Here is a 55,733-nt window from a genome sequence, read left to right on the forward strand (position 1 = left end):
CCACGCGATCCAGGTCGGCATGGACATGGGCATCGTGAATGCCGGCCAGCTGGCGATCTACGCCGAACTGCCGGCCGAGCTGCGCGAGCTCTGCGAGGACGTCGTCCTCAACCGCCGCGAGGATTCCACCGACCGCCTGCTGGAGGCGGCCGAGCGCTTCAAGTCCGGCGGCGGCGTCCAGGCCAAGACCGCCGACCTGTCCTGGCGCGAGGCGCCCGTGGAGAAGCGCCTGGAGCACGCGCTGGTCAACGGCATCACCGAGTTCGTGGTGGCCGACACCGAGGAGGCGCGCCTGAAATCCGCGCGCCCGCTCCACGTCATCGAGGGCCCGCTGATGGCCGGCATGAACGTGGTCGGGGACCTGTTCGGCTCGGGCAAGATGTTCCTGCCGCAGGTGGTGAAGTCCGCCCGCGTGATGAAGCAGGCGGTCGCCTATCTCGAGCCCTTCATGGAGGCGGAGAAGCTCGCCAATGGCGGTGACGGCAAGCGGCAGGCCGCCGGGAAGATCCTGATGGCGACCGTGAAAGGCGACGTCCACGACATCGGTAAGAACATCGTCGGCGTCGTGCTCGCCTGCAACAACTACGAGATCATCGATCTCGGCGTGATGGTGCCGGCGGCCAAGATTCTCGATGTCGCCAAGCGCGAGAACGTCGACATCGTCGGCCTGTCCGGCCTGATCACCCCGTCGCTGGACGAGATGGTACACGTCGCGGCCGAGATGGAGCGCGAGGGCTTCGACGTGCCGCTCCTCATCGGGGGGGCCACCACGAGCCGCGTCCACACGGCGGTGAAGATCCACCCCTCCTACAACCGCGGCCAGACCGTCTACGTCACCGATGCGAGCCGCGCCGTCGGCGTGGTCTCCAGCCTGCTCTCGAAGGAGACGCGGGAGTCGACCATCGCCAACATCCGCGCCGAGTACCGCAAGGTCTCGGACGCCCACGCCCGCTCCGAGCTCGACAAGCAGCGTCTGCCGCTGGCGAAGGCCCGCGCCAACCCGTTCCGGATCGACTGGTCGGGCTACCAGCCGAAGAAGCCGAGCTTCACCGGCGTGCGGGTCTACAGCTCCTACGAGGTCGCCGACCTAGTGCCCTACATCGACTGGACGCCGTTCCTGCAGACCTACGAGTTCAAGGGCCGCTACCCAGCGATCTTCGAGGACCCGGCGCAGGGACCGGCGGCGAAAGCCCTCTTCGACGACGCGCAGGAGATGCTGAAGCAGATCGTCGCCGAGCGCTGGTTCAACCCGAAGGCCATCATCGGTTTCTGGCCGGCCAACAGCGTGGGCGACGACATCACGCTGTTCACCGGTGAGAGCCGGTCGGAAAAACTCGCGACCTTCTTCGGCCTGCGCCAGCAGCTGACGAAGCGCGACGGGCGCGCCAACACCTGCCTGTCCGACTTCGTCGCGCCGGCCGAGACCGGCATCGCCGATTACGTCGGCGGCTTCGTGGTCACTGCGGGCCTGGAGGAGGTGCGGATCGCCGAGCGCTTCGAGCGGGCCAACGACGATTACCGCTCGATCCTGGTCAAGGCGCTGGCCGACCGCATCGCCGAGGCCCTGGCCGAGCGCATGCACGAGCGGGTTCGCCGCGAGTTCTGGGGCTACGCCGCCGACGAGTCCTTCGCGCCGGAAGACCTCGTGCGCGAGGAATATGCCGGCATCCGTCCCGCCCCCGGCTATCCCTCGCAGCCCGACCACACCGAGAAAGTCACGCTGTTCGACCTGCTCAAGGCCGAGCCGCGCATCGGCGTGAAGCTCACCGAGTCCTACGCCATGTGGCCGGGCTCGTCGGTCTCGGGCCTCTACATCGCCCACCCGGAATCGCATTACTTCGGCGTCGCCAAGGTGGAGCGCGACCAGGTCGAGGATTACGCCCTTCGCAAGGGCATGGATCTGCGGGAGGTCGAGCGCTGGCTCGGCCCGATCCTGAACTACGATCCGGCCCGCTACCTCGCGGCCGCCGCCGAGTAGGACTTCAGCGTCGCCGCGTCCCCCGGCGGGGCGGCGGCGGCGCGACCGAAACCGCTGGAGTGTGGCCGGGGAAGGCTTGACCGTGGGCGTGCCTGCGCTTCAATGCCTGCCCGGCTCAACCATGGCCCGAGACCAGCTGAAGGGCGCCCCGATCGTGTACCGGCTCACCGGCTCCCTCGTCGCCACCGTTGCGCTCGGGCTCGTCGCCTCGGGCTGCACGGGCTTCGCGTACATCTCCAAGACCTATGTCAGCCTGCCGCCCCAGGTGGTGACGATCGGCTGCAAGGATCCCTACGAGGTCTACGACCAGCGCCGGGTCCGCAAGATGCTGATCGTCTCCAACGCCCTGCGGGAGACCACGGGCTGCGGCCTCGACGATGCGCTCGCCGGCGGCGATCCGGCCCTGACCCGGGTCAAGCGCTTCCGCGAGGCGGCGCGCACCTACCTGAACGAGACGGGGCGCGAGGATTGCCGGGTCCGCGGCGAAACCGTGTTCACCGATCTGCAGACCGAATTCACCTACACCTGCGCGGCGCCGATCGAGCCCCGCGACGCCAAGGTGCAGACCCTGCCGGGCCGCAGCAACCGCGTCGGCCTCTAACGCTCGCCCGAGCCGGAGGCGCGCGGAAACGTGCGCTCCATCGCGTCCCCGGAGGCCGCCAGCAGCGCCCGCGCCAGGGTACGGGCCTCCTCCCGGTCGAGGGCAAGGATCGCCGTGACGGGTGCGCCGTTCAGGCCGGGCAGGCCGATCTCGATCCGAACCCCGTCCGGTGCGGCCGCCACCGCGATGCTCCAGTCCCGTTCTCCGCTCATGGGCTTTCCGCCTCTCCGTACCCTCGACCCTCCCGGTCGCCGGCATTCCCGCAATACCACTTCTGCGCAATGGATCCTGCGCAAGTGCCTCTGCATGACCGATCCGATGGCGTGAGGCCAGGGGCCGGAAGATCCGACCGGCGATTGACGCCGTGCCGCCCCCTGGTGTTTGTGCGCCCCGACCCATCCCGGCCCCCAGGGCCCGGCGATCATTCAGGGAAGGAAGACCCCATGTCCGAGATCTGGTTCCGTACCGGCGAGGCCACCGTGCTCGCCGCCGAGGGGCAGTACACCGACGCGATGCCGGAGGTGCTGATCGGCTCCACCCGCGGCCCGGCCGGCCAGGCCTTCGCCGGCATGATGGGGCAGGTTCAGGGCCACACCCGGATGTTCGTGGTGCGCGACCTCAACCAGCTCGTGCGCCCGGCCACGATCATGACGACGAAGGTCACGATCCATACGGCCGAGTATGCCGAATTGCTCGGCGGTGTCGTCCAGGCCGCCACGGGGGACGCCATCATCGACTGCGTGATCGAGGGCGTCCTGCCCAAGGACGGGCTCGACGAGCTCTGCATGATCATCATGATCTGGCTGGACGAGCGCTGCGGATCCGATCCGAACCTCGACCGCAAGGATCTCTACCGTACCAACTACGAGGCGACGAAGCTCGCGATCGGCCGCGCCATGAAGGGCTTGCCCACCATCGACGAGCTCATCGCCAACCGGAAGACGGTGAAGCACTACGCCCTGGAAGACGTGATCGAGTACTGATTCGCTCCAGGGTGCGACGAGGCGCGGATCCGGAGGGATCCGCGCCTCCGAAAATGGAGCCTGCTAGCCCGGTGGGATCCGCCCCACCGAGCACAGGGTGCGGATCGAGCCGCTGGCGTCGGTGTAGCAGCTCGCCGACCAGCCGTTTTGCTGGATGAAGGATTTGCGCCGCTCCCTGAGGGCGGTGGCGTGCGCCGTGGCGATGGCCGCCTGGACCGCGCCGGCGCTCTCGCCGACCACGATCTCGGCCGCCAGGGCGAGGTCGGCGAAGTAGGCGTCCGAGGGTGTGGGGTCGGAGGAGGCCGCTTGCACGATGGGCTCGGCCCGGCAGGTCAGGTCGAGCTTCAGGCCGCCGGGAACCCGCAGGTCGATGCTGGGGCCGGTGCGCCGGCCGACCTTTCCGCCCATGGCACTCGCGATCCGGGCGGCGAGGCCGTCGCACTCGTCGGCCCGTGCGAGGCCGGGTCCGAGCAGGCTCGCGCCGAGGAGGAGAGGGAGGAGGGCGCTGCGCAGTCGCATGATCGGGCTGTCCGGGGAGGTGAGCCCCCTCAGGGCGTGAAGGCGAGGCGGACCACCGTGCCGCCCTCGTTGCTGTAGCTGAGCTGTCCGCCGAGCTGTCCCGCGAGACCCTGCGCGATGCGGAAGCCGAGGCTGCGCGTCGCGTCCGGGTCGAAATCCGCGGGCATGCCGCGCCCGTCATCCGAGATGACGAGCTGCAGGCGCTCCGCATCGAGCCGCTCGAGCTGGATCGTGATGGTGCCCCGCCGCCCGTCCGGAAAAGCATGCTTGAGGGCGTTGGTCACCACTTCGACCACGAGGAGCGACAGGGTGGTGAGCTGGGTGAGGTCGAACCGCAGGGGCGGCGTGTCGACGAGGCAGACGATGTTCTGCGCGCCCGTGGCATCGAGGAGGTCGGTGCAGAGTTCCCTGAGGTACTGCCCCACCGGGCGCTCGATGCTGCTCGGGTCGTACAGGCGCCGATGGATGCGCGAGATCGTCTCCAACCGCACCCGTGCCTCGTCGAGGGCGGTGAGCGCCGCGTTCGGATCGTTGCCGACCTTGCGCTTCTGCAGGGTCAGGAGGGCGGCCACGAACTGCATGTTGTTGGCGACCCGGTGCTGCAGCTCCTGGAACATCGTGCGCTGCTGCTCGTAGAGCCCCGCCGAGACCTGCCGCTCGGTGCGCAGCCGCTCGCCCGCCCGATGCATGACGTGGATCAGCGCGATATCGACCGCAACGATGAAGACGTAGAAGCCCAGGGCCAGGGCGGTCGGCCCGTCGATGATGAAGCTGCTGACGGGCGGGATGAAGAAGTACCAGGCGGCGAACCCGCTCAGGGTCGCGCAGGTGATGCCCGGCCGCAGGCCGAAGAAGAAGGTCGTGAGGATCACGGCCGGGAAGAACGTCAGGTAGGGAAAGCCCGGCGGCAGGATGTCGTCCAGGGCGAAGCGCAGGCCGAGGGCGAGGGCCGACGCCGTCAGGGCGGCTCCCTCGCCCAGCCAAGGGCGCGCGCGCAGGCGCTCGGTCGCATGCACGACCTGCCAGCCTCTCCACCAGGGGGCGTGTGTCGATGAGTGGGACAGCGTCGTGGGTCTCGTCGAGGTTTGGAACAGCTCTAGTCTGGGGCGGGCCGTGTGGCCAGCGGGTCGGGCCCGCGGCCGCGATTCAGCCTCAATGAAAATCGCGGCTGCGGTAAATGCGTCGATCCTCCGGGGCGCCGAAATCGGTGGTCTCGGGCGGTAGCCGCAGGCCTCCGGCGCGCAGATCCCGCAAGGCGGACGAGAGATCGCGGAACTGCTCGGCCAGGAGGTGCACCACGAGGCCCTGGCGCTGCACCCGGCCGCGCACCGCCAGGAAGCGGGCGCCCATGGCGGTCGCCCGATGAGCCTCGAACACGTCGCGCCAGACGATGACGTTGGCGATCCCGGTCTCGTCTTCCAGGGTCAGGAACACGGTGCCGCGCGCCGTGCCGGGCCGCTGCCGGGTGAGGACGAGGCCCGCCACGGTGACGCGGGCATTGTTCGCCACGCGGGCCGCGTCGTGGTGGTCGCGGGCGGGGATCGCGCCGATCCGGGCGAGCCGGGTCCGGAAGAACGCCACCGGATGGCCCTTCAGGGAGAGGCCGGTGGCGGCGTAGTCCTCCGCCACGTGCTCCGAGGCCGCCATGGCGGGCAGGGCCACGGCGGGTTCGGCCCGGAACAGACCGTCATCGGCATGGAAGGCGAAGAGCGGCATCGGCGTGTCGAGGAGATGCGTCCGCCGATCGCCGTCGCTCCGCAGGGCCGCCTTGCGGGCCGAGGTGCCTTCCAGGGTCCGCACCGCCCAGAGGGCGGCCCGGCGGTCGAGGTCGAGGGAGCGGAACGCGTCCGCCTCGGCCAGCCGTTCCAGGGCGTTGCGAGGCAGGGCGAGGGCCGCCTGCAGACCCTCGATGCTGGCATAGCCGTTGCCCCGCAGAGCGACGAGGCGGTGCATGGCGGCCTGCGGCACGCCGCTCACCTGGCGCAGGCCGAGGCGCACGGCGAAGCGCCGCGGGATGCCGGGCGGCGGGGGCTCCAGGGCCGGCTCGAGGGTGCAGTCCCAGGCGCTGGCATTCACGTCGACGCCGCGGACTTCGACTCCGTGGGCGCGGGCATCGCGCACGAGCTGCGCCGGCTGGTAGAAGCCCATCGGCTGGGAGTTGAGGATGGCGGCGAGGAAGACGTCCGGGTGGCGGCACTTCATCCAGGCGGAGGCGTAGACCAGCAGGGCGAAGCTCGCCGCATGGCTTTCCGGGAAGCCGTAGGTGGAGAAGCCCTCGATCTGCTTGAAGCAGCGCTCGGTGAAGTCGCGCGGGTAGCCGCGTGTGACCATGCCCTCGACGAACTTGGTGCGGAAGTTCACGATCTGGCCGTTGTGCCGGAAGGTGGCCATGGCCCGGCGCAGGCCGTCGGCCTCGTGCGGCTGGAAACCGGCGGCGGTGATCGCGATCTGCATCGCGTGCTCCTGGAACAGGGGTACGCCGTAGGTCCGCCTGAGCACGCTCTCGAGCTCGTCCTGGGGTCCGTGATCGGGATGGGGGGAGGGGTAGCTGACCGGCTCCAGCCCCTGGCGACGGCGCAGATAGGGATGGACCATGTCGCCCTGGATCGGCCCGGGCCGGACGATCGCCACCTGCACCACGAGGTCGTAGAACTCCCGCGGCTTCAAGCGCGGCAGCATCGACATCTGTGCCCGGCTCTCGACCTGGAACACGCCGACGGAATCGGCCTTGGCCAGCATCGCGTAGGTGGCCTCGTCCTCGCGCGGCAGGTCGGCGAGCGTTGGATAATCGTGCCCGTAATCCTGCCGCAGGAAGTCCACGCCCCGGCGCAGACAGCTCAGCATGCCGAGCGCGAGCACGTCGACCTTCATCAGGCCGAGCACGTCGATGTCGTCCTTGTCCCACTCGATGAAGGTGCGGTCCGCCATGGCGGCGTTGCCCACCGGCACGGTCTCGTCGAGGCGCCCGCGGGTCAGCACGAAGCCGCCCACGTGCTGGGACAGGTGGCGCGGGAAGCCGATCAGCGCGTGGGCGAGTTCCAGCGCCTGCCGGATCGACGCGTTGTCCGGGTCGAGGCCCGCCTGTCGGATATGGGCGTCGGGCAGGTCCTTGCCCCAGGAGCCCCAGACCGTGTCGGCCATCACGCCGGTGATGTCGGGGGGCAACCCCAGGACCTTGCCGACTTCCCGGATGGCGCTGCGCGGACGGTAGTGGATCACTGTGGCGCAGATCGCGGCGCGGTCGCGGCCGTAGCGATCGTAGAGGTACTGGATCACCTCCTCGCGGCGCTCGTGCTCGAAATCCACGTCGATGTCGGGGGGCTCCGCCCGGTTCTCCGAGATGAAGCGGGCGAAGAGCAGGCGGATCTCGGTGGGGTCGACCGCCGTGATGCCGAGGCAGTAGCAAACCACGGAATTGGCCGCCGAGCCGCGCCCCTGGCACAGGATACCCCGCTTGCGGGCGAACTCGACGATGTCGAACAGGGTGAGGAAGTAGCGCGCGTAGTCCATCTTCTCGATGAGACGCAGCTCCTCCTGGATTGTGTTCACTATTTGTTCGGGAATGCCGTCCGGATAGCGCCACTGGGCGCGCTTCAACACCTGGTCGGTGAGATAGGCCTGTGCGGTGAAGCCCGGCGGCACCGGCTCGTCAGGGTATTCGTAGGTCAGTTCGTCGAGGGAGAAGCTGCAGGTCTCGGCGATCTCGATGGTGCGGGCCAGGGCCTCGGGATGGTCGGCGAAGAGGCGCGCCATCTCGGCCGCGGGCCGCAGGTGGCGCTCCGCATTGGCTTCCAGGCGGTAGCCCGCGGCCGCCAGGGTACAGCCCTCGCGGATGCAGGCGACGATGTCCTGCAGGGACCGCCTGTCCGGGTGGTGGTAGAGCGCGTCCGAGACTGCCACCAGGGGGGCACCCAGGCGCGCGCCCCAGGCGGCCAGGCGACCGAGGCGGCGGCGCTCGTCGCCGCGCCGCCGGTGGCTCCCCGCCAGGGTGACCCGGCCGGGAGCCTGCGCGACCAGGGCCGCGAGCCGGCTCAGGAACGGGTGCATCCCCGCGAGATCCCTTCTCGCAAAGTCCTCTCCAGCAAGCTCTTCCCCAGCGAGCTCTTCCGGGGGAATCGCGATCAGCATCTGTCCCGCGCTGGCCGCCAGGAATTCGGCGAAGCCGAAGCGGCACCGGCCCTTCTCGGAGCGGCGGTTGCCGAGGGTCAGGAGCCGGCACAGGCGGCCGTAGGCGGCCCGATCCATCGGGTAGGCCACGGCCTCGAAGCCTTCCTCCGTCACGAGGCGTACGCCGGGCAGGAAGCGGATACCGGGTTCGCCGGCGGCGGCTCGCCGCTTCGCCTCCGCATGGCCCCGCACCACGCCCGCCAGGGTATTGCGGTCGGCGATGCCGATGGCGTGGAGCCCGAGCTCGGCGGCCTGACCCACCATCTCGCCGGGATGCGAGGCTCCGTGCAGGAACGAGAAGTTCGTGGTGACGGCGAGCTCGGCATAGGCGGGCGGTTCGGATGTCGACCCCATCTGGCTCCCGGCTCCGCTGCACCCGTCTGCAGTCGAGAACGAATCGTGATCGTTTCAGATCCCGGGGTGCCGGTTTCGCGCCGGTGAGTCAAAGTCCCGAAGGCCTCTGGCCAAGCTGTTCGGCCTACGTTAGCCCGGTCCTCCCCAGACAGGATGTCCCATGCTCACCTGCGCGATCCTCGACGATTACCAGGGCGTCGGCCCGACGATGGCGGATTGGTCGGGTTTGGCGGACCGGATCACCCTGCGCGACCTGCGCACCACCTTCGCAACGCGGGACGCGCTCGTCGACGCGATCCAGGATTGCGAGATCGTCGTGATGATGCGCGAGCGCACGCCGTTCCCGGCCGAGCTGTTCGCGCGCCTGCCGCGGCTGCGGCTCCTTCTCACCAGCGGGATGCGCAACCTGTCGATCGACCTGGCCGCCGCGCAGGCGCACGGTGTTACGGTCTGCGGCACCGCCAGCCACCCCGAGCCGCCGGTGGAACTGACCTGGGCGCTGATCCTCGGGCTCGCCCGCCACCTCGTGCCGGAGGTGCAGGCCCTGCGGACGGGCGGCCCCTGGCAGGCCAGCGTCGGCAGCGATCTGGCCGGTCGCCGTCTCGGCCTTCTCGGTCTCGGCAAGACGGGCGCCCGCGTCGCCCGGATCGGCCAGGCCTTCGGCATGGAGGTCAGCGCCTGGAGCCCCAATCTCACGCGCGAGCGGGCTGCGGCCGAGGGGGTCGCCCTCGCGCCCTCCCTGGAGGCGCTGCTGGCGGCGAGCCACGTCGTCTCGATCCACCTCGTTCTCGGAGAACGCACCCGCGGCCTCGTCGACGACGCGGCGCTGCGCCGGATGCGGTCCGACGCGTTCCTGATCAACACCTCCCGTGCGGCGATCGTGGACGAGGCCGCGCTGCTGGCGGCCCTTGCCGAGAACCGGATCGCCGGTGCCGGCCTCGACGTGTTCGAGACGGAGCCGCTGCCGCCGGACTCCCCATGGCGCAGCTTGCCCAACGTGCTGGCGACGCCCCATCTCGGCTACGTCACGGAGCGGAACTACCGCACCTACTTCCCCGAGATCGTGGAGGACATCCGGGCCTTCCTCGACGGAGCGCCGATCCGGGTCCTGGGGTAAGCCGGCCGGGGAGGGACTTCAGGCCCGCCCCTCGACGAAGGCCCGCATCAGCAGGTTGGCGATCGCCAGGGGCGGCGGCGTGGTCAGGCCGTCGGGATGGCGGCCCTCGAGCATCGCCGCGACGGTGTCGCGCGAGAACCATTGCGCGTCGGCGAGTTCCTCCGGATCGAGGGTGATGGCCGCGTCGAGGCTCTCGGCCACGCAGCCGATCATCAGCGAGGACGGGAACGGCCAGGGCTGCGAGGCGTGGTAGCGCACCGCGCCGATGGTCAGGCCGACCTCCTCGAAGGTCTCGCGCCGCACGGCGTCCTCGACAGTCTCGCCGGGCTCCAGGAAACCGGCGAGGCAGGAATACATGCCCTCGTTGAAGCGCGGCGAGCGGCCGAGCAGGCAGGAATCCCCTCGGGTGATCAGCATGATCACCACGGGGTCGGTGCGGGGGAAATGGTGCGTCCCGCAGGCCGTGCATTCGCGGCGATAGCCGCCGGCCGCGAGGGTGGTCGGGTTCCCGCAATGGGCGCAGAAGCCGTGGCGCGCATGCCAGCCGAGCAGGGACTTCGCCGTGGCGAGGAGCCCGAGTTCATGCGGCGCGATCCGCCCCTCGCCCGCGAGGCTGCGCAGATCGTTGGTGCGGAATCCCGGATCGGCATCGAGGCCCTCTGCCAGCGCCGCCGGCACGGCGGCAGCGAAGACCGGGTCGCCGTCGAGGCGCCCGAGATAGAGTGTCAGGCTGCGCGTGCCCATGCGGGCGGCCGCATCCGGCGCCAGGAGCGCCGTATCGCCCACGAGCACGACGCGGTCGCCCGCCAGGACGACGATGCTGGCGCCGGGCGCATCGAGCGCGGGGATCGCGGACGCGCTCTCGGCGGAGTGACGCACGAGGCGGCTCTGGACGTAGCCGAGCTGGCTCAAGGGATCGGCCATCGCCTCAAGCCGCCGCGAACAGGGCGCCGATGCGCTCGATCATCTGGGCGCGGGCGTGGTGCGGGTAGGGGGTGGCGGTGCCGAGGCCCCAGACCGGCTTCGGCCAGGCCGGATCGGAGCGGAAGCGCCCGATCACGTGCACGTGGAGTTGGGAGACGACGTTGCCGAGCGCCGCGACATTGACCTTGTCGGGCTTGGCCAGGGTCAGCATCACGCCGGTGGCGATCCGCAGCTCGTCCATCAGCGCCTGCGCATCCGCCGGGGCGAGATCGGTGATCTCGCTGGCGCCGGCCCGGCGCGGGACGAGGATCAGCCAGGGGAAGCGGGCATCGTCCATGAGGAGGACGCTGCACAGGGCGAGGTCGCCCACATGCACGGTGTCGGCGGCCAGCTGCGGGTCGAGGGCGAAGTCTGTGCTCATCGCCAGGCGATGTAGAACGGAACCGTGGCCGATGCGAGGGGCGGGGCGCTCAGATCCCGCTGAACCAGTTGTAGCCCTGGTCCTCCCAGTAGCCGCCCGGATAGTCGTTGGTCACGAAGATCGCCGCGATGTGCTTCGGGCTCTTGAAGCCGAGCTTCGTCGGCACCCGGACCCGCAGGGGATAGCCGTACTCGGGCGCGAGGGGCTGGCCGGCGAAGTCGAGGGCCAGGATCGTCTGCGGGTGCAGGGCACTCGGCATGTCGAGGCTGCCGTAGTAGCGGTCGGCGCACTTGAAGCCGACATACTTGGCGGTGAGGTCGGCGCCGCTCCGCTCCAGGAAGGTCCGCAGCGGCACGCCGCTCCACTGCCCGATCTGGCTCCAGCCCTCGATGCAGATGTGGCGGGTGATCTGGCTCTCCTGCGGCAGGGCCCGGAGCTTCGCCAGGGTCCAGGGCGCCTTGTCGGCGACGAGGCCGGAGACCTCGAGCTTCCAGGTCGCCTCGTCGATCTCCGGAATGTTGTCCGGCGGGTAGAAGGCGTTGAAGCGGAACGGGCTGTCGATCATCGAGGCCGGGTAGGTCGGGGCCAGGGTCGCGGGATCGAACAGCCATTGCTGGACCCGGTCATTGGCCCGCGACATCGCCCAGAGGACGCGGTCCGCCAGGGTGCCGTTGCTGCCGGTGGAGAGGTCGCAGCCGGAGAGCAGGGTCAGGGCACCCAGGGAGAGGCCGCCGCGCAGCACCATCCGGCGCTCCAGGCGCGCGAGGTCGGGGGCGAGGTCGCGGCGCAGAGCCTTGAGGCGGGCGGCGTCGTCGGGATCGCGGGGCATCAGCGAACGGTCTCCTCGGTGACGCGGGCGCGGCCGGTGATCATCGCCAGCAGCGTACTGGGCACGATGGCCACCAGGGCGAGGTGGAGCAGGATGAAGCCTCCCAGGCCCGCCATGGCGGCGAAATGCACACGCCGCGCCCACTCGTAGCCGCCGAACAGGTTCGCCAGGGCCTGCCACTGCACGGGCTTCCACAGGGCACATCCGGAGGCAACCAGGAGGAGGCCGAGCGCGATCGCGATCCCGTAGGCGAGGCGCTGGACGGCGTTGTAGCGGCCGACCCGGTGAACGAGGCGGAACCTCAGAGCGGCCCGGGCATCGCGCCAGATCGCGCCCGGGCTCAGGGGCAGGAAGGTGGTGGCGAAGTGGCGGGCGAGGAGGCCGTAGATCAGGTAGGCGAGGCCGTTGAGGGCGAAGAGCCACATGGCGGCGAAGTGCCAGGCCAGGGCGCCGCCGAGCCAGCCGCCGAGAGTCGCCCATTTCGGGAACGCGAAGGGAAAGAGCGGCGAGGCGTTGTAGATTGCCCAGCCGCTGAACAGCATGCAGAACACCGCGACGGCGTTGATCCAGTGCGTGATCCGCACCACGAGCGGGTGAATCACCACGAGGCGCGACGGTGTTTCGGGGACGATCGTCAACGGGACCTCGGGTTCTCGGGACGGGAAACCCGGCCCCGTCCGCTGCGGCGGAGGGGCCGGGGAGGGGATCACATCGACGGGACGGTGCCGTTGCGGCCGACGATCAGCACGGCGGCGTTGAGCTTGCCGTCGGGGCCCGCCTTGGTGAAGGCCACGACCTTGGCGCCCGGCACCACGATGCTCTTCTCGCCCGGGTCGACGAGGGTCACCGGCACGTCCTCCGGCACCATCACCTTCTTCTCGCCGCCCTGATACTTGACCAGCATCGTCCGGCCCTCGGTGCCGGAGAGGCTGCCGATGGCGCCGTTGGTCATGGTGGAGTTGGAGCCGAGATCCCACGGATAGTGGCCGTCGGCGGTGCCGCGCAGGGAGGAGGCGAACACCGTCACCTGCAGGGCCTTCTGGGTGCCGTCGGGCTGCGGGATCGCGGCGGTGCCGATGTAGCTCTCGGACTTGATGTCGGAGAGCTTCCCGGTGCTGGCTGCCAGCAGCTTGGTGTCGTCCCCGAAGGTGACGGTCTTGGTCTCGCCCATGCGGGGCTTGATCGTGACGGTCGAACCATCGACCGACTCGATGGTGCCGCGGTAGCGCACCACGTCGGCGGCGCGCGCCGGTGCGGTGGCGAGCGCGAGGCCGACGGTGAGGCCGGTGAGCAGCGTCTTCATCATGGCGTTCTCCCTGGGGTGTTGGTGGACGGGCGCGGGGCGCCCGCCCGGCCCGGTTTCCCGGGCGTCTTCCGGCGTTGGGGCCGAGCCCGCCGCCGCTCACATCGGCGGGACGGTGCCGTTCTCGCCCACGATCATCCGGTCGGCCACGGCGACGCCGCCGGCATCCGCCTTGGTGAAGGCCACGATTCGGGCACCCGGCTTGATCTTGCTGGCATCCCCGGGGGCCAGGGCCACGACCGGCACGCCCTCCGGCACGGTGATGGTCTTCTCGCCGCCCTTGTAGGTCACCCGGATCGTCCGGTCGGTGGTCCCCGAGAGGGCGCCCACCGCGCCGTTGGTCATGGTGTTCTCCTTCTCGAGATCCCACGGGTAGTGGCCGTCGCCGGTTCCGCGCATGCTCGGCGCGAACACCGCGACCTCGAGGGCCTTCAGGGTTCCGTCCGGCTGCGGCGTGGCGGCGGTGCCGATGTAGCTGTCGGGCTGAATGTCGCTGATCTTGGCGGCATTGGCGGTGGCGACCCGAACGCCGTCGCCGAGCTTGACCTGCACCGGCGCGCCCATGCGCGGCTTGATGGTGACGCTGGTGCCGTCCACCGCCTCGATCGTGCCTCGGATGCGGACGACGGGGGAGTCGGCCATGGCCGGAAGGCTAAGGGCGAGGCCGGACAGGGCGAGGACGAGAGTCAGCGACTTCATGCAGAGGATTCCTGGCAACCGGTTCGAACCGGCCGCCGGGACGGTGCTCCCAATCTTCCGCGCGCGCAAGTCAATTGCGCGCGATGCGGATAGGTCAGTGGGCCATCAGCATCGGGATCGCCGCATGGGCCAGGAGGTGGCTCGTCGGGCCACCGAAGATCATCTGTCGCAGGCGGCTCTGGGTGTAGGCGCCCTTGATGAGGAGGTCGCACCCGAAGGCTTCAGCCTCGGCGAGGTAGACCTCTCCGGGTGTCCGCCGACCGGCCGAATGAGCGCGGAAATCGGCGCTGATGCCCTCGCAGGCCAGGGCACGCGCCAGTTCCTCGGCCGTCGGGCCCGGGACCGTCCCACCCTCGACGCTGATGACGCGGATCCGCTTGGCCTGCCGCAGGAACGGCATTGCGAAGGCCACCGCGCGGGCCGTCTCGGTCGATCCGTTCCAGGCGATCAGGATCGCCTCGCCGAGGGTGGCGGGGGCGATCGGCGGCGCCAGCAGGATCGGCCGTCCGCTCTCGAACAGGGCGGTCTCGAAGGTGGTCATGCGCGGGGCGCCGTCCTCGGTTCCGGGCCGGCCCACCACGGTGGCGGTGAACAGGCGCGCGTACTGGCCCAGGAAGCCGTCGCCGGCCGGTACGTCGGCCCGCCAGCGGTAGCGCGGGCCGGCGGCCAGGGCCTCCGGGTTGCACGGACCCTCGGCCGCGAGCGGCAGGCTGGCCTGGGTCATGAAGTCGATGAACTGCCGCCCGGCGCGCTCGGCTTCGACCTTGTCGGCCTCCTCGTCACGGAGCCAGGTCATGCCTCCGACCATGTCGACGGGAACGTACTCGGCCAGGGCCGGCCGCAGGGAGACGCCCTCGATGAGGCTGCCGAACCGGCGGGCGGTGAGGATCGCGGTCTCGAAGACCGAGGGCAGAGCGTCATGGGACGCGACGGGAACGAGCAGGGTCTTCATCGGGAGCCTTCCTCGCAACGGCACGATGGGACCAGGCTAATGCGAAACGCGGTCCTGGAAAACAGGATGGCCGGGCCCACCCGCAGTTTTCCCGAGGTGCTTGGACGAGGTGCTCGGATCGGCACGCCAAGAGGTGCGCCGAAAGCAAATCGAGCAGAAAGCTTGGCCATTTAGAAGATCAGTTTCGTTTGGGTAAAGCTGAGAAAAGAACCCGTGTAAGTTGGGAACCCAATCGCAACCGCGTCGTTGGCCCACCAACCATGACAGGCTCGCCCTCCGTCAGGAATGAATAGCCTTTGGGCATTCAGGCTGCACTGTCGCGTTGGATTAGAGGAACACATGATCAAGAAGACTCTCGCTCTCACCGCCGTGATGACCGTTCTGTCCGCTCCTGCCTTCGCGCAGAGCATGGGCGACTTCCGCATGGACGCCATGCAGGCCAACGCCTTCGAGATTCAGTCGAGCCAGATCGCGATCAACAAGAGCCGCAACCCGCAGGTGCTGCGCTTCGCGCGCGAGGCGATCCGTGACCACCGCGCCGCCAACGTGGCCCTGGCCGGTGGCGAGAACAACTACGCCGCGGTCCGCGGCAACGAGGGCCTCGGCGGCCTGATCACCGCCCCGCTCGCGGTGGCGGGTGGTGCGGTCGGTGCAGCCACGGGCGCTGCCGCCGGCGCGGTGGGCGGCACCCTCAGTGGCGGTCCCATCGGGGGCGTCGAAGGCATCGGTTCGGGCGCGGCTCGCGGTGCGGCGACCGGCAGCCAGGCCCTGCGCGGCGATGTCGACACCACCGCCGGTACCACGATCATCCAGCCGAATCCGCAGCAGCAGGCGATGCTGGCCGAGTTGTCTCAGACGCCGGCCGGCCCGCGCTTCGATCGTCTCTACGGTCGCATGCAGGTCCAGTCACACGAGATGACCATCGGCATGTTCCGCTCCTACGCCGCCTCCGGCCCGAACCCGGCCCTGCGCGCACATGCGGAGCAGGCCCTGCCGGTGCTGCAGTCCCATTACCAGATGGCCCAGAGCCTTCCGGGCGCTCGCTGAGCCGGGAAACGGATGCCGGGCCCGAGGGCCCAGCATGCCAGCACAACGCGAAAGGACGCCGCGCCCCTGGGGCACGGCGTCCTTTTTCGGTGAGGGGCCTTGTCCGCCGCGGGGATGCCGTCGGCCCCTGGACTCAGCTCTGGAAGCAGCCGATCGACGAGGTCGGGCCGAGCCTGCGGCCCTCGCCGTCGATGGCCGGGTTGAACGCGCCGGTCTCGGGGTCGCGCAGGAGCAACTCCCCGCGGGCAATGCCGAAATGGGCGCCGTGCAGGGCCAGCTGCCCGCTCTCCACCCGCTTGCGCACGAACGGGAAGGTCATCAGGTTCGTGAGGCTCTGGCCGACCATCGCGTATTCGAGGCGGGTCAGGTAGTCGGGGCCGTTCTGGGCACCGACCTTCTCGGCGGCGGGGCCCACGAGGGACACCCACTTACCGATGAAGTCGCCCTGCGACAGCGGCTTCGACGAGTTGGCGTAGGCCTTGATGCCGCCGCAGGTGGCGTGACCCAGCACCACGATGTGCTTCACTTCCAGACCCTCCACAGCGAACTCGATCGCCGCCGAGGTGCCGTGATAATCGCCGCCGGTCTCGTGCGGGGGGACGATGTTCGCGACGTTGCGGATCACGAAGAGTTCACCCGGTCCGGTGTCGAAGATCACCTCCGGGGAGACGCGGCTGTCGCAGCAGCTGATCATCAGAACCTCGGGGCTCTGACCCTCGGCGAGCTTGGCGTAGCGCTTGGCCTCGTCGGTCAGGCGTCCGTCGATGAAGGAGCGATAGCCGGCCTTCAGCGTCTCTGGAAACATGGGTTGGTCCTCGCTCATGGGTTTCGTGGGAGGCTCGCCAACACGTGGCGTGCCGGAGGGCTACGGTTGCTCCCGCCAGTTTAGGACGACCGGCGCCGCCGGTATCGTCCCGGCAACGATGTCGCGGGCGACCTCGACCAACCCCCTCGGCTCGATGCGCTCGGACGTGGACGCGAGTTCGGCCAGCGTCCACCAGCGGGTGCCGAGGACCGGGTTGTCCTCGGTTTCCGCCAGACGGCTCGTATCCACGGTCGCGTCGGGCAGGCGGACGACGAAGTAGCGCTCGCGGGCATAGCGAGAGGTCCGGAACAGGTGGAAGGGGCCGTCGCACGACGCGACCTGTGGTCCGATCTCGGCATCCGGCACGCCGATTTCCTCGGACAGTTCGCGCCGGCAGGCCTCCACATGCGTCTCGCCGGCCTCGAGACCGCCCCCGGGCATGAACCAGAAGGTGCGGTCCTCCGGTCTCGCCGGATCGATCGGGCGCACGGACTCGTAGGCGATGAGCAGAAGGCGCTGATCGGGATCGAACACCAGCGCCCGGGCGATGTCGCGAACGGTCAGATCCTGCGTCATGTCCATGTCCCACCGTCCCGCTTCAGCTCCCCGATCTAGCAGGGATTTCTCCTGCGGCCAGGGGGTGGCTCGACGGATCGGCCGGCATCCAGATCACGACGGGAAGTCCCTCGGCGTCCCGGTCGGGTGGATCGGGCAGGGGGCGGGCGCGGCCCTCGGCGAGATCGCGGGCGACGACGAGGGCGGCCAGCGCATCGAGGTGGTCGTCCGCACCGATCCCGGACGGTCGTCCTGCGATCAGGCCTTCGGGCAGGCCGGCCCGTTCGAGCAGGGCGCGGCGTTCGGCAAGTCCCGCCTGGCGGCCCAAACCCTTCTTGCCCGCCGCCAGGGGCTGTCCGCCGTTGAGGCAGCGGAACACGATCTCGGGATGGACTTCGTGAAGGCGCGCCATGAGATCCGGTCGCGCCCGTAGCAGCCCGTCGACCGCCCGGACGGCGGGCAGGATGTTCCAGCACTGGATCGAGGGCGCGAAGGGCGGCGTGCTGTGTGCCCGTGACAACGCCTTCGCCTCTTCGTAAGTCCCGGCATAGACCGCTGCGCGGGCCGGCACCGGAAACACGCTCGCTCGTCCGGCGCCCAGGACAGCGCGCGCGGCCCGGTCGGCACTTCGTCCGCCGCCGGTCACGTGCGCCTCCAGGCCGATGGGACAGTCGATCCCCACGCGGATCGGTGCCTCGACGCCGTCGAGGAGGTCGGCCGGCCGGGTGACCCGCACGGCGCGGTAGCGAGCGGGGTCGTCGAGGTCCAGCAGGACCCCGGCCCAGGCCCCGCGGCACCCGTCGAGGCCACCGATCCAACGCGTCATCGGCGCGGACCGGTTCGGATCGACGCGAACCGGATCCGGCTTGGCCCGTTGTCGCTGCTCAGGGCCGCCGCTGCCGGCGGCCGCCGAAACGGGAATGCGTTCATGGACATCGCCGTCGACAAGGTCACCGAAATCATCCTGCGCGTGCGCGCCGTCGATGTGAAGGAAGGGCCGACCGACCCCGATTCCGGCTCCAACCCCACCGATGACGGGGCCACCGACGTGCTCATCTCGGGCACGGACGACGCCACCGAGGAAGAATTGCGGTCGATGATCGGCGCCCTCAACGACGACGAGCGCGCCGACCTCCTGGCCCTTCTCTATATCGGGCGCGGCGACATGGAACCCGAGGAATGGTCCGAGGCGGTGCGCTTCGCCCGCGAGCGCGAGGCTGCCGGCGAGGGGGCCGCCCGCGAGATCCTCGGTATTCCCAATGCGGGCGACCTCCTCGACGAGGGCCTCGCCAACCTCGGGATTACGCCGGACCTGCCCCAGGCCTGAGGCCGAGAGGAACCCGGGGCACGGCCAGCGGCGCTTGTCGGAACGCGGCGTCAGCGGCAGGGCAGGGCGAGGGCAGTGTCGGCAACGAAGCCGGCCGTGTCGCGCAGGCTCTGCGGCTGCGTCTGATCCTCCGAGACCGCCTCGGCCTCCGCGTGCAGGCGGTCGTTGCAGGCACAGGTGGGGATCTGCCCCCTGGGCGGCGAGCAGATGTCGTGATGCATGCAGGCGAGGTCCAGGGCATCGATGGGCGGGCGCGGGCTGCGATTGCCCGGGCCACAGTAATTGCCATGGATCAGGAACGTCCCGCGCTCCGGGTTGACGTAGGGCGTCTCCTGCGCACGAGCGGTGGGGATCATCACGGCCGACAGGGCAAGGGCGAGCGCCATGCGTGCCGTCACCGGCGGAGCGATCCGGAAGGGTCGATCTGCGTCAATCATCTAGGCCTCGTCTTCTCGGTCTGATTGCGCCCTCGCGGGTGAAAATGGGGCCGCCTCGCCCGGGGACAAGCGTCTCACCTCTAGCCGTGAGAGGCTTAGGACGGGCAAGACCTGTTCAGCCTCCGTCGCAAGCAGATCGATGCAGGCTTGTTCGTTGTTTGGCAAAGCAACGCCTGGCCGCCGGAACGTCCCTGGACAGCATTGGCTCCGGCGATGCTTCGCGGCTGTCCGCGGACGGTGTCTGTCCCGCCGCCGCCGATCTCGGGCCTGTCGCGTCACAACGTTGCGTCGGCCGGACGCGGTGACGACGAACCGAAGCGCCGTCATCCACACCGTTAACCTTTTCTTAACCCGCCGATTGTGGTGCAACGTCTGCCGTGGGACATTCGTTAACAGAAGCTTAACGGGGCCAAGGGCGGTCATGCGGTACGGGTTTTCCCAGCGTTTCTCGGCTCTGAAGACCCGTCTCGCCACCTTCGGTGCCGCGACGCTGGCCCTGGGCCTCGTCGCCGTGTCGGGCGCCGAAGCGCAGACCCTGGCGGCCCTGCCCACGGTCCCGAGCGCCATCAGTGCCGGTGTCCAGACCCGCCCGATCGCCGCCTGGGTCGATTTCTGCGCCGCCTACGCGACGGAATGTGCGGTGAACACCGCCGAGCCAGCCCAGATCGCCCTGACGCCGACGATCTGGAACACCATCGTCTCGGTTAACCGCCGGGTGAACAAGTCCCTGGTCGCCGTCACCGACATGGACCACCTGCACGTCGCGGACCGCTGGGACCTCGCCGAGGACGGCGCGGGGGATTGCGAGGACTTCCAGCTCCTCAAGCGCAAGCTCCTGGCCGAGGCCGGGCTGCCGCGCCGGGCGATGCGGATGACCGTCGTGATCGACGAGAAGGGCGAAGGCCATGCCGTCCTGACCCTGATCACCGATCGCGGCGACCTCATCCTCGACAACAAGACCAGCACGATCCTGCCCTGGCGTCAGACCGGCTACACCTTCATCAAGCGCGAGAGCCAGGATGCCGTCGCCTGGGTGTCCCTCGGCCGGGCCGCCTCGCCCGTCACCACGGCCAACCGCTGACGCTGTCCCAATGCGGGATCGTGGACAACCCGATCCTTTAAGGCGCGGTTAAGCGTGGCGGCCCGAGGGTGATCCCGCTCCGGGATACCCCGTCCATGACGTTCCGCGATCTTCGCCGTACCGCTGCAGCGCCCGCTCTGCTGATGCTGCTCGCCGCCTCCGCGGCGGCGCAGGAGGCCCCGAGCGTGGCCCAGCGCCACGCCTCCTGGCGCGCCTGCCTCAACCGCAACTTCGCCCTCGAGGTCGCCCTCTCCAGCCGGGTCATCGCCGCCGACGCGGCCCTGCGCACCTGCCGGCCCAGCGAACAGGCCTATCTCGCCGCCCTCGCGGGCTCCCCCCTCGTCGATGGCGACGACGTCGCCCGGGTCCGGCCGGCCCTTCTCCTGCGTGCCAGGGGCTGGCTGCTCGACGGCGGCCGCCAGCGCCCGCTCTGAGGGGCTGATCGGACGACAGCCGAGGCTCCGCGCTGCCGCAAAGACCGGCTCTCAGGCGAAGGATTTGCGCGGGTCGAAGGCGTCGCGCACGGCCTCGCCGGCGAAGACCAGCAGGCTCAGCATCACCGCCACCACGAAGAAGCCGGTCAGTCCGAGCCAGGGCGCCTGGATGTTGTCCTTGCCCTGGGCCAGCAACTCGCCCAGCGAGGCCGAGCCGGGGGGCAGGCCGAAGCCGAGGAAGTCGAGGGAGGTCAGCGTCCCGATCGATCCGTTGAGGATGAAGGGCAGGAAGGTCAGCGTCGCCACCATCGCGTTGGGCAGGAGGTGGCGGCTCATGATGCGGATGTTCGAGAGGCCCAGCGCCCGGGCGGCCCGCACGTACTCGAAGTTGCGGGCCCGCAGGAACTCCGCCCGCACGACCCCGACGAGAGACACCCATGAGAACAGCAGCAGGATGCCCAGCAGCACGAAGAAGCCCGGCTCGATGAAGGCCGAGATGATGATGATGAGATAGAGGGTCGGGATGCCGCTCCAGACCTCGATGAAGCGCTGCAGGGCAAGGTCGACCCAGCCGCCGAAATAGCCCTGTACCGCTCCGGCGATCACGCCGATCACCGAGGAGATCAGGGCGAGGATCAGCCCGAACAGCACCGAGATGCGGAAGCCATAGATGATGCGCGCCAGCACGTCGCGCGTGGTGTTGTCGGTTCCGAGCCAGTGCTTCTCCAGCTCGGCGCAGGGCTTACCCACGGTTTGGCATTGGGCCTCGGTGAGCATCCAGGTCGGGGGCGAGGGGGAGGGGGTCGGCAGCCCGTCGATGATCGTGTCGTAGGAATAGGGGATGGGGGGCCAGATCGCCCAGCCGTTATCGGCGATCTCCTTGCGGGTCTCCGCCGAGCGATAGTTGGGTCGGGCGTAGAAGCCGCCAAACTTCTCGTCCGGATAGTCGATGATCACCGGGAACAGGATCTCGCCCTTGTACGAGACGACCAGCGGCCGATCGTTGGCGATGAACTCGGCGAACAGACTCGTGACAAACAGGCCCGTGAAGATCAGGAACGACCAGTAGCCGAGGCGATTGCGCCGGAAATTGGCGAGCCGCCGCCGGTTCAACGGCGACAGGCCGCGACTCGGCGCGGGCAGGGCGACCGCCTGGGTGGTGTCGGGACGCGCGACCTCGTTCATCGGGCGTCCCCCCGTGCGCCGGATCTCAGCCGTCGATGTGCGTCGCCGTGCCCTCGATCTCGTTCGGGCGCAAGCCGCCATGCCGCTCGAGGTGACGCCGCAGCAGGCGCACGTTGCGGCGGTTGGCCTTGAACGCCGCATCGAACAGGTCGCCCGCCAGGGGGACGGCGCCGAGCGCCCCGTCGGCCGCGATGTTCAGGGCCATCCGGGCGATGAGCCAGCGCGGCGCCCCGAGCCGGCGCGCCTCCACCACGATGTAGGAGGCCAGCAGCATACCGGCGACGTCGCCCACGACCGGGACAAGGCCCACCAGGGCGTCGAGGCCCACCCGCCGGTTGATGCCGGGGATCACGAAGGCCGAGTCCATGAGATGCGCGAACGCCTCCAGGCGCAGCAGCGTCGCCTCGCGGTCGTCCGCCTTGGGCCGGAAGCGGGTCGTGGCACCGGCGGTCCGGGTGAAGTCCATGGTCGGGCTCCGGGGCAAGTCCAGCCTGTGAGAAGGGTGCTGCGTGGTCATGCGTCGGGATGTGGCCCCGGTCGCGCGCGCCCGCAAGCGTCGCCCTTGCGAACCGGCCCATCAGGCCGCCTGCCGCGCGACGGCGGTGAGCCGGTCGAGCGCCCGGTCGAGGACGTCGTCGGCCTTGGCGAAACACAGCCGCACGAGGTGGCGCACGGAGGCATCGGGATAGAAGGCGCTGATCGGAATCGCGGCCACGCCGTGCCGGCGCACGAGGTCGTCGCAGAACGCGACGTCGTCGTCGCAGCCGAGGGGCGCAAGGTCGACGTTCAGGAAGTAGGTGCCGTAGGAGGGCAGCACCCGGAAGCCTCGCTCGGTGAGGCCTGCCGACAGGCGGTCACGGGACGCGGCGAAGCGTGCGCGCATGCCGGTGAAGTAAGCGTCGTCCTTGGCGAGCCCGTAGGCCACCGCCTCCTGCAGGGCAGGCGGCGTCGTGAAGGTGAGGAACTGGTGGGCGTTCGCGACCACCCGCATCAGGGGGGGCGCCGCCATCACGAAACCGACCTTCCAGCCGGTCAGGCCGAAGATCTTGCCGGCCGAGCCGATCTTCACGGTCCGATCGCGCATGCCCGGCAACGCCATCAGCGGGCAATGCCGTGCGCCGTCGAAGACGATATGCTCCCAGACCTCGTCGCAGACCGCCACCACATCGTGCCGCGTGCAGAAGGCGGCGAGCAGCGCCAGGTCCTCGCGTCCGAAGATCGTGGCGCTGGGATTGAGCGGATTGTTCAGGATGACGAGCTTCGTCCGATCCGAGAACGCCTCCGCGAGGGCGTCCGCGTCGAGGCGGAACTGCGGGGGCCGGAGCGCCACGATGCGCGCGACGCCGCCGGCGCGGCGCACCAGCGGCAGGTAGGCGTCGTAGAGGGGGGCGAACAGCACGACCTCGTCACCCGGTGCGATCAGGGCGAACAGGGCGGCGGCGATGGCCTCGGTGGCCCCCGACGTCACCATCACCTCCGCCGCCGGGTCGAGATCCAGCCCCTGATGATGCGCGTAATGCGCCGCGATCGCCCGGCGCAAGTCGGGCAAGCCCATCATCGGCGGGTATTGGTTGTCGCCGTGCAGCACGGCCTCGGCGGCCTTGCGCCGGACATCCTCCGGTCCCGGATCGTCCGGGAAGCCCTGACCCAGGTTGATCGCACCGAGTTCGCGGGCGAGGCCCGACATCACCGTGAAGATGGTCGTCGGCAGGTCGGCGAGCACGGGATTCATGGAGTGCGGGGGTTCGGGGGGCAAGGAACGGAGCGTCGAGCCGTGGCGTAGCACGCCCCTTCGTCTCGGTGAAATGTGCGTCCTCGCACGCCGCCCGAAGCCCCGCCAAGCAGCTGGCCTGACGATTGTTGACTTTCATCAGCCATCACGTAACTCTCGACTCACGGCTGGAGCGGTGATTGCCAGCGCGGGACTTCGCCCCCTCGTTCCGTACACGTGTCGTCGCCGCTCCGGTCCTTCCCAAGAAGAGGTCGTCGCTTCCCCCAGCGGCGGCCTTTTCTGTTTGCCGGTTGCTGATTGCCGGAGGACCGGCCGCGTTCACCGGAGCGTCTCGACACGGATTTGCAAGCGCGGGCGCAGCAGCAATACGGTGGAAACGCGAAGGCCGCACTGGAGTCGCATTGGTTCCCTAGAGCGTCTCTCATGCCGTGCCGCGACCGCCTTGAAGACCTGGGACCGGCCGGGGTCGAGCTTCGATGGGATGGGGCCGGTGATCGGCCGAGACCTGCCGATGCGGGGCGCAGGGTGCGACGTCGCTCGATCCTGTCCCGGGGCGCCCACGGACCTTATTTCATCGGCAGCGCCTGCCGATCCGGGCGAGCGCCAACCGGGCATGCGCGAACCGGGCCCGCGGCACGGGATTGCGGTGCGCCGGAGGGCGTTGGTCTCGTGGGGGCTTGCCGGTTCTTCCGCTCGCAACGCCGTCCGCAACACGCCATGATCGTCAGGCCATGAACGAAACCTCACCCATCCGCACCGAGACAGCGCGCGAATACTCCGGGACGGTCCGTGGCGACGCGCGGCCGGGCGACGTGCTGCCGCGCGAGACGCGCGCCGCGCCACCGGCCCGTCGCAGCCGGGCGGGGCTCTGGTTCATCCTGCTGCTGATCCTGGCAGGGGCCGGATACGCCGGATACCGTTTCTACCTCGCGCCCAAATCCGAGACCCAGGTCGCCGCCACCTCCGGCCGGGGCAAGGGAGGGGGCGGGCGCGGCGGCCATGGCGAGCCGGCCCAGGCGGTGGGCATCGCCACGATCGCGCCCGGCGACGTGCCGATCGTCCTCGCGGGCCTCGGCACCGTGACTCCGCTCGCCACCGTGACGGTGCGCTCGCAGATCAGCGGCTATCTGACCGAGATCGGGTTCCGCGAGGGCCAGACCGTAAAGAAGGGCGACTTCCTCGCCCAGATCGATTCGCGCCCCTACGAGGCCCAGCTCGCTCAGTACCAGGGCCAGCTGATGCGCGATCAGGCGCTTCTGCAGAACTCGAAGCTGGATCTGGCCCGCTTCCAGCGGCTCAGCCAGCAAGACTCGATCTCGAAGCAGAACGTCGACACCCAAGGCGCCCTCGTGAAGCAGAACGAGGGTACGGTGGCGGCCGACCAGGCCCTCGTCGACCAGCAGAAGCTCAACATCACCTACACCCGCATCATCTCGCCTGTGGAGGGCCGCGTCGGCCTGCGCCAGATCGATCAGGGCAACTACGTCACCGCGGCCTCGACCAGCATCGTGGTGGTGACCCAACTGCACCCGATCTCGGTGGTCTTCACCCTGCCGGAGGACGACGTCGCGCGGGTGATGCGCCGGGTGCGCTCCGGCGCCAAGCTCGCGGTCACGGCCTACGACCGGGGCGACACCAACGTCATCGCCACCGGCGTGCTCGATACGGTGGACAACCAGATCGACACCACCACCGGCACCGTGAAGCTGCGCGCGATCTTCGAGAACCAGGACGACGCGCTCTTTCCCAACCAGTTCGTCAACGCCAAGCTCACCGTCGATACCGTGCGCGACGCACCCATCGTCCCGACCGCGGCCATCCTGCGGGGGACCCCGGGCACCTACGTCTATCTCCTCCAGGGCGACGACAAGGTCGTGGTCCGGCCGGTCAAGCTCGGCGAGGCGGACGGCGTGCGGACGGTGGTGACCGAAGGGCTGAACGTCGGCGACCGCGTGGTCGTGGACGGCACCGACCGGCTCCGCGACGGTGCCCCGGTGCGCATCACCGAGGAAGGCGGCAAGCCCCGGAACGCCTCGCCGCGGGACCATGCGGCCGACGCCCAGGGCAAGGCGGCGCGGAGTCCGGGCGCTCCGGCAGAAGCTCAGAGCACGCCGGCCGCCGCGCCGGTGACCGAGGGTGCCAAGCCCGACGCCGCCAAGGCCGATGCCGTCGCTCCCGAGGGCCAGAAGCGCGAGCGCCGGCGGCAGCGTCCGGCCGAGGCGCAATGACCCGATGAATCCGTCCCGCCTCTTCATCCTGCGGCCGGTCGCCACCACGCTGTTCATGCTGGCGATCCTCCTGGTCGGCATGGTGTCGTACCTGAACCTGCCGGTCTCGGCCCTGCCGTCGGTGGACTACCCGACGATCCAGATCCAGACCTTCTATCCGGGGGCCAGCCCCGAGGTGATGACCTCGGCGGTGACGGCGCCCCTGGAGCGGCAGTTCGGGCAACTCGCCAACCTGAACCAGATGACCTCGCAGAGTTCGGCGGGGGCCTCCGTCATCACCCTGCAGTTCAGCCTGGACCTTCCCCTCGACATCGCCGAGCAGCAGGTGCAGGCGGCGATCAACGCGGCCGGAAACCTCCTGCCGTCCGACCTGCCGGCGCCGCCGATCTACGCCAAGGTCAACCCGGCCGATGCGCCGATCCTGACCCTGGCGCTGACTTCGAAGACCCTGCCCCTGACCGAAGTGCGCGATCTCGCCGAGACGCGCCTGGCCCAGAAGATCTCCCAGGTGGCCGGCGTCGGCCTCGTCAGCACCGGTGGCGGACAGCGCCCGGCCGTGCGCATCCGCTTTAATGCCCGCGCCCTGGCGGCCTACGGGCTCAACATCGACGACCTGCGCACCACGGTCACCAACCTCAACGTCAATACGCCCAAGGGCACCATCGACGGCCCGACCCAGTCCTACGCGATCAACGCCAACGACCAGATCCGCGACCCCAAGGCCTATGACGACGCGATCATCGCCTACAAGAACGGCGCGCCGGTCCGGCTGTCCGACGTGGCCGACGTGGTCAACGGCCCCGAGAACACCAAGCTCGGCGCCTGGATGGACGAGACGCCCGCCGTCATCCTGAACATCCAGCGCCAGCCCGGCGCCAACGTCATCGCCACCGTCGACAAGATCAAGGCGCTGCTGCCCCAGCTCCAGGCGACCCTGCCAGCCGCCATCGGCGTCACCGTGCTCACCGACCGCACCACCACGATCCGCGCCTCGGTGCACGACGTGCAGGTCGAGCTGGCGCTGGCCATCGGCCTCGTGGTGCTAGTGATCTTCCTGTTCCTCCGCAGCGTCTCCGCGACCCTGATCCCGAGCCTGTCGGTACCCCTCTCCCTGATCGGCTCCCTGGCGATCATGGACCTCTACGGCTTTTCCCTCGACAACCTGTCGCTGATGGCGCTGACCATCGCGACCGGCTTCGTGGTCGACGACGCCATCGTGGTGATCGAGAACATCGCCCGCCACGTGGAGGAGGGCGACTCGCCCCTGGAAGCGGCGCTCAAGGGCAGCCGCGAGATCGGCTTCACCATCATCTCGCTCACCGTCTCGCTGATCGCGGTGCTGATTCCGCTCCTCTTCATGGGCGACGTGGTCGGGCGCCTGTTCCACGAATTCGCGATCACCCTGGCGGCCACCATCATCATCTCGGCGGTGGTCTCGCTCACCCTCGTGCCGATGCTGTGCGCGCGCCTGCTGAAAGCCCACGTGCCTGGCAAGGCCGAGCGCCGCGAAGGCGTCATCGCCCGCACCGCGCGCCGGGGCATGGACGGCATCATCGCGGGTTACGGCCGCATGCTGCGGGTGGTGCTGCGTCACCAGACGCTGACCCTCATCGTCACCCTCGGCACGATCGCGCTCACCGCCTACCTGTTCGTGGTGATCCCCAAGGGGTTCTTCCCCGTTCAGGATACGGGCGTCATCCAGGGCGTGACCCAGGCGGACCAGACCGTCTCCTACGCCGCCATGGCCGAGCGCCAGCAGAAGCTCGCCGCCATCGTGCTGAAGGACCCGGACGTCCAGAGCCTGTCCTCCTTCATCGGGGTCGACGGCCAGAACGTCACGCTGAATTCCGGCCGCTTCCTCATCAACCTGAAGCCGCAGGAGCAGCGCACCGCCCGCGCACCCGAGATCATCGAACGGCTGAAGGCGGCCACCACCGAGGTCGCGGGCATCCGCCTCTACCTGCAATCGGTGCAGGACCTGACCATCGACACGGCGGTGGGCGCGACCCAGTACCAGGTCATCCTCGAGAACCCGAACCTCACCGAGTTCGAGACCTGGGTGCCGCGCTTCGTGCGGGCGCTGCAGGCCTCGCCGCTGCTCATGGACGTGGCGAGCGACCTGCAGGCGAGCGGGCTGGCCGCCTACATCACGATCGACCGGCCCACCGCCGGGCGCTACGGCATCACGCCGGCCACGGTCGACAACGCTCTCTACGATGCCTTCGGCCAGCGCATCATCTCGACGATCTTCACCCAGTCGAACCAGTACCGGGTCATCCTCGAGGCCGATCCCGACCTGCACAAGACCATCGAGAGCCTGGACCACATCTACCTGCCATCCTCGACGGTCGCCTCCGGCCAGGTTCCGCTCTCCGCCGTGGCCCAGGTCAGCGAGCGGCGGGCGCCGCTGCTGATCAGCCATCTCGGGCAGTTCCCCGCCACCACCGTGTCGTTCAACCTCGCCCCCGGCGCGGCCCTGGGCGACGCCGTCACGGCGGTGGAGGCGGCGCGTCAGTCCATCGACCTCCCGCCGAGCTTCCGCGTGGTGCCGCAGGGGTCGGTCTTCGCCTTCCAGTCGGCGCTCTCGAACCAACTCTTCCTGGTGCTGGCCGCCATCGTCACCGTCTACATCGTCCTCGGCGTCCTCTACGAGAGCTTCATCCACCCGATCACCATCCTGTCGACCCTGCCCTCTGCCGGCATCGGAGCGCTGATCGGGCTGATGCTGTTCGGGCTCTCCCTCGACATCATCGCGATCATCGGCATCGTGCTTCTCATCGGCATCGTGAAGAAGAACGCCATCATGATGATCGACTTCGCGCTCCAGGCCGAGCGCGAGGAGGGGATGAGCCCCCGCGATGCGATCTACGAAGCCTGCATCCTGCGCTTCCGGCCGATCCTGATGACGACGCTGGCGGCCCTGTTCGCCGCCGTGCCCCTCATCGTCGGCACCGGCGTCGGCTCCGAACTGCGCCAGCCCCTGGGCATCGTCATCGCGGGCGGCCTCATCGTCAGCCAGGTGCTGACCCTGTTCACCACCCCGGTGATCTACCTCGCCTTCGACCGCCTGGAGCGCCGCCTCTCCGGCCGCCGCGCCGGCGGGGCCGACAGCGTCGAGGCGCTGCCGTGAACGTCTCCGAGCCGTTCATCCGGCGGCCCGTCGCCACCACGCTCCTGACCATCGGCGTGCTGCTCGCCGGCATCTTCGCTTTCATGAAGCTGCCGGTGGCGCCGCTGCCGCAGGTGGATTTCCCCGTCATTCTGGTCCAGGCGCAGATGGCGGGCGCCTCGCCGGAAACCATGGCCACCACGGTGGCGGCACCCCTGGAGCGCCGCCTCGGCTCCATCGCCGACGTCACCGAGATGACCTCGACGAGTTCGCTCGGCTCGGTACGCCTCGTGCTGATGTTCGGGCTCAACCGCGACATCGACGGCGCGGCCCGCGATGTCCAGGCAGCAATCAACGCCGCGCGGGCCGACCTGCCCACGGCGCTCCGCTCGAACCCGACCTACCGGAAGTTCAACCCGGCCGATGCCCCGATCCTCATCCTGGGCCTGACCTCCGAAACCCTGACGCCGGGACAACTGTACGATTCCGCCGCCACGGTGGTGCAGCAGAAGATGTCCCAGCTCCCCGGGGTCGGAAACGTCGATATCGGCGGCTCGTCGCTTCCCGCCGTGCGGGTGGAACTCGATCCGACGGCCCTGTTCAACTACGGCATCGGCCTCGAGGGCATCCGCGCAGCCCTGGCCTCGGCCAACGCCAATTCGCCCAAGGGCGCGATCGAGACCGACACCCGCCACTACCAGCTCTACGCCAACGACCAGGGCCGGGTGGCCGCCGATTATCGCGACCTCGTGGTGGCCTATCGCAACGGTGCCGCCGTGCGCCTCACGGATGTCGGCAAGATCGAGGATTCCGTCGAGGACCGGCGCAATCTCGGCCTCGTCAACGGCAAGCCGGGCGTGATCCTGTTCATCTACAAGCAGCCCGGCTCCAACGTCGTCGAGACGATCAAGGGCCTCAAGGCCGCGATCCCGCAGGTCAAGGCGGCGCTGCCCGGCGACATCGACCTCACCGTCACGGGCGACCGCAGCGCCACCATCCGCGCCTCCCTGGCCGAGACCGAGGAGACGCTGGTCATCGCGGTCGCCCTGGTCATCTTCGTGGTGTTCCTGTTCCTGCGCTCGGGCCGTGCCACCCTGATCCCGGCCGTCGCCGTGCCGATCTCCATCGTCGGCACTTTCTCGGCGATGTACCTGCTCGATTACAGCCTCGACATCCTGTCCCTGATGGCGCTGATCATCGCCACGGGCTTCGTGGTCGACGACGCCATCGTGGTCTTGGAGAACATTCAGCGCCACATCGAGCAGGGCAAGCCGCGGGTCGAGGCGGCGCTTCTCGGCTCGCGCGAGGTCGGCTTTACCGTCATCTCCATGAGCCTCTCCCTGGTCGCGGTGTTCCTGCCGATCCTGCTGATGGGCGGCATCGTCGGCCGCCTGTTCCAGGAGTTCGCCGTCACCCTCTCGCTCGCGATCCTGATCTCCCTGGTGCTGTCTCTCACCACCACGCCGATGATGTGCGCCCTCCTGCTCCGGCGCGAGGCGTCGCACGGGACGGCGCGGCCGAACTGGCTGGTGCGGGGCCTGGAGGCCGGGTTCGACGGCATGCTCGCGGGCTACGAGCGCACCCTCCGGATCGCTATGCGGCACCGGCGGCTCGTCGTCCTCACCCTGCTGGCGACGGTGGGGCTCAACGTCTACCTCTACATCATCGTCCCGAAGGGCTTCTTCCCCGAGCAGGATACGGGGCAGATGATGGGCGGCATCCAGGCCGACCAGCGCATCTCGTTCCAATCGATGAAGCAGAAGCTGGAACAGGCCACCGCCATCGTGCAGGCCGATCCGGCCGTGGACAGCGTCGTCGGCTTCACCGGCGGGCGTGGCACGAACTCGGCCAACGTCTTCGTCGGCCTCAAGCCCCGGGGCGAGCGCGAGTCGATCACCGCCGTGATGGCGCGCCTGCGCCCGAAGCTGTCCCGCGTCGCCGGAGCCCGGCTCTACCTCTTCCCGCGCCAGGACCTGCGCATGGGCGGGCGCCAGAGTTTCGCCCAGTACCAGTACACCCTGCAGGGCGATACTGCGGAAGAGCTGTATCAGGCCGCGCCGAAGCTGGTTCAGGCCCTGCAGAAAAATCCGATCTTCGCCGACGTCACCTCCGACCAGCAGGAGGGCGGCCTGGAGAGTCGCCTCGTGATCGACCGGGCCAGCGCCTTCCGCTACGGCCTCACCCCGGACAAGATCGACAACACGCTCTACGACGCCTTCGGCCAGCGCCAGGTCTCGACCATCTACAACCCGCTAAACCAGTACCACGTCGTGATGGAGATCGCCCCGCGCTACCTCCAGAGCCCCGACACCCTGAAGATGCTCTACGTCTCGACCTCGGGCGGCAAGGCGCGGGGCTCGGCCACCACCAACGCGGTGGCGGGCACCGTGGCGGGCGCCCCGGCCGTTGCCGCGAACGGCGCCGTGGGCGCAACGGCAACCGCCGACGCCAGCGCCGCCTCCATCGCCACCGATTCGGCCCGCAACGCGGCCGCCAACGCCATCGCGGGCGGCAAGGGCGGCGCCTCGTCCAGCGCGCCGGTGTCGAGTTCCAAGGAGACGATGATTCCGCTCTCGGCCTTCGCCCGGCTGGAGACCGGCAATGCGCCGGTTCAGGTGAGCCATCAGGGCTTGTTCGTGGCCACCACGATCTCGTTCAACCTCGTGCCGGGCAAGAGCCTGTCGGACGCCACCGCCGCCATCGACGCGGCGATCACCGACCTGCGCCTGCCCGCCACGATCCACGGCGAATTCGCCGGCTCGGCCAAGAGCTTCCAGGAATCGTCCTCGCGCCAGCCGCTGCTGATCCTGGCCGCCCTCGTCGCCGTCTACACGATCCTCGGAATTCTCTACGAAAGCTTCGTCCACCCCGTGACGATCCTGTCGACGCTGCCCTCGGCCGGCATCGGCGCCCTCCTGGCGCTCCTCGTCTCGGGGACCGAGTTCACCGTCATCGCGCTGATCGCGGTGTTCCTGCTCATCGGCATCGTGAAGAAGAACGCGATCATGATGATCGACTTCGCGCTCGATGCCGAACGCACCCGGGGGGCCTCGCCACAGGACGCGATCTTCGAGGCCTGCCTCTTGCGCTTCCGCCCGATCATGATGACAACGCTGGCCGCGATGCTCGGTGCCTTGCCCCTCATCCTCGCCGGCGGAGAGGGCTCCGAGCTGCGGCGGCCCCTCGGCATCGCCATCGTCGGCGGCCTGATCGTGAGCCAGATCCTGACCCTCTACACCACCCCTGTCGTCTACCTGTACCTCGACCGGCTGCGACGCCGCGGCGCGCCGGCGGCCGGCGTAGCGCTGAGCCCTGCCGAATGAGCGATTTCCGTCGGCCGATAGGGCCCGCTCGCGCTTCCCGCTCTCCCGCACAGGGCGGCGCGCGCGCGGGCGCCCTCCGCGTCACCGCCATCCTCCTGGCCACCACCGTCTCGGGCTGCATGGTCGGGCCGGACTATGCGCGTCCCTCGGTGGAGACGCCCCTGGCGTTCAAGGAGGGGGGCACCCGCGAGGACAGCGCCGCCTACGTGGCGAGCCGCAAGGGCTGGCGTCCGGCCGCGCCCAATGACGGGGCCGAGCGCGGCGACTGGTGGCGGGTGTTCCGCGATCCCACCCTCGACCGGCTGATCCGCCTCGTGGATGTCGACAACCAGAGCCTGCGGGCCCAGGTGGCCGCCTACGAGCAGGCGCGCGCCTTCGTCGCCCAGGCCCGTGCCGCCCTGTTCCCCACGGTCACGGGCGCCCCCAATGTCTCGCGGTCCCGCTCCCTCGGGATCGAGCGCACCAACGTCTCGCTCCAGGGTCAGGCAAGCTGGGAGCTCGACCTGTTCGGCCGCATCCGCCGCAACATCGAGAGCGAGGTCGCCACGGCCCAGGCCAGCGCCGCCGAACTCGCCCTGGTGCGCCTGACGCTCCAATCCGAGGTCGCGATCAACTACCTGACGCTGCGCTACCAGGATTCGCTCCAGCGCGTGCTCAATGAGAACATCGAGGGCTACAAGAAGAGCCTCGCGATCACCGAGAACCAGTACAATGCCGGCGTCGCCGCGCGCTCGGACGTGATCACGGCCCAGACGCAGCTCCAGACCACACAGGCCCAGGCCATCGCCATCGGCCTGCAGCGCGCCACCTTCGAGCACGCCATCGCGCTCCTCGTGGGCCGCCCGCCCTCCGAATTGAGCCTGCCGGTGGCGCCGCTCGCCGCGCGGCCGCCCGCAGTGCCGGTCGGCATTCCTTCGACGCTCCTCGAGCGACGTCCCGACGTCGCGCAGGCCGAACGCACCGTCCAGGCCCAGAGCGAGCAGATCGGCGTCGCCGTGGCGGCGTTCTACCCCACGGTGACGCTCTCGGCCTCCGGCGGGATCTCGGGCAGCCCGGCCAACGGCCTGTTCTCCGCCGTCAATCAGGTCTGGTCGGTGGCGGCCGCCGGCACGGAGGTGTTCTACGACGGGGGTGCCCGCGCGGCGGCCCTGCGCATCACCCGCGCGGCCTATGACGCCAGCGTGGCCAGTTACCGCCAGACCGTGCTCACCGCCTTCTCGGAGGTCGAGAACGGCCTTGCGGGCGTGCGCATCCTCGCCCGGCAGCAGGTGGCCCAGGACGAGGCCGTCTCCTCGGCCCGCCGCGCCGTGGAGATCACCCTGAACGAGTATCGGGCCGGAACGCAGAACTTCACCACCGTGGTCACGGCGCAGGCGCTCGCCCTGAACAACGAGGTCGTCGCCCTGCAGATTCGCCTCAACCGGTTCACCACGGCCGTCTCGCTCATCCGTGCGCTGGGCGGCGGCTGGGACGTCCGCAGCCTGCCGAGCGGCGACGAGCTGAAGAACGCGCGCCTGCCGGTGGATTCCGGCCAGGCGGTCCGCACCGACGAATAGGGGCCTGCCCCGCGTCCCGGTCGGGTCAGCCCATGCGTTCGGACACGACCTTGGCCGGAACGTCGCCGGACGCGGCAGGTTGACGAGCGGATTTGGCCGGCGCGTCGCGCGGCAATCGCGAGTGGAGGCCGTGGGCCATGGACCAGACACCCCCCGCCAAGGCACCCGCCGGGACACCCGAGCATCAGCCCGTCCCGGCGGCACCCCCCTGCACGCTGGTGATCTTCGGGGCCTCCGGCGACCTGACGAAGCGGCTGCTGATGCCGGCGCTGTACAACCTCGCGGCCGGTGGCCTGCTCGACCCGCAGTTCCGCATCATCGGCGTCGATCACAACGCCAACACCGATGCGGGCTGGCGCCAGGACCTGACGGAGACGATGCAGTCCTTCACCACGGACCGCACCTCGGAATTCCACCCCGACCACATCGACCCCAAGGCCTGGGGCTTCGTCGGCGAGCGCCTCAGCTTCCGCCAAGGCGACTTCACCGCCGCCGACACCTTCACAAGCCTCGCTCAGGCGCTGTCCGGCAACGTCATCTTCTACCTCGCGGTCTCGGCCCGCTTCTTCGGGCCGATCGTCGACGCTCTGGGTCAGGCGGGGCTCCTGAAGGAGGACAAGGGCGCGTTCCGCCGGGTCGTCATCGAGAAGCCGTTCGGGAGCGACCTTGATTCCGCCCGAGCCCTGAATGCGCGAATCCTCAAGCAGGGGGCCGAGAGCCAGTTCTTCCGGATCGATCACTTCCTCGGAAAGGAGACGGTTCAGAGCATCCTGGCAATCCGGTTCGGTAATGGACTGCTCGGGCCGGTCTGGCATCGCGACCACGTCGACCACGTGGAGATCACCGCGGCGGAGACGATCGGCGTCGAGGCGCGCGGCGCCTTCTACGAACCCACCGGCGCGCTGCGCGACATGGTACCGAACCACCTGTTCCAGCTGCTCTGCATGGTGGCGATGGAGCCGCCCAAGACGCTCGATGCCGAGGACGTCCGGGACGAGAAGGCCCGGCTGATTCAGGCGGTGCGGCCGGTTCAGCCTGAGCAGGCGGTTCGCGGCCAATACGGGGCGGGCCAGGAGCACGGGCACGCGGTGCCGGCCTATCGCGACGAGCCCAACGTCGCGCGGGATTCCCGCACCGAGACCTACGTCGCCCTGAAGCTCGCCATCGACAACCCGCGCTGGAAGGACGTGCCGTTCTACCTGCGCACGGGGAAGCGCATGACCGACCGCGTCACCGAGATCGCCCTTCATTTCCGGCCCCCGGCGCACTCGCCCTTCGCCGCTCCGGGCGCGCCCGTCACCCCCGATGTCCTGCGCTTTCGCATCGACCCCGAGCAGGGGATGGACATCGTGATGAACGCCAAGCGCCCCGGACCGCGCCTGGAGCTCGGCCGTGTCACCGCGGCGTTCGATTACGGGGATTTCTTCCAGGAGACGCCGAGCGTCGGTTACGAGACGCTGCTCTACGATTGCCTGATCGGCGACGCGACCCTGTTCCAGCGTGCCGACAGCATCGAGGCCGCCTGGGCGGTGGTCGATCCCCTGCTGAAGGCCTGGGCCGATGCACCGGTGGAGCCCTACGCCGCCGGGAGCGACGGCCCGGAGACGGCGACTGCGCTCCTGGCCGCACAGGGCCATCGCTGGCTACCGCTCGGCAAGGGATGAGGGCGAAGGCCGAATGCCGCGCCGCTTGGCACCGGCCGGCGGGGCAAGCGGCGGCGCCGGCTGCATCTCGGCAAGGGCGTCGTGGTGCAGCAGCAGGACACCGGTGGCGGCGGCGAGCTTGCGCGCCGCCGGGGTGAACCCGGCATTCGAGACGACCGCCGCCCTGTCGGCGGACCAGTACCGCATCGCCGCCGCGATCTCCTGCACGGCGCCGTTGCCCACCGGCCGCCCGTAGCGCTTGCACTGGACCACGAGACGGATTCCGGCCTGCTCCGCGACGATGTCGGCACCCTGGTCGCCGCTGGCCTGGGTGGCGCGCGCGTTCCAGCCGGCCTCGCGCAGGCGTCCCGCACAGTAACGCTCGTAGGCGATGCCCTCCTCGGGGGCTTCGCTCTCGTCCGGCAATCGCACCGCATCCGCCACCCGATCGATGATGGCGAGAATGTCTTCCCAGGCTCCATCGATCTCGCCGCCACGGCCCCAGGCCTCCAACTGCGGCACCACCGTGCGCTCGGCGAAGTAGGTTCGCTCGCGCTCCCAGCCGTCGCTGATCAGGTTGCCGTAGGCATCGATGAAGCATTCCTGCCGCCGCCGCAGGGCCAGGGTCGGCGCATGCGGGCGTGCGATCCTCCGGATCAGTCGGCGCAGGCGCCGCGGCCGGTCGAGATGGTGGAGGACGACACCGGCGAACGCCAGTCCGGCCCCGATGGCGCCGGGCTGCCCGAACCACAGGGCGCAGCCCCCTCCAAGTACGGACGTCCAGAACAGGCGCGCCACGAGGCGCGATCGACCCGACATGTGGTGGTCCCAACCGGAGGTGGGCCGAGATCGTTCGACCCTCGGCCGCGTCGGACCCGACCGTGGCAGCGGAGGGTTGCGCGTTCTCTAACGCCGCCCGGGCTGGGGAGGGCAGGGACGAATCCGGATGCCCGAAGATCTTGCGGACCAGCGCATCGGTTCTGCGATCACGCGGCGGCAAGCCGATTCGAATACCAACCTGATCTATGAAAGGCACGCTTCCACCGTATCTGCCAAGGTCAGGGCAGACGCGGTCGACAAGCTGTGGACAAGACGAACAAGGCCGAGGCAGAGCGCCCCGGCCTTGTTCGTCGCCGTTCCGGCATCCGTCGCTTCCGGGCGTCAGGCCTGCGCCGCCACCTTGGGACGACGTCCGCGCGGCGTCGACCCTGCCTTGGCCTCGATCTCGGCCGGTAGGCTCTCCTGCTTCCGACGCTGCTGACCGAGACCCATGTTCTTGGCCAGTTCCGAACGGGCGGCCGCGTAGTTCGGGGCAACCATGGGATAATCGCTCGGGAGGTTCCACTTGGTGCGATACTGCTCGGGCGTCATCTCGTAACGCGTCCGCAGGTGACGCTTGAGCGACTTGAACTTCTTTCCATCCTCTAGGCAGACGACGTAGTCGGGCGTGATCGAGCGCTTGATGGAAACCGCCGGGGTCAGAGGCTCCGCCTTCTCTTCGGTCCCGACCTGGTTGAGCTTGCCCAGGGTGGCGTGCACCGAGCCGATCAGGGCCGGCAGGTCCGCGATCGGAACCGAGTTGTTGCTCACGAATGCCGATACGATGTCGGCCGCGAGTTCGATGTAGTCCGGCAGGATTCCGTTCTCGGCGCTCATTCTGAATCTCTCGTTGCGTTTTGAATACCGCCCAGCCCGACGGCGTGCTGCCGTTTGGGAGGTTTGGATGCCGCGGTCTGGTTGTGACTTGCTGGTTGCTATGATGCAGCAAAGCAAAAGGCAAGAGGCTCAGCAGGTCTCGTATAGGTCGCATTGGGCCGATTTCTGGTGAACTCGAATAGACCAGCAACCAGTGCCGTTCCGAGAAACCGGACTAAATTTGCGCGATTTTCTCTGATCCTGCACGGGCTGGGGGATCAACGGCTCTAAAGCCTCAAGGCTCGTATGGACGAACCGAAAAAATAATTTTCTATGGGAGGGATTATGATCTCATACAGACCAAGTCTGGCGAGAGATTTGAGCCGAAGCGGACCTCAAGGCCCTATTGCGGGCAAAACAGGCCCAAGGACTAATTTGGTTCTTGAATACAAAATCTATACGCACGCATGGCCGTGCAGGCTGTGGAGACCGCGCGTTTTTTTTCTGCAGCCACGCGCGGATCTGCGTAAAAATTTACGTAGGTCGGACCGAAAAGGTCCCGAACGGACGTTTTCAACGCCTGCTTCAGGCAATGCGAGACCTGATCACCCTTCCGTTCGGCTACGCGGACCGTAGGATTTGAACCGTTCTACCGTTCTCCAGATCTCGTCATCTGGCAGCACGACGGGATTTCCGACCTGAAGCGCGACCGCATATTGCCGGCAGAGCGCTTCCACTTCGACCGCTAGCCAGAGGGCCTTCCGGAGATCGGAGCCGATGGCGATCATGCCGTGATTGGCGAGGAGGCAGGCCATCCGTCCCTCCAGGGCCGTCAGGGCCGCCGCCGACAGGGCTTCGGTGCCGTAGGGCGCGTAGGGGGCACAGCGCACGGTCGGTCCGCCTGCCGCCGCGATCATGTAGTGCACGGCCGGAATGTCCCGACCGCAGATCGCGAAGGCGGTGCAGTGGGTCGGGTGTGCGTGGACCACCGCGTTCACGTCCGGACGTGCCGCGAGGATGTCGCGGTGGAAGTGCCACTCGGAGGAGGGGGCGAGCGGGTGGGTGAACCCGCCGTCGAACTGCATCGCCACGATATCTTCCGGCCGTAGGGTGTCGGCCGGAATGCCGGAAGGCGTGACGAGGAAGCCGTCGCCCGCCCGCACCGATACGTTGCCGGAGGTGCCCTGGCTCAGACCGAGCGTGAGAAGATCACGCATGGCGGCGACGATGTCGGTACGGATCGTTCCGTCCGCTGTTTCAGAGGCGGGCGAGGAAGGCTGGGACGGCATGCAGGTCTCCGGACGCGAACGCCCTACCGGTCGGGCGCAGGCGGTCTATAACACCGCCTGCCGGACGTGCTCGCCGTCCGACCCGGTTACCAAGCCGGTGACGCTCCTGAGGCCGTGACGGTTCAGGGGCGGCCGCCCCGTCACCCGAGCAGAGGCAGTTCGGCCGATGAGTACGTACCGCTTCGAGGCGCTGGTCGCCCCGCGCGCGATCGCCCTGGTCGGCCTCGAGGCAGGTCCGGAGGGGCTGGCCGAGGCGGCCCTGACCAATCTGCGGCGCGGCGGCTTTCCGGGGCCGATCCATTGCCTCGGCTCCGATGCGGCCGCCGGTCAGATCCCCCGCTTCGCCGACCTTCCCGAGGCACCGGACCTCGTCATCCTGGCGACCCCGGCCGAAGCGATTCCCGGTCAGATCGCGGAGGCCGGGCTGCGCGGAGCGGCCAGTGCCGTCATCCTCACGCCGGACGTCAGCGACGCGATCTGCGAGGCGGCACGGGCGGAGGCTCGCCACCACGGCCTGCGCCTCCTCGGGCCCGGCAGCATCGGCCTCTCGGTTCCCGGCGCCCACCTCGATGCGAGTCTCCTGGCCCGGGCCCCCAAGGCCGGCGACCTGGCGCTGGTCTCGCAGTCGGGCACCGTCGCCGCCGGCATCGTCGAATGGGCGGCACGCCGGGACGTGGGCTTCTCGGCCGTGCTGTCCCTCGGCATCGCCTGCGATATCGACGTTGCGGACTGCCTCGACCACTTCGCCGCCGACATCCGGACCCGGGCGATCCTGCTCTCCCTCGATGCGGTCGTGGATGCGCACAAGTTCATGTCGGCCGCGCGGGCGGCCGCGCGCGCCAAGCCGGTCGTGGTGCTGCGGGCGGGGCGCCACCGGGCCCCGGCCCGGCACGCCGCGACCCATACGGGCGCGCTCGCCCGGCCCGACACGGTCTACGAGGCAGCCTTCCGCCGCGCCGGGCTGCTCGCGGTCGAGAGTCTGGATGCGATGTTCTCCGCGGTGGAAACCCTCGGGCGGCAGCGCCCCTTTCCGGGGCATCGTCTCGCGATCCTGGGCAATGGACGCGGCATCGGCGCCTTGGCGGCCGACCGCCTCGCCGATCGCGGCGGCACCCTCGCGGCGGCCGGGACGCTCGGCAATCCCGTCGATCTCGGCGTCGCCGCCGGACCGGAGGCTTACGCCGACGCCCTCGCGCCCCTGCTGGCGGATCCGGGCAACGACGCGGTGCTCGCGGTCCACGTGCCGACGGCGCGCTCGGACGGCACGGAGGTCGCGGGAGCGATCGCCGACACCGTGACCCGGATCCGTCGAAACGGCGCCCGCAAGAAGCCGGTCTTCGCCGTGACGATCGGTGAGGAAGCCGAGGCGGTCGGACGCCTCGCCGCCGCGGGCATTCCGCGCTTCTCCACCGAGGACGCGGCCGTCGAGGGATTCCTGCACCTCGTGCGCTATCGCGAGGCGCAGGACGACCTGATGCGCACGCCGGATTCGCTGCCGCGCGACTTCTCTCCGGACATCGAGGCGGCCCGCGCCGTCGTCGCGCGCGCCGTGGCCCAGGGGCAGACCTGGCTCGACCCCGTCGCGGTGGCCGACCTTCTCGCCGCCTACCGCATCGACAGCGTACCCCTGACGCTGGCGCCCGACATCGATGCCGCCGCGACGGCCGCATGGCCCATCATCGCGCAGGGCGGCGCGGTGGCCCTCAAGGTCGTCTCGCCCGACATCGTGCACAAGTCCGACATCGGCGGCGTGCGTCTCGATCTCACCAGCGAGGCCGACGTACGGCTGGCCGCCGCCGACATCCTCTCCCGGGCCCGGCGGCTGGCGCCGGAGGCGCGGATCACCGGATTCGCGGTCCAGCCGATGATCCGGCGCGGCAAGCAGCGCGAGTTGATTGCGGGGCTCGCGGAGGACCCGACCTTCGGGCCGGTGGTGGTGTTCGGGCGCGGCGGCACGGCGGTGGAGGTCATCGACGACCGGGCCCTCGGCCTGCCGCCCCTCGACCTGCGCCTCGCCTCGGAGCTGATCGACCGGACCCGCGTCGCCCGGCGTCTCGCAGCCTATCGCGACGTGCCGGCCGTGAACCGACACGCGGTGGCGCTGGTCCTGGTGAAGCTGGCGCAACTGGCGGCCGACTGCCCCGAGGTGCGCGAGCTCGACATCAATCCGCTCCTCGCCGACGAGACCGGTGCTCTCGCGCTCGACGCCCGCGTGATGGTAGGGGCCGAGACCGCGGCCGGCCGGCGCGCCCGGGGCGCCTACCATCCGCGCTTCGCGATCCGGCCCTATCCGGTGGAATGGGAGCGCACCCTTCACCTTCGGGGCGAGACCATCACGGTACGGCCGGTGCGGCCGGAGGACGAGGCGCTGTTCCTGACCTTCTTCCAGTCGGTCAGCGCCGAGGACCTGCGCTTGCGCTTCTTCGCCCCGGTCCGGGACTTCAACCACGCCTTCCTCGCCAAGCTCACGCAGCTCGACTACGCCCGCGCCATCGCCTTCGTGGCGATCGACGCGGCCACCGGGGTGATGCTCGGCGCCGTGCGTCTGCACGCTGATGCCAATCATGAGAGCGGCGAATACGCCATCCTGATCCACGGCGACCGGAAGGGGACAGGCCTCGGCCATGCCCTGATGAGCCTGATGATCGACTGGGCCCGGGTCGAAGGGCTCTCCCGGGTCGAGGGGACGGTCCTGCGCGAGAACCGCGCCATGCTGGCGGTTTGTCGCCAGCTCGGCTTCGCGGTCCGCCCGGACAAGGAGGATGGCGCCGTGGTCAAGGTTTCCCTGGCCCTGTAGCGGTTCGGCCGACCCGCTTCACGCCCGCTCGGTGATCCGGCGGACGCCGCCGGGATCGGCGCTGGCGCTGAACTGCGACGGCGTCATCCCGTAACGCTGTCGGAACAGGCGGCTCAGCTGAGCCGGGCTGCGGAACCCGACTGCCTCGGCCAGCACCGCGATGGGGTGCGGTTGCGCCGGCGCGCTGAGTGCCGCCTTGATCCGCTGCAGCCGGGCGGAGCGGATGAAGCACTCGACCCCGCCGACCGGCTGGAACATCGCGAAGAGCTTGGAACGCGAGGCGCCGATGCTGCGTGCGACCTCCGCGGCGCTCAAGTCGGGATTGCCGAGATTCGCCTCGATATACAGACGGGCCTTCTGGTGCAGCCGCGCCGGATCGCTGTGGGAGGTGCCGTGACCGAGGGCGGCGGTGATCGCCTGGGCCATCAGGGTTGCGGTGTGGGCGAGGGTCTCGGCATCGAGCGCGGCCAGATGCGGCAGGCGGTCGCGCAAGCGCAGGAGGTGGGTGGTGTAGGGCGCAGCGATGTCCGGCGGAATGACGAGGCCGTGGAGCGCATCCAGGGGGCCGAACCAGCGGCGGGCGAAGGCGCGCGGCATGCTGACAAAGTTGCGTCGCTGCCGCGGGATGTCCTGGGCGTCGCGGATGATCGCCGGCCGGGAGAAGTCGATGGCGTAGACGGAGCCGGCTCCGGTCCGCACGTCGCGGCCATCGAAGTTGCCGACGATGCTGCCGGTCTCGACATGTTGCAGGATGATCGCGTCGAGGCCGTCGAAGCCGAGTTTCTGCGCGGGCCGGTGGAAGATGAACGGGACGCCGTCCATGAAATGAAATCGCAGGTGTTCCGACCAGAAGCTGGTGATGTCCACGTGGAAGGGCGTCACCAGGGGCGTCACCAGCGCCGCGCTGGCGAACATCAGCTGATAGACCTGCGCGGCGTCGTCCTGTGGGTAATCGCAGCTTGAGAACTGCACGCGTCGGAGCGGGAAAGTCCCGTCTGCAGGGTGTTGGTCCGATGGCGAAGCGTGCAAGGCCGGGTCACGACTGTTGGGCGCGGGATCGACGTCATTACGAGGATCGACGTCATCTGGTTCCGCTCCGTCGACCGTATCGCCTGGAAAGGCTGCGGCGCCAACGGGCGCGGTGCGGTCGGCGCGCCCCGCGCCCGCCGATCCAGACCGCACGGAGCTGATGCCACCGCGGGACTGCGAACAGAATTTCAAGCCGGATTTCAGCAAAGAACGCGGGAGATACACCCTGCGGGCACAGATATCTCGGCCGCGGGATTTGCGCCGTGTGTCGGCTGATTTGAAATTCGATTTGCTAATCGGCTGCGAAGCGCGTAGACATTCAATATCAATTCAACGGCAGAACCTCGGTGGCGCGGTTTCGTTATGAAATCGTGTGCCAGAGATCTATGTCTTGAGTTGGTAACGGAGACGGCCGCGCATGATCGCGTGGACCTCCGGTAGATGAAGCCCGCAAGGGCGAAGGAATACGATGGCTGTCGGTACTGTTAAGTGGTTCAACGAGACAAAGGGTTTCGGTTTCATCCAGCCGGATAACGGCGGAAGCGACGTGTTCGTGCACATCTCGGCCGTCGAGCGCGCCGGCATGCGCGGCCTCGCGGAAGGCCAGAAGGTCTCCTACGAGATGGAAACCGACAAGCGCAGCGGCAAGCAGTCCGCCGGCAGCCTCCAGACCGTCTGATCACGGCGGGCTCCCTCGTGGAGCCCGACCTGTTTCGAGAGCCGCTTCCCGAATGGGAGGCGGCTTGCTTGTGTTCTGAGACCCGATTCCAGGGGAGCGCGCCCGAGGCGGCCTCCCGCATGACAGGATCCTGTGTGAGCCAATTCAACCCGAACTCGATGACCGACCGCCTCAAGGCCGCGACCGAAGCCCGCGCCGCGGCGCTGGCCCGCTTCCGGGACCGCCCGGCCGCCGATGATCCGGCCGTGCTCGCCCGCAAGGCGGAGCGGGCTCAGATCGCCCGGGAGCGCGAGGTTCGCGTCGCGGCCCGCGAGCAGGCCCGGCTCGAGGCCGAGGCTCAGCGCGCTGCGGAAGCCGAGGCCGAGCGCGAGCGCCAGGCCGCCGAGGAGGTTCGCGCCGCCGAGGAGAAGGTGGCGCAGGCCGCCGCCGCACGCCTGGAGCAGAAGGCTCAGCGCGACGCGCGCTACGCCGCCCGCAAGGCCAAGGCGCGCCGCTGAGGGTTTCGTCGCCGGGATCGTTCGATCCCGCGACCACACGGCGGATCCGGGGCGGGTCCGCCCGACGGTGCGTCCCTCGGGACGGGCCCGCATCACCGGGACCGCCGCAGCGAGCGGGTCCATCCCGGGCGCGACGTCAGTCCGCCCAACCTCCACCGAGGAGACAAGCGCCATGTCCCACAAGTTCAAGATCGGCCAGCGCGTCCGCCGCGCTCAGATCGGCTACACCGCCCCGAAGAGCGATATCTCCGACGTCTTCGAGATTGTCCGCCTCGTCCCCGAAGATCAGACCGGCGAGCCGTTTTACCGGATCAAGTCCGGGAGCAGCGAGCGCGCGGTGCGCGAAGGCGAGATCACCGAGGCCTGAGCGGCGTTCCTTCGCGCCCGGCGCGGAGGCACGGACCAGCAGAGCGAAGGTAGGCCGCGGCCTCCCCCTCATGACGCGAGGGGGAGGCCGTTTTTCGTCAGCTCATCACCACCACGCGGGAGCCGATCTCGACGCGGCCGTAGAGATCGATGACGTCCTGGTTGATCATCCGGATGCAGCCCGACGACACGCTCTTGCCGATCGACTCCGGCTCCAGGGTCCCGTGGATGCGGTAGAGCGTGTCCTTGTTGCCCTGCCACAGGTAATGGGCCCGCGCCCCGAGGGGATTGTGGGCGCCGCCGGGCACGCCGAGGCCGCTCTGGAGCTGGGAGACGGAGCGCGCCAGCTTCGGCGTCCGCGCGATCATCTCCTTGGGCGGATACCAGTCCGGCCACATCTGCTTGGAGTTCACCGTCGAGGCGCCGGACCACGAGAAGCCCTGCTTGCCCACGCCCACGCCGTAGCGCCGCGCCCGGCCATTGGGCTGGACGAGGAAGAGGTGATGCGCCCGCGGGTCGACCACGATCGTGCCCGGGGTCTCGGACCCCGTATAGGCGACCTCCTGGCGGAGGAAGGACGGGTTCGCTTTGCGCCAGTTGAAGGCATAGACCGGAAAGGGCTCATCGGTGATCGCCGCGTAGGCGCGGTTGAAGTCGATGGGGCCATCGTCGATGGGCTTGGCCGGGGCGGCCTGCTGCGCCGAGGCCGGCGGCACCTGCCGCGGGGCGTAGAGATCCGCATCCGGATCATCCGCCACGGCGCGGCCGCGCTGGCTTCGCACCGGATCGAGCCCGCGGTCCGCGCCGCGCTCGGAATAGGGCACGTACTGGCCGCCCCGACGACGATAGAGCCGTCCCTCCTCGTCGCGATACAGGCGCTCGTCATCGTAGGGGCCATCCCCCGCGAGGGCACCGCCGAAGAGGCCACGCCCCTGCGCCAGGGCGGACCCGACAGGCGTGAGGAGCGCGAGGCTCGTCGTCGCCCCGGTGAGAAGCGTGCGGCGGGTCGTCTGGGACATGGACGTTGCTCGGAAGATAGTCAGAGAAGGGTCGTTCGAGCCTGGGCCTAGCAAGTCGACGCAGAGACGTCACGTCATCTGAACGATGGGCAGCCCTGCATGGGCACCAAAGTTCGGGGGCGATGCAGTGCGGGCACAATCATAGGGTTTGGAAACCATCCAGAAAACCTTTCGAAGACCCGCGCGAATACGCCGGCATCGCGCTTTCACCATGTCTGCGAAAAAGCGGTGATCGACCCCCGGCCGGAATGGTCGATCGATTGCAAAACGAAGCGGCGTGCCGACATAGGTGGTCGTCCGCAAAGCCCTCTCCCCCAGATCATGGAACGCGACCCGTGCCGGTCCCCCCGCGTCCCCGTCACCGCGCGCGCCTTGCGACGCTCGCGTTCCTCCTGCTCGTCTGCCTCATGCCCTCGGAAGGGCAGGCGGGCCGCAGCCGAACCGCACGCGTTGCAGAGCCCGCTGCTCCGGTGACGAGCTGGACCTCCAGCGAGCCGGAGAACCCAACCTGCCAACGCACCCGGCGCAAGCTCTGGCAGGCCGGCGAGGGCTGGGTGGTCCGCAGCATCACGGTCTGCCGGTAGAGCTCCGGGCGCATTGCTCGCTCGCACGCGTGCAAAATTGATTTGCGCGAAATTGATGATCTGCCTGCGGTTGAACGTAGGACAATCGCGCGCGCTTCGCTAAAGCTGGCGGGGCCCGCGTCGGGTCGACCGTCCACGGTCGCGTGCGAGGATCAAGGGCGCAGGATTGTCCGAGGCGCAGTGCATCGGGGGGAGCGTGGCCGGAGGGACGATTGAGTAGGACCGGCGACGCGCCCGAGACGGGCCCCGAGGCCCTGGCGCGCTACGACATCCTGGATACCGGGCCCGAGGACGGGTTCGAGGATATCGTGACGCTCGCATCCCGTCTGCTGGAGATGCCGGTCTCCCTGGTCTCGCTGGTGGATACCGATCGCCAGTGGTTCAAGGCCCGCGTCGGCTTTGCGCGGTCCGAGACCTCGCTGACGGAGTCGATCTGCGCCCACGCGGTGCGGCAGGACGGGCTCTTCGTCATTCCCGACACCACGCAGGATTCGCGCACCGCGGACAATCCCCTCGTCACCGGCGAACCGCATGTCCGCTTCTACGCCGGGATGCCCCTGCGCACGCCGGAGGGGACAGCCCTGGGGACCCTCTGCGTCCTCGACACCCAGCCGCGCCAGCTCTCCGAGGCGCAGGGCTTCATCCTGCGCACCCTCGCGGGCCGGGTGATGACCGAGCTCAACCTGCGGCGCGCCCTGAAGGAGCGTCGCGCGAGCGACCGGCACAATGCGGCGATCATCGGGAGCGCCATCGATTACGGCATCGTCACCCTGGACCTCGCCGGCCGGGTCACGAGCTGGAATACGGGCGCCGAATGCGTCCTCGGCTGGAGCGAGGCCGAGATGCTGGGTCAGCCGGCAGACCTCTTCTTCACGCGGGAGGACCGCGCACGCGGAATGCCCGATCACGAGATGCGCCTCGCCCGCGATCTCGGACGGGCCAACGACGAGCGCTGGCACATGCGCAAGGATGGCTCGCGCTTCTGGGGCATGGGCGAGATGATGCCCCTCAAGGACGAGGCGGACCGGCAGGTCGGCTATCTCAAGATCCTGCGCGACCGCACGGCCCAGCGCCAGGCTGACGAGGCTCTGCGCAGGCAGACGGCCCTCCTGCAGACCGTGACCGACCATCTCAGCGAGGCGGTGGTCCGCCTGAGCGAGGACGACGTCGTCATCTTCGCCAACCCCGCCGCCGAGGCGATGCTCGGCTGGCCCCTCGGCAGCCTGATCGGCCGCAACCTCCACGACACGGCGCATCATCATCATCCCGACGGGCGTCCGTTCCCGCGCGAGGAGTGCGAGGTCGTCCGCTCCCTGCGCAGCGGCGTCGCCCTGCGCGACCGCGAGGCGACGTTCTTCCGGCAGGATGGATCGCCCATCGACGTCATCACCAACAACGCCCCCATCATCGAGGACGGGGTGGTGCAGGGGGCCGTCCTGACCCTGACCGACATCACCGAACGGAAGGCGACCAATGCCCGCCTGCGCCGGAGCGAGGAGCGTCTGAGCCTCGCCCTCAATGCGTCCGGCATGATCGGCACCTGGGACTGGGACCTGCGCGAGGACGTGATCTATGCCGATCCGAACTTCGCGCGGATCTACACCGTCGATCCGGAGCGCGCGGCCCTGGGCGCGCCCCTGGCGGAGTACATCCGCAACTTCCACCCCGACGACATGCCGCGCTTCCAGGCGGAGCTCGACCGCCTGTTCGCGGGTTCGAAGGAGTTCGCCTGCGAGTACCGGATCCTCCAGCCGGACGGCTCCCATCGCTGGGTGATCGCCCGCGGGAGCCTGGTGCGCGCCGCCGACGGGACGCCGCTGCGGTTTCCGGGCGCGTCGGTCGACATCACCGAGCGCAAGCGCGCCGAGGAGCGACAGGCCGCCCTGGTCGAGCTCGGCGAGCGCCTGCGAGAATTGCAGGATCCCGGCGAGATCGCCTTCGTGGCCGCCGAGATCGCGGGCCGGACCCTGGGGCTGACCCGCGCCGCCTACGGCGTCCTGGACGATTCGGGAGCCTATCTCGACGTCGTCCGGGACTGGACCGTGCCGGGGGCGAGTACCCTCGTCGGGCGCCATCGCTACGACGATTACGGCTCCTACCTGCAGGAGCTGCGCCAGGGGCGCGCCGTCGTCATCGCGGACGTGGAGAGCGACCCGCGCACCGCCGACCGATCCGGCGCCTTCCGCGCCCTCGACGTGCGCACTGTGATCAACCTGCCCTTGATGGAGCGCGGGCAGCTCGTGGCGGTGTTCTGCCTGCACGATTCGAAGCGGCGCGACTGGACGCCGGACATCCTCGATTTCGTGCGCAACGTCGTCGACCGCACCCGCGCCGCCGTGGCCCGCCTCCGCGCCGAGGAGCAGCAGGAGCTGGTCAACCGCGAACTCAGCCACCGCATGAAGAACCTGCTGGCGATGGTGCAGTCGATCGCGACCCAGACCATGCGCAGCGCCATCGATGTCGACACGGCCAAGGAGGTGCTCGCCGGCCGCCTCATCGCCCTCGGCCAAGCCCATGACCTGCTGATGGGCGGCGCCCTCGGCAGCACCCTGATCGGCCCGGTGGTGCGGGGGGCCCTGAAGCTGCATGAGGATCGCGAGGGGCGTTTCCGCCTCGATGGGCCGGACCTCGAGATCGGTGCCAAGCCGGCCCTGTCGCTGGCGCTGATGCTGCACGAGCTCGCCACCAACGCGGCCAAGTACGGGGCGCTCTCGGATGAGGTTGGCCACGTGGCGATCCGCTGGGAGGTCCGTGACGAGGCCGGCGAGCCGACGCTGGCCTTCTCCTGGGCCGAGATCGGTGGCCCCCCGGTGACGCGGCCAACACGCAAGGGGTTCGGATCGCGCTTCATCGAGCGCGGGCTCGCCGGCCAGGTCGGCGGCACCATCGCCCTCGATTTTCCTGCCGACGGCGTCACCTGCGCCATCGCCGCACCGCTGGCGGCCTTCCAGGCCGACGGCTGACTCCGCGCACGCCTGCTGCGACCCTGGACATTTCCTGGGCAATGCCGTCTCGCGCGGCACTCGGGCGCCGCTGGTAGCGGCAGGTGACGGTCCGCGCATCGGCCCGGCCTGACGACGAACGGCATCCCTGAAACTGGCACGTTCGGTGCTTGGTTCGATCCGTCGCCGCTCGGCGACGCGCGGAGCAAAGGCGCTCCGCATGCGGACGGCGTGAGTCCGGATCCCTTGGCATGCACGGCCGCGCCGCGGCCGCGAACCTCGAGACGCACTCCATGGCCAGCTTCAAGACCGTGATGAAATCCGGTCATCCCCCGACCCTGTTCGCCGCCTTCCTCTACTTCGATTTCTGTTTCGCGATCTGGGTGCTCAACGGCGCCATGGGCCCGTTCATCACCGAGACCTACAAGCTGACCCCCGCCCAGACCGGGTTCATGATCTCGCTGCCGATCCTGGCCGGCGCGATCATGCGCTTCCCGCTCGGCGTGCTGGCGCAGTATATCGGTCGCAAGAACGCCGCCATCACCGAGATGACGGTGATCATGATCGCGATGGCGTTCGGCTTCTTCTACGTGAACACTTACGACGAGGTGCTCGCCATGGGCGTGCTCCTCGGCATCGCCGGGGCCTCCTTCGGCGTCGCCCTGTCCCTCGGCTCGGGCTGGTTCCCGAAGGAGCACAAGGGCCTGGCCATGGGCATCGCCGGCGCCGGCAATTCCGGCACCGTGCTCGCCGTGCTGTTCGCGCCGCCCCTGGCCCAGGCCTATGGCTGGCAGACCGTCTACGGCTTTGCCGGCTGCGTCATGGCGATCCCGCTCATCGTCATGGTCGTCTTTGCCAAGGAGCCGCCGGACGCCGAGCACCAGTCCTTCAAGGAGCACGTCTCCTGCCTGTTCCAGAAGGACGGCTGGGCCTTCAACCTGATCTACATCATCACCTTCGGCGGCTTCATCGGCCTGTCGAACTTCCTGCCGACCTTCTTCTACGAACAGTTTGCCGTCACCAAGATCGAAGCGGGCCGGTTGACCATGTTGGCGGCCCTGATGGGCTCGGGCATCCGCGTCGTCGGCGGCTACTTCGCCGACCGGATCGGCGGCATCCTGGTGCTGTCCGTCGTCCTGATCGCGGCGGTCGGCTCGTTCCTGCTCCTCACGGCCTCGCCCTCCCTGGCGCTCACCACGGCCCTGTTCATGCTGTGCTTCGCCGCCCTCGGGGCCGGCAACGGCGCCCTGTTCCAGCTCGTGCCCCTGCGCTGGCCCGCCAACACGGCGGTGGCCGGCTCGATGATCGGCGAGGTCGGGGCCCTCGGCGGCGCGATCCTGCCCAACGTGATGGGCCTGTCGAAGCAGTATACCGGCTCCTTCGCCCTCGGCTTCGTCGGCTACGCCATCTTCGCCGCCCTGGTGCTGGTCTGCCTGCTGGTGTGGCAGCGCAAATGGGTCGGCACCTGGGTCGGCCCGCGCGGCAAGGTGCTGACGCCGGGCACGCCGGACGCTGCCGAGGCCGGCCGCCTCGATCCGCTGACGGCCTGAACCGCGTCGCTCAGCCGATTTCCTCCGCGACCAGCGCGAAGGTCAGGACATCCACCGCTGCCGCACCGCCGCGCAGGAGTACCCGCGCGGCGGCGTTGGCCGTGGCACCGGTGGTCATCACGTCGTCGATCAGGAGAATGCGCCGGTCCTGCAGCCGGGGGCGCATCGCCTCCGGTACCCGGAAGGCGCCCTGGAGGTTCGTCGCCCGGGCCACCCGGCTCAGCCCCACCTGCGGCCGGGTCGCCTTCACGCGCGCAAGGTAGCCCGGCTCGGAAGGCCGCCCGGCGATCCGGCCGATCCGGCGCGCCAGGAGCGCGGCCTGATTGAAGCGGCGGCGCCACAGGCGCCATCGGTGGAGCGGGACCGGCACGAGGCAATCCGCGCGGGCGAGGAGCTCCGCGCCGGCACCCGCCATCATCCCGGCGAGGACGGGTCCGAGATCCAGACGGTCCTCGTATTTCAGCCTTTGCACGAGGTCGCGGGCGACGCCCTCGTACAGAGCCACCGCCCGCGCCTGGGCGAAGACCGGCGGATCGGCGATCGCGCGGGGAGAGAGCAGCACACCGGTGCCGTGATCGACGGCGAAGGGCGTCCCGAAGCGGTCGCAGCAGGGCGGCGCGATCAGATGCAGCCCCGACCAGCAGCGGGCGCAGAGGGCATGCGGATCGGCGATGGCACCGCTGCAGCCCGGGCAGGTCGGCGGATAGATGAGTGCGAGGCCGCCGCGCAGGGCGGCCTGCAATCCTGTGGTCACGGCGCGGGCAGCAGGAGCCATGACGGCGACCCTACCACCCGCGTGAGAAATCTGCGACCTCTGGTTGTTATCAGCGCGTCGGCTGCTGCGGCTGCGCCTGGTTCTGCTCGCGGTCGCGCTTGTTGGCCTGGTGGCGTCCGACGGCGCAGCCCGCGGCGGCACCCATCACACCATGGCCCGCCATGTGGCCGGCAACGCCGCCCACGAGGGCGCCCTTGATGCAGCCCTTGGCCTCGGCCCCGGTGGTGGCAAGGCTGATCCCCGCGAGGGTGAGGGCCGCGCCGAACAGGATGGACTTCATGGCGTCTGATCTCCTCGATTCGTCGTCGAATCGCTGGGCCTTAACAGCGAGGGACGGATTCACGTTCCGTCCCGGTTGCCGCTGGCGCCCGCGGTGTCGACGCGCCATCTAGATCGTGATGACCGCGCCTCCGTTGTTCGATACGGGCCTCGCCCGCCGCCGCCTCGCCCGGGCCCACCGGGCCGGCTATGCCGACTTCCTGCTGCGCCGGGTCGTCGACGATCTCGACGACCGCCTCGGCGCCGTGCTGCGGACCTTCACCGAGGCCGTCGATCTCGGCAGCCCGTCCGCCCTCGCCGCCGAGCGCCTGCGCGCCTCCGGCCGGGTCGGGCGCGTCACCCGTCTGGCACCCCGGGCGGAGGCCGGTGCGGTGCTGGCCGACCTCGAGGCCCTGCCGCTGGCGCCGGCCCGGTTCGACCTCGCCGTCTCGCTCCTCGCCCTGCAGCACGTCAACGACCTGCCCGGCACCCTGGCGCAGTTGCGCCGGTCCCTGCGTCCCGACGGGCTGTTCATCGGCTGCCTTCTCGGCGGCCGGACCCTGACCGAGCTGCGCCAGGTCTTCGGGCAGGCGGAGAGCGAGGTGGAGGGAGGCGTCAGCCCGCGCGTGGCCCCCTTTGCCGAGGTCCGCGAGATGGGCAGCCTGCTGCAGCGGGCCGGGTTCGCCCTGCCGGTCACCGATGTCGAGACCGTCACAGTCCGCTACCGCGACCCCTTCGCCTTGATGCACGACCTGCGCGCCATGGGTCTGACCAATGTCCTGCTCGACCGGCGTCGCACCCCCCTGCGCCGCGACACGCTCCTGCGCGCCGCCGCCCTCTATGCCGAGCGCTTCGCCGATCCCGACGGGCGCCTGCGCGCCAGCTTCGAGATCCTCTGGCTCTCCGGCTGGGCCCCGCACGAGAGCCAGCAGAAGCCCCTGAAGCCCGGAACCGCCCAGACGCGCCTCGCCGAGGCCCTGGGCACCACCGAACGCAAGCCCGAAGGACAAGACCCATGAGAGAGCCCGGACCCGACCACCCGATCACCATCGCGCCGCATCCGGGCCGGTTGCGTCTCCGGCTCGCCGGGACGCTCCTCGCCGAGACCGAGTCCGCCCTGGTGCTCACCGAGGCCAACTACCCGCCGGTGTTCTACATTCCGCGGGCCGACGCCCGCTGGGCGCATTTCACCCCGAGCACCCGCCGCAGCCACTGCCCGTACAAGGGCGATGCCAGCTACTTCACGCTGACGACGCCGGACGCGACCCGGCCGGACGCGGTCTGGAGCTACGAGACGCCCTATCCGGCGGTCGCGGCCATCGCCGGGCATCTCGCGTTCTATCCGGACAAGATCGACCCGATCGAGCAGGATTGAGCAGGCCCGGCCTCAATCCCGAACCTGCGACCAGAACGCGGCCTTGCGCCCGTGCAGCCGGCGCAGCGTGCCGCGGTAGGCCTCCGGATCTTCCGTCAGGCCGTCGAGGGCTTCGAGGTAGCGGGCGGCGTGGCCGTAGGCGGCGCTGCGCCCGTGTTCCAGGATGGAATCGATGAGCAGGCGGTAGAGCTCGGCTGCCGCCTCCGGCTGCGTCCGCTCCAGGGCCTCGGCGGCGGGCGCCAGGATCTCGTAGCGGCTTCCGTCCCAGCGGCCGCGATGGGCCATGACCAGGCGCGCGGCATGAGTGGGATTCGGCCAGTGGGTGAAGAAGGCGAGCGCCCGGTAGCGATCGGGGTGGGCCTGCGCCTGGTCGAAGGCGCGCGCCAGAGCCTCGTCGTCCTCGAAGTCGGGCAGCTTGGCGAGGTAGGCCCGCAGCATCGCGGGATCGAGGTGGCGCGCGAAGGCCTCCCAACGCAGGGTCTGTGCGGCCTCCGTCTGGCCGAGGCTGTCGAGGATGCGGATCTCCACGGCCTGTCGGGCCCGCTCGGGGGCGTCGTGGTCGAAATGCCCCGTGAGCAGCGCCTCCCGGGTGACCACCACCGGTCCACGCTTCTGCGGGCGGCGGATCCAGTCCAGCGCCTCGGGGGCCCGGTTCGCCCCCAGCAGTCGCTCGGCGATCCGCACGCGGTCCGGCTGCTCGGGCGACACCGCCTGCTCGAAGGCGATGAAGGCATCGACATCGCCGGCCCGGTCGGCGAGGGCCTGGCGCATGCGGACGAGGCGGCTGCGGGCGAGCTGAGAGGCCCAGGCCTTCTGGCCGCCGCCGGCCCGGCCTTCCGAGGCCGGGGGTGTGGCATCCGCCAGGGCCGCATCGAGGGGCGCCAGGGCCGCCTCGGGCAGCCGCGGGATCAGGTCGTGCATCAAAGCTTCGACGAAGCCGTGACCGTCGGCGCCGAGGCGGGTCACCAGCCCGGTGGCGACCCCTGCCGCCTCCTCCGCGGGGAGATCGACGATCAGGGCGGCGGCCGCATCGGCCGCGCGTTCGTAGACTCCGTGGAGACGTCCGCTCGAATCCTCCGCACGCCCAAGGACGTCGCCGGCTCCGCCGAGGAAGCGGATCAGCCGGTCGAGGGCTGCCCGCGGGTCCAGGGCGGCAAGCTCGGTCACCACCGTGGTGAGCATGGCGTCGAGGTCGGCCGCGAAGGCCCGCTGCTTCTGCCAGTCGATGTAGCCCTGGCCCCGCTCCAGGGCGGTGAGGCGCCGGTCGATCAGCGCCGCGATGGCGTCCGGTCCCTGCAGGCTCGCCACCGCCGCCGTCACCAGCTTCTTGAAGGTCGGATTCCGCGCCGTCTCGGACAGGACGAGGCCGATCAGGCGCTCCAGCCCGAGCGCCGTCAGGGTCTCGGGGCTCGGCGTGGTCTTGCGCGAGGCGCGTTTGGGTTTGCTGGCGGCCGACTTGTCCCCAACGGGCGGCTGAACGGAAGCCGCCTTCGCCGCCGGTTTCGCCGCTGCCCTGCGTGCCATGCACTGCGCTCCCTCGCCCGACGGGGCAACTCCGTTCCCGGCCGAGCAACTCCGTTCCCGGTCGAGCAAGTCCTCTCCCGACAGGACAGGTCGCGCCGGACGGGATCGACGCTTCAGAAGTGGATCAAGGGCCGAGCAGATCCAGCAGAAAGGGGATCAGCGGGGCATCGGCCGGCGGCATCGGCTGATCCTTGAGGTCGCGCGGACGCACCCATTTCAGCGCCTGACCCTCCATGGAGCGCGGCAGCCCTTCCCAGCGCCGGCAGATGTAGAGCGGCATCAGCAGGTGAAAGTCCGGATAGGCGTGGCTCGCGAAGGTGAGGGGGGCGAGACAGGCCTCCTGCACGGTGATGCCCAGCTCCTCGGCAAGTTCGCGGATCAGGGTCTCCTCCGGCCGCTCGCCCGGGTCGACTTTGCCGCCGGGAAATTCCCAGAGTCCGGCGAGCTGCTTGCCGGGCGGGCGTTGGGCGAGGAGCACGCGTCCATCGGTGTCGACCAGCGCCACGGCGACGACGAGGAGGATGCGCAGGGGCGCCGGCGTCGTCATGGTCATGGTCGTGGAGCGATCGCGAAGGTCGCGGCGACGTCGGCGGCCGTCTCGATGGTGCCGGCGACCAGGGGCACCGGAGCACCGCCGCGCTTGGCGCGCATCGGTGCGGGCGCCGCGAAGGCGATCGGCGGACTCGAGGCCGTCGCGGGCGACTGGATCGACACCACTCGCCCGAGGGTGACGCCGGCGGCCTCGGCCAGCCGCTCGGCCTGGACCCGGGCATCCTTCATCGCCGCGCTGCGCACGGCGCTCTCGGCCGCGTCGGGATCGCGCAGGCCGAAGCCGACGCCGTCGATGCGGTTCGCGCCGCCGTCGAGGGCCCGGCGCATCAGGTCACCGAGGCGGCCCATGTCGGCGAGGCGCACCCGCACCGTATTGGCGGCCCGGTAGCCGTCCGGTTTCTCGGTGAAGGATCCGTCCGCCTGGCGAACCGAGCGCGTGACCGGCTGCAGGGTGACGGCGGAGGTGCCGAGATCCGCATCCGGCACTTTGAACTCGGCGGCCAGGGCCAGGAGCGCCTTGGCGGCGATGCTGGCACCGTCGAGGGCCGCGGCTGGGGTTGCGCCCCTGACCTCGACGCCGATCTCCACCGCGGCGAAGTCCGGCGCCACCTCGGAGCGTGCGCGCCCGACGACACTGATACGGCCCTCGGCCGTCCCCGCTCCGTCCTCGGCCCGGGCCTCGCCACCGAGGCCCAGCAGCGACAGGGCGAGGAGGACGGCGGCGCCAGCGCGCCTCACGAGCGGTAATCCCCGTTGATCTCGATGTAGAGCTTGGTCAGGTCGCAGGTCCAGATACGCGCGCTGCCCTCGCCGAGGCCGAGGTCGACCCGCACGGTGACGTCGGATTCGCGCATCACGGCGCTCGCGGCCGCTTCGCTGTAATCGGGATCGCGGGCGCCCTCGCGGGCGACGCGCACGTCGCCGAACCAGATCGCGAGGCGGTCGCGGTCGGCCGGCTCTCCGGCCTTGCCCACCGCCATCACCACCCGGCCCCAGTTGGCATCCTCGCCCGCGATGGCGGTCTTCACCAGGGGCGAGTTCGCGATCGATAGGGCGATGCGATGGGCCGAGGCGTCGCTGGTCGCGCCCGTGACGCGCACGGTGACGAATTTGCGGGCGCCCTCGCCATCCCGGGCGACGAGCTGGGCCAGCTCGACCAGGAGGTCGTCGAGGGCGGCGCGGAACGCGGACAAGCGCGGATCGCCGGCATCGGTCACCGCGGCGTTGCCGGCGGCGCCCGTCGCGAACAGCATCAGGGTGTCGGAGGTGGAGGTGTCGCCGTCGACGGTCACGCAGTTGAAGCTGGTGGCCGTACCGGCGGAGAGCAGCGCCTGGAGCACCCCCTGGGGCAGGGCGGCATCGGTGAACACGAAGCTCAGCATCGTCGCCATGTCGGGGGCGATCATGCCCGCGCCCTTGGCGATGCCGTTGAGGGTGACGGTGACGCCGTCGATGGCGGCTTGACGCGTGGCGAGCTTCGGGAAGGTGTCGGTGGTCATGATCGCCTGGGCGGCCGCCGCCCAGGCCTCGGCGCCGTCCTGGGTCCGCCTGGC

Annotated in this window: 52 protein-coding genes (2 of these 52 cut by a window edge); 23 read left to right on the forward strand and 29 right to left on the reverse strand. The window is 69.6% G+C overall.

All coding sequences use genetic code 11. The features are described from left to right. Together metH and ASF58_RS04085 are read left to right on the forward strand one after the other, a co-directional pair. Positions 1-1,978, forward strand: partial view of a methionine synthase gene (gene metH / locus ASF58_RS04080; RefSeq protein WP_055947541.1) — the 3' portion only. Its footprint begins 1,775 nt before the window's first position; only the last 1,978 of its 3,753 coding nucleotides appear in the window; the start codon falls outside the window, past its left edge; the stop codon is at positions 1,976-1,978. 121 nt (positions 1,979-2,099) lie between these two features. Next, positions 2,100-2,579 (forward strand): hypothetical protein, encoded by a 480-nt coding sequence (locus ASF58_RS04085; RefSeq protein ID WP_244477177.1) that lies wholly within the window; start codon positions 2,100-2,102, stop codon positions 2,577-2,579. On the opposite strand, the gene ASF58_RS04090 is transcribed toward ASF58_RS04085, so the two are convergent. After that, positions 2,576-2,791, reverse strand: coding sequence for a hypothetical protein (locus tag ASF58_RS04090; RefSeq protein ID WP_055947543.1), 216 nt, complete (start codon positions 2,789-2,791; stop codon positions 2,576-2,578). The genes ASF58_RS04085 and ASF58_RS04090 overlap by 4 nt on opposite strands. A gap of 231 nt (positions 2,792-3,022) precedes the next feature. Here ASF58_RS04090 and ASF58_RS04095 point away from each other — a divergent pair, with 231 nt between their 5' ends. Continuing rightward, positions 3,023-3,562, forward strand: coding sequence for a formaldehyde-activating enzyme (locus tag ASF58_RS04095; protein WP_055947545.1), 540 nt, complete (start codon positions 3,023-3,025; stop codon positions 3,560-3,562). Between the two features lie 63 nt (positions 3,563-3,625). Here the strand turns inward: ASF58_RS04095 and ASF58_RS04100 are convergent, their stop codons facing one another. The 3 genes from ASF58_RS04100 to ASF58_RS04110 form a co-directional block, all read right to left on the reverse strand. Continuing rightward, complete coding sequence (locus ASF58_RS04100; RefSeq protein WP_055947547.1) at positions 3,626-4,081, reverse strand: hypothetical protein; 456 nt, start codon at positions 4,079-4,081, stop codon at positions 3,626-3,628. 29 nt (positions 4,082-4,110) lie between these two features. Next, on the reverse strand, positions 4,111-5,097 hold the full coding sequence (locus ASF58_RS04105) for a histidine kinase dimerization/phosphoacceptor domain -containing protein (protein ID WP_055947549.1): 987 nt from the start codon (positions 5,095-5,097) through the stop codon (positions 4,111-4,113). 136 nt (positions 5,098-5,233) lie between these two features. Beyond that, positions 5,234-8,602, reverse strand: a complete 3,369-nt coding sequence (locus tag ASF58_RS04110) for an error-prone DNA polymerase (RefSeq protein WP_055947550.1) — start codon at positions 8,600-8,602, stop codon at positions 5,234-5,236. A 160-nt stretch (positions 8,603-8,762) separates the two neighbouring features. On the opposite strand from ASF58_RS04110, the gene ASF58_RS04115 reads away from it, so the two are divergent. Next, positions 8,763-9,719, forward strand: a complete 957-nt coding sequence (locus tag ASF58_RS04115) for a D-2-hydroxyacid dehydrogenase family protein (RefSeq protein ID WP_055947553.1) — start codon at positions 8,763-8,765, stop codon at positions 9,717-9,719. An 18-nt stretch (positions 9,720-9,737) separates the two neighbouring features. On the opposite strand, the gene nudC is transcribed toward ASF58_RS04115, so the two are convergent. The 7 genes from nudC to ASF58_RS04150 form a co-directional block, all read right to left on the reverse strand. Continuing rightward, complete coding sequence (gene nudC / locus ASF58_RS04120; RefSeq protein WP_055947556.1) at positions 9,738-10,643, reverse strand: NAD(+) diphosphatase; 906 nt, start codon at positions 10,641-10,643, stop codon at positions 9,738-9,740. Positions 10,644-10,647: 4 nt separating this feature from the next. Then, complete coding sequence (locus ASF58_RS04125; RefSeq protein ID WP_055947559.1) at positions 10,648-11,064, reverse strand: HIT domain-containing protein; 417 nt, start codon at positions 11,062-11,064, stop codon at positions 10,648-10,650. Positions 11,065-11,113: 49 nt separating this feature from the next. Beyond that, positions 11,114-11,893 (reverse strand): molybdopterin-dependent oxidoreductase, encoded by a 780-nt coding sequence (locus tag ASF58_RS04130; RefSeq protein WP_055947561.1) that lies wholly within the window; start codon positions 11,891-11,893, stop codon positions 11,114-11,116. Then, positions 11,893-12,531, reverse strand: a complete 639-nt coding sequence (locus ASF58_RS04135) for a cytochrome b/b6 domain-containing protein (protein ID WP_055947564.1) — start codon at positions 12,529-12,531, stop codon at positions 11,893-11,895. The genes ASF58_RS04130 and ASF58_RS04135 overlap by 1 nt, the downstream gene beginning before the upstream one ends. A gap of 68 nt (positions 12,532-12,599) precedes the next feature. After that, positions 12,600-13,199, reverse strand: a complete 600-nt coding sequence (locus ASF58_RS04140) for a hypothetical protein (protein WP_055947567.1) — start codon at positions 13,197-13,199, stop codon at positions 12,600-12,602. A 96-nt stretch (positions 13,200-13,295) separates the two neighbouring features. Further along, positions 13,296-13,895 (reverse strand): hypothetical protein, encoded by a 600-nt coding sequence (locus tag ASF58_RS04145; protein ID WP_055947570.1) that lies wholly within the window; start codon positions 13,893-13,895, stop codon positions 13,296-13,298. Positions 13,896-13,989: 94 nt separating this feature from the next. Continuing rightward, positions 13,990-14,847, reverse strand: a complete 858-nt coding sequence (locus tag ASF58_RS04150; RefSeq protein ID WP_055947573.1) for a universal stress protein — start codon at positions 14,845-14,847, stop codon at positions 13,990-13,992. Positions 14,848-15,186: 339 nt separating this feature from the next. Here ASF58_RS04150 and ASF58_RS04155 point away from each other — a divergent pair, with 339 nt between their 5' ends. Next, positions 15,187-15,894: a DUF4142 domain-containing protein gene (locus ASF58_RS04155; protein ID WP_055947576.1), complete on the forward strand. Its 708-nt coding sequence runs from the start codon at positions 15,187-15,189 to the stop codon at positions 15,892-15,894. Positions 15,895-16,027: 133 nt separating this feature from the next. Here the strand turns inward: ASF58_RS04155 and ASF58_RS04160 are convergent, their stop codons facing one another. The 3 genes from ASF58_RS04160 to ASF58_RS04170 are packed head-to-tail and all read right to left on the reverse strand — an operon-like array spanning position 16,028 to position 18,080. Further along, positions 16,028-16,699, reverse strand: coding sequence for a carbonic anhydrase (locus tag ASF58_RS04160; RefSeq protein WP_055948808.1), 672 nt, complete (start codon positions 16,697-16,699; stop codon positions 16,028-16,030). A 60-nt stretch (positions 16,700-16,759) separates the two neighbouring features. Next, a complete protein-coding gene (locus ASF58_RS04165) occupies positions 16,760-17,275 on the reverse strand; it encodes an NUDIX domain-containing protein (protein ID WP_055948811.1) in 516 nt (171 codons plus the stop codon). Positions 17,276-17,297: 22 nt separating this feature from the next. Continuing rightward, positions 17,298-18,080 carry a DUF429 domain-containing protein gene (locus tag ASF58_RS04170; RefSeq protein WP_055947578.1) on the reverse strand — a complete coding sequence of 261 codons (783 nt, stop codon included), beginning with the start codon at positions 18,078-18,080 and terminating at the stop codon, positions 17,298-17,300. A gap of 102 nt (positions 18,081-18,182) precedes the next feature. On the opposite strand from ASF58_RS04170, the gene ASF58_RS04175 reads away from it, so the two are divergent. Further along, complete coding sequence (locus ASF58_RS04175) at positions 18,183-18,581, forward strand: DUF3775 domain-containing protein (protein ID WP_055947582.1); 399 nt, start codon at positions 18,183-18,185, stop codon at positions 18,579-18,581. Between the two features lie 50 nt (positions 18,582-18,631). Here ASF58_RS04175 and ASF58_RS04180 read toward each other — a convergent pair whose 3' ends face one another. Then, entirely contained in the window at positions 18,632-19,018 is a 387-nt protein-coding gene (locus ASF58_RS04180) for a hypothetical protein (protein WP_244477178.1), read from the reverse strand. A gap of 421 nt (positions 19,019-19,439) precedes the next feature. On the opposite strand from ASF58_RS04180, the gene ASF58_RS04185 reads away from it, so the two are divergent. Together ASF58_RS04185 and ASF58_RS04190 are read left to right on the forward strand one after the other, a co-directional pair. Further along, on the forward strand, positions 19,440-20,099 hold the full coding sequence (locus tag ASF58_RS04185) for a transglutaminase-like cysteine peptidase (protein ID WP_055947585.1): 660 nt from the start codon (positions 19,440-19,442) through the stop codon (positions 20,097-20,099). A 95-nt stretch (positions 20,100-20,194) separates the two neighbouring features. Beyond that, positions 20,195-20,533: a hypothetical protein gene (locus ASF58_RS04190; RefSeq protein ID WP_055947587.1), complete on the forward strand. Its 339-nt coding sequence runs from the start codon at positions 20,195-20,197 to the stop codon at positions 20,531-20,533. Between the two features lie 51 nt (positions 20,534-20,584). Here the strand turns inward: ASF58_RS04190 and ASF58_RS04195 are convergent, their stop codons facing one another. The 3 genes from ASF58_RS04195 to ASF58_RS04205 all read right to left on the reverse strand — a co-directional run bounded on the left by ASF58_RS04195 (position 20,585) and on the right by ASF58_RS04205 (position 23,450). Further along, positions 20,585-21,718, reverse strand: coding sequence for an ABC transporter permease (locus ASF58_RS04195; protein WP_055947590.1), 1,134 nt, complete (start codon positions 21,716-21,718; stop codon positions 20,585-20,587). 25 nt (positions 21,719-21,743) lie between these two features. Further along, entirely contained in the window at positions 21,744-22,184 is a 441-nt protein-coding gene (locus tag ASF58_RS04200; protein WP_055947593.1) for a DUF4112 domain-containing protein, read from the reverse strand. 111 nt (positions 22,185-22,295) lie between these two features. Further along, a complete protein-coding gene (locus tag ASF58_RS04205) occupies positions 22,296-23,450 on the reverse strand; it encodes an aminotransferase (protein WP_055947597.1) in 1,155 nt (384 codons plus the stop codon). A gap of 731 nt (positions 23,451-24,181) precedes the next feature. Here ASF58_RS04205 and ASF58_RS04210 point away from each other — a divergent pair. From ASF58_RS04210 to zwf, 5 genes are all read left to right on the forward strand, one after another. Further along, positions 24,182-25,678, forward strand: a complete 1,497-nt coding sequence (locus ASF58_RS04210; protein WP_055947598.1) for an MdtA/MuxA family multidrug efflux RND transporter periplasmic adaptor subunit — start codon at positions 24,182-24,184, stop codon at positions 25,676-25,678. A 4-nt stretch (positions 25,679-25,682) separates the two neighbouring features. After that, positions 25,683-28,808, forward strand: a complete 3,126-nt coding sequence (locus ASF58_RS04215) for an MdtB/MuxB family multidrug efflux RND transporter permease subunit (RefSeq protein ID WP_055947601.1) — start codon at positions 25,683-25,685, stop codon at positions 28,806-28,808. After that, positions 28,805-32,110: an efflux RND transporter permease subunit gene (locus ASF58_RS04220; RefSeq protein ID WP_055947604.1), complete on the forward strand. Its 3,306-nt coding sequence runs from the start codon at positions 28,805-28,807 to the stop codon at positions 32,108-32,110. The genes ASF58_RS04215 and ASF58_RS04220 overlap by 4 nt, the downstream gene beginning before the upstream one ends. Further along, positions 32,107-33,666: an efflux transporter outer membrane subunit gene (locus tag ASF58_RS04225; RefSeq protein WP_082512809.1), complete on the forward strand. Its 1,560-nt coding sequence runs from the start codon at positions 32,107-32,109 to the stop codon at positions 33,664-33,666. Before ASF58_RS04220 ends, ASF58_RS04225 begins: the two co-directional genes overlap by 4 nt. A gap of 137 nt (positions 33,667-33,803) precedes the next feature. Further along, the gene (gene zwf, locus ASF58_RS04230; protein WP_082512810.1) at positions 33,804-35,330 is read left to right on the forward strand and encodes a glucose-6-phosphate dehydrogenase; all 1,527 of its coding nucleotides are present in this window, start codon (positions 33,804-33,806) and stop codon (positions 35,328-35,330) included. Here zwf and ASF58_RS04235 read toward each other — a convergent pair. The 3 genes from ASF58_RS04235 to ASF58_RS04245 all read right to left on the reverse strand — a co-directional run bounded on the left by ASF58_RS04235 (position 35,310) and on the right by ASF58_RS04245 (position 38,161). Further along, entirely contained in the window at positions 35,310-36,128 is an 819-nt protein-coding gene (locus ASF58_RS04235; RefSeq protein ID WP_055947606.1) for a restriction endonuclease, read from the reverse strand. The genes zwf and ASF58_RS04235 overlap by 21 nt on opposite strands. A gap of 342 nt (positions 36,129-36,470) precedes the next feature. Beyond that, positions 36,471-36,965: a MucR family transcriptional regulator gene (locus ASF58_RS04240; RefSeq protein ID WP_055947609.1), complete on the reverse strand. Its 495-nt coding sequence runs from the start codon at positions 36,963-36,965 to the stop codon at positions 36,471-36,473. A gap of 584 nt (positions 36,966-37,549) precedes the next feature. Further along, positions 37,550-38,161, reverse strand: a complete 612-nt coding sequence (locus ASF58_RS04245; RefSeq protein ID WP_244477179.1) for a class II aldolase/adducin family protein — start codon at positions 38,159-38,161, stop codon at positions 37,550-37,552. Here ASF58_RS04245 and ASF58_RS26475 point away from each other — a divergent pair. Together ASF58_RS26475 and ASF58_RS04250 are read left to right on the forward strand one after the other, a co-directional pair. Next, positions 38,160-38,351 carry a hypothetical protein gene (locus ASF58_RS26475; protein WP_162242019.1) on the forward strand — a complete coding sequence of 64 codons (192 nt, stop codon included), beginning with the start codon at positions 38,160-38,162 and terminating at the stop codon, positions 38,349-38,351. The two genes, ASF58_RS04245 and ASF58_RS26475, sit on opposite strands and share 2 nt — an antisense overlap. Positions 38,352-38,399: 48 nt before the next feature. Next, positions 38,400-41,030 (forward strand): bifunctional acetate--CoA ligase family protein/GNAT family N-acetyltransferase, encoded by a 2,631-nt coding sequence (locus ASF58_RS04250; RefSeq protein WP_055947618.1) that lies wholly within the window; start codon positions 38,400-38,402, stop codon positions 41,028-41,030. Positions 41,031-41,048: 18 nt separating this feature from the next. On the opposite strand, the gene ASF58_RS04255 is transcribed toward ASF58_RS04250, so the two are convergent. Continuing rightward, a complete protein-coding gene (locus tag ASF58_RS04255; protein ID WP_055947620.1) occupies positions 41,049-42,002 on the reverse strand; it encodes an AraC family transcriptional regulator in 954 nt (317 codons plus the stop codon). A 526-nt stretch (positions 42,003-42,528) separates the two neighbouring features. Here ASF58_RS04255 and ASF58_RS04260 point away from each other — a divergent pair. The 3 genes from ASF58_RS04260 to ASF58_RS04270 all read left to right on the forward strand — a co-directional run bounded on the left by ASF58_RS04260 (position 42,529) and on the right by ASF58_RS04270 (position 43,602). Then, positions 42,529-42,738: a cold-shock protein gene (locus ASF58_RS04260; protein ID WP_055947623.1), complete on the forward strand. Its 210-nt coding sequence runs from the start codon at positions 42,529-42,531 to the stop codon at positions 42,736-42,738. A 134-nt stretch (positions 42,739-42,872) separates the two neighbouring features. Beyond that, positions 42,873-43,235, forward strand: a complete 363-nt coding sequence (locus ASF58_RS04265) for a DUF6481 family protein (RefSeq protein ID WP_280137523.1) — start codon at positions 42,873-42,875, stop codon at positions 43,233-43,235. 172 nt (positions 43,236-43,407) lie between these two features. Then, positions 43,408-43,602, forward strand: coding sequence for a hypothetical protein (locus ASF58_RS04270; protein WP_055947626.1), 195 nt, complete (start codon positions 43,408-43,410; stop codon positions 43,600-43,602). Between the two features lie 97 nt (positions 43,603-43,699). On the opposite strand, the gene ASF58_RS04275 is transcribed toward ASF58_RS04270, so the two are convergent. Next, complete coding sequence (locus ASF58_RS04275) at positions 43,700-44,620, reverse strand: L,D-transpeptidase (RefSeq protein WP_055947629.1); 921 nt, start codon at positions 44,618-44,620, stop codon at positions 43,700-43,702. Between the two features lie 335 nt (positions 44,621-44,955). Between ASF58_RS04275 and ASF58_RS26850 the strand changes: the two genes are divergently transcribed. The 3 genes from ASF58_RS26850 to ASF58_RS04290 all read left to right on the forward strand — a co-directional run bounded on the left by ASF58_RS26850 (position 44,956) and on the right by ASF58_RS04290 (position 49,696). Continuing rightward, entirely contained in the window at positions 44,956-45,204 is a 249-nt protein-coding gene (locus ASF58_RS26850; RefSeq protein WP_082512811.1) for a hypothetical protein, read from the forward strand. 212 nt (positions 45,205-45,416) lie between these two features. After that, positions 45,417-48,167 (forward strand): PAS domain S-box protein, encoded by a 2,751-nt coding sequence (locus ASF58_RS04285; RefSeq protein ID WP_055947634.1) that lies wholly within the window; start codon positions 45,417-45,419, stop codon positions 48,165-48,167. A 272-nt stretch (positions 48,168-48,439) separates the two neighbouring features. Beyond that, positions 48,440-49,696 (forward strand): MFS transporter, encoded by a 1,257-nt coding sequence (locus tag ASF58_RS04290; protein WP_055948825.1) that lies wholly within the window; start codon positions 48,440-48,442, stop codon positions 49,694-49,696. 10 nt (positions 49,697-49,706) lie between these two features. Here the strand turns inward: ASF58_RS04290 and ASF58_RS04295 are convergent, their stop codons facing one another. Together ASF58_RS04295 and ASF58_RS04300 are read right to left on the reverse strand one after the other, a co-directional pair. Then, positions 49,707-50,471: a ComF family protein gene (locus tag ASF58_RS04295; RefSeq protein WP_055947637.1), complete on the reverse strand. Its 765-nt coding sequence runs from the start codon at positions 50,469-50,471 to the stop codon at positions 49,707-49,709. A 49-nt stretch (positions 50,472-50,520) separates the two neighbouring features. Continuing rightward, a complete protein-coding gene (locus ASF58_RS04300) occupies positions 50,521-50,751 on the reverse strand; it encodes a hypothetical protein (RefSeq protein WP_055947640.1) in 231 nt (76 codons plus the stop codon). Between the two features lie 115 nt (positions 50,752-50,866). Here ASF58_RS04300 and ASF58_RS04305 point away from each other — a divergent pair, with 115 nt between their 5' ends. After that, a complete protein-coding gene (locus ASF58_RS04305) occupies positions 50,867-51,748 on the forward strand; it encodes a methyltransferase domain-containing protein (RefSeq protein WP_055947643.1) in 882 nt (293 codons plus the stop codon). Further along, entirely contained in the window at positions 51,745-52,104 is a 360-nt protein-coding gene (locus ASF58_RS04310; protein ID WP_055947645.1) for a DUF427 domain-containing protein, read from the forward strand. Before ASF58_RS04305 ends, ASF58_RS04310 begins: the two co-directional genes overlap by 4 nt. A 12-nt stretch (positions 52,105-52,116) precedes the next feature. Here the strand turns inward: ASF58_RS04310 and ASF58_RS04315 are convergent, their stop codons facing one another. From ASF58_RS04315 to argJ, 4 genes are all read right to left on the reverse strand, one after another. Next, complete coding sequence (locus tag ASF58_RS04315; RefSeq protein WP_055947648.1) at positions 52,117-53,628, reverse strand: DUF6880 family protein; 1,512 nt, start codon at positions 53,626-53,628, stop codon at positions 52,117-52,119. Positions 53,629-53,752: 124 nt separating this feature from the next. Beyond that, complete coding sequence (mutT, locus tag ASF58_RS04320; RefSeq protein WP_055947651.1) at positions 53,753-54,175, reverse strand: 8-oxo-dGTP diphosphatase MutT; 423 nt, start codon at positions 54,173-54,175, stop codon at positions 53,753-53,755. Positions 54,176-54,177: 2 nt separating this feature from the next. Continuing rightward, the gene (locus ASF58_RS04325; RefSeq protein ID WP_055947654.1) at positions 54,178-54,918 is read right to left on the reverse strand and encodes an SIMPL domain-containing protein; all 741 of its coding nucleotides are present in this window, start codon (positions 54,916-54,918) and stop codon (positions 54,178-54,180) included. Further along, on the reverse strand, positions 54,915-55,733 hold the 3' portion of the coding sequence (argJ, locus tag ASF58_RS04330; protein ID WP_055947657.1) for a bifunctional glutamate N-acetyltransferase/amino-acid acetyltransferase ArgJ. Its footprint extends 432 nt past the window's final position; 819 of the gene's 1,251 nt are visible here — the last part of the coding sequence; the start codon falls outside the window, past its right edge — the gene reads right to left on this strand; it ends in the stop codon at positions 54,915-54,917. Before argJ ends, ASF58_RS04325 begins: the two co-directional genes overlap by 4 nt.

The organism is Methylobacterium sp. Leaf125, assembly GCF_001423085.1.
GTDB lineage: Bacteria > Pseudomonadota > Alphaproteobacteria > Rhizobiales > Beijerinckiaceae > Methylobacterium.

Bases quoted from the DNA above. Each gene is read 5' to 3' on its own strand.
- ASF58_RS04165 (WP_055948811.1), bottom strand. From the start codon at position 17,275: ATGACGCAGGATCTGACCGTTCGCGACATCGCCCGGGCGCTGGTGTTC.
- ASF58_RS04260 (WP_055947623.1), top strand. From the start codon at position 42,529: ATGGCTGTCGGTACTGTTAAGTGGTTCAACGAGACAAAGGGTTTCGGT.
- ASF58_RS04200 (WP_055947593.1), bottom strand. From the start codon at position 22,184: ATGGACTTCACCCGGACCGCCGGTGCCACGACCCGCTTCCGGCCCAAG.
- ASF58_RS04270 (WP_055947626.1), top strand. From the start codon at position 43,408: ATGTCCCACAAGTTCAAGATCGGCCAGCGCGTCCGCCGCGCTCAGATC.
- ASF58_RS04295 (WP_055947637.1), bottom strand. From the start codon at position 50,471: ATGGCTCCTGCTGCCCGCGCCGTGACCACAGGATTGCAGGCCGCCCTG.
- ASF58_RS04175 (WP_055947582.1), top strand. From the start codon at position 18,183: ATGGACATCGCCGTCGACAAGGTCACCGAAATCATCCTGCGCGTGCGC.
- mutT (WP_055947651.1), bottom strand. From the start codon at position 54,175: ATGACGACGCCGGCGCCCCTGCGCATCCTCCTCGTCGTCGCCGTGGCG.
- ASF58_RS04315 (WP_055947648.1), bottom strand. From the start codon at position 53,628: ATGGCACGCAGGGCAGCGGCGAAACCGGCGGCGAAGGCGGCTTCCGTT.
- ASF58_RS04215 (WP_055947601.1), top strand. From the start codon at position 25,683: ATGAATCCGTCCCGCCTCTTCATCCTGCGGCCGGTCGCCACCACGCTG.
- ASF58_RS04190 (WP_055947587.1), top strand. From the start codon at position 20,195: ATGACGTTCCGCGATCTTCGCCGTACCGCTGCAGCGCCCGCTCTGCTG.
- ASF58_RS04110 (WP_055947550.1), bottom strand. From the start codon at position 8,602: ATGGGGTCGACATCCGAACCGCCCGCCTATGCCGAGCTCGCCGTCACC.
- ASF58_RS26475 (WP_162242019.1), top strand. From the start codon at position 38,160: ATGGCGGCGACGATGTCGGTACGGATCGTTCCGTCCGCTGTTTCAGAG.
- ASF58_RS04310 (WP_055947645.1), top strand. From the start codon at position 51,745: ATGAGAGAGCCCGGACCCGACCACCCGATCACCATCGCGCCGCATCCG.
- ASF58_RS04150 (WP_055947573.1), bottom strand. From the start codon at position 14,847: ATGAAGACCCTGCTCGTTCCCGTCGCGTCCCATGACGCTCTGCCCTCG.
- ASF58_RS04130 (WP_055947561.1), bottom strand. From the start codon at position 11,893: ATGCCCCGCGATCCCGACGACGCCGCCCGCCTCAAGGCTCTGCGCCGC.
- ASF58_RS04170 (WP_055947578.1), bottom strand. From the start codon at position 18,080: ATGACGCGTTGGATCGGTGGCCTCGACGGGTGCCGCGGGGCCTGGGCC.
- zwf (WP_082512810.1), top strand. From the start codon at position 33,804: ATGGACCAGACACCCCCCGCCAAGGCACCCGCCGGGACACCCGAGCAT.
- ASF58_RS04235 (WP_055947606.1), bottom strand. From the start codon at position 36,128: ATGTCGGGTCGATCGCGCCTCGTGGCGCGCCTGTTCTGGACGTCCGTA.
- ASF58_RS04090 (WP_055947543.1), bottom strand. From the start codon at position 2,791: ATGAGCGGAGAACGGGACTGGAGCATCGCGGTGGCGGCCGCACCGGAC.
- ASF58_RS04245 (WP_244477179.1), bottom strand. From the start codon at position 38,161: ATGCGTGATCTTCTCACGCTCGGTCTGAGCCAGGGCACCTCCGGCAAC.
- ASF58_RS04185 (WP_055947585.1), top strand. From the start codon at position 19,440: ATGCGGTACGGGTTTTCCCAGCGTTTCTCGGCTCTGAAGACCCGTCTC.
- ASF58_RS04290 (WP_055948825.1), top strand. From the start codon at position 48,440: ATGGCCAGCTTCAAGACCGTGATGAAATCCGGTCATCCCCCGACCCTG.
- ASF58_RS04160 (WP_055948808.1), bottom strand. From the start codon at position 16,699: ATGTTTCCAGAGACGCTGAAGGCCGGCTATCGCTCCTTCATCGACGGA.
- ASF58_RS04210 (WP_055947598.1), top strand. From the start codon at position 24,182: ATGAACGAAACCTCACCCATCCGCACCGAGACAGCGCGCGAATACTCC.
- ASF58_RS04205 (WP_055947597.1), bottom strand. From the start codon at position 23,450: ATGAATCCCGTGCTCGCCGACCTGCCGACGACCATCTTCACGGTGATG.
- ASF58_RS04145 (WP_055947570.1), bottom strand. From the start codon at position 13,895: ATGAAGTCGCTGACTCTCGTCCTCGCCCTGTCCGGCCTCGCCCTTAGC.
- ASF58_RS04240 (WP_055947609.1), bottom strand. From the start codon at position 36,965: ATGAGCGCCGAGAACGGAATCCTGCCGGACTACATCGAACTCGCGGCC.
- ASF58_RS04125 (WP_055947559.1), bottom strand. From the start codon at position 11,064: ATGAGCACAGACTTCGCCCTCGACCCGCAGCTGGCCGCCGACACCGTG.
- nudC (WP_055947556.1), bottom strand. From the start codon at position 10,643: ATGGCCGATCCCTTGAGCCAGCTCGGCTACGTCCAGAGCCGCCTCGTG.
- ASF58_RS04300 (WP_055947640.1), bottom strand. From the start codon at position 50,751: ATGAAGTCCATCCTGTTCGGCGCGGCCCTCACCCTCGCGGGGATCAGC.
- ASF58_RS04225 (WP_082512809.1), top strand. From the start codon at position 32,107: ATGAGCGATTTCCGTCGGCCGATAGGGCCCGCTCGCGCTTCCCGCTCT.
- ASF58_RS04085 (WP_244477177.1), top strand. From the start codon at position 2,100: ATGGCCCGAGACCAGCTGAAGGGCGCCCCGATCGTGTACCGGCTCACC.
- ASF58_RS04140 (WP_055947567.1), bottom strand. From the start codon at position 13,199: ATGATGAAGACGCTGCTCACCGGCCTCACCGTCGGCCTCGCGCTCGCC.
- ASF58_RS04100 (WP_055947547.1), bottom strand. From the start codon at position 4,081: ATGCGACTGCGCAGCGCCCTCCTCCCTCTCCTCCTCGGCGCGAGCCTG.
- ASF58_RS04115 (WP_055947553.1), top strand. From the start codon at position 8,763: ATGCTCACCTGCGCGATCCTCGACGATTACCAGGGCGTCGGCCCGACG.
- ASF58_RS04195 (WP_055947590.1), bottom strand. From the start codon at position 21,718: ATGAACGAGGTCGCGCGTCCCGACACCACCCAGGCGGTCGCCCTGCCC.
- ASF58_RS04250 (WP_055947618.1), top strand. From the start codon at position 38,400: ATGAGTACGTACCGCTTCGAGGCGCTGGTCGCCCCGCGCGCGATCGCC.
- ASF58_RS04155 (WP_055947576.1), top strand. From the start codon at position 15,187: ATGATCAAGAAGACTCTCGCTCTCACCGCCGTGATGACCGTTCTGTCC.
- ASF58_RS04095 (WP_055947545.1), top strand. From the start codon at position 3,023: ATGTCCGAGATCTGGTTCCGTACCGGCGAGGCCACCGTGCTCGCCGCC.
- ASF58_RS04275 (WP_055947629.1), bottom strand. From the start codon at position 44,620: ATGTCCCAGACGACCCGCCGCACGCTTCTCACCGGGGCGACGACGAGC.
- ASF58_RS04180 (WP_244477178.1), bottom strand. From the start codon at position 19,018: ATGATTGACGCAGATCGACCCTTCCGGATCGCTCCGCCGGTGACGGCA.